Source organism: Streptomyces colwelliae, from assembly GCF_048158785.1.
GTDB lineage: Bacteria > Actinomycetota > Actinomycetes > Streptomycetales > Streptomycetaceae > Streptomyces.
In genome coordinates this window covers 1-57,671 of the sequence record NZ_JBLTJC010000002.1, presented here as the reverse complement: position 1 = coordinate 57,671, position 57,671 = coordinate 1, and the positions used below count along the sequence as shown (strand labels likewise).

Here is a 57,671-nt window from a genome sequence, read left to right as displayed (position 1 = left end):
CCTTCGGCCTCGCGATGCTGGCCCGTACGGCGGGCCGCCGCGCTGAACCGCGAGCGCCCCTTGCCCTCGTCCTCGTCCCCACCCGCGAGCTGGCCCAGCAGGTCACCGACGCGCTCACCCCGTACGCCCGGGCCGTGAGCGTCCGTATGACCACCGTCGTCGGCGGTATGTCGATCGGCCGTCAGGCCGGGGCGCTGCGCGGCGGCGCGGAGGTCGTGGTCGCGACTCCGGGACGCCTCAAGGACCTCATCGAGCGCGGCGACTGCCGCCTGGACAGCGTGACCATCACCGTCCTCGACGAGGCCGACCAGATGGCCGACATGGGCTTCATGCCCCAGGTCACCGCGCTGCTCGACCAGGTGCAGACGGGCGGCCAGCGCATGCTGTTCTCGGCCACCCTGGACCGCAACGTGGACCTCCTGGTCCGCCGCTACCTGACCGACCCCGTCGTCCACTCCGTCGACCCCTCCGCGGGCGCGGTCACGACGATGGAGCACCACGTCCTGCACGTGCACGGCACGGACAAGCAGCGCGCGACCACCGAGATCGCGGCGCGCGAGGGCCGGGTCATCATGTTCCTGGACACCAAGCACGCGGTGGACCGGCTGGTGAAGCACCTGCTGAACAACGGCGTCCGCGCGGCCGGTCTGCACGGCGGCAAGTCCCAGCCGCAGCGCACCCGCACGCTCGCCCAGTTCAAGGACGGGCATGTGACGGCGCTGGTGGCGACGAACGTCGCGGCACGCGGCATCCACGTCGACAACCTCGACCTGGTCGTCAACGTCGACCCGCCCACCGACCCCAAGGACTACCTGCACCGCGGCGGCCGTACGGCCCGTGCGGGCGAGTCCGGCAGTGTCGTCACGCTGGTCACCCCCGACCAGCGCCGTGACTTCACCCGGCTGATGACCGCGGCCGGCGTCACCCCGGAGGTCACCGCGGTGCGCTCCGGCGAGGAGGAGCTGACCCGGATCACGGGCGCCCAGGCCCCGTCCGGCGTCCCGGTCGTCATCCAGGCCCCGGTCGTGGAGCGCGAGCGCACCCGTCGTAGCCCGTCCTCCTCCTCGTCCCGGGGCCGTCGTGGCCGTCCGGCCGGGTCCGGCGAGGGCCGGTCCGCCGGTGGTGCGGCGCGTCGCGGCGGCAGCGGCGGAAGCAGCAGCCGGGGCCAGGGGCAGCGACGGTCGTCCTTCGGCCCCGCGGCCTGAGGACCAACTCGGCGCCTTCGGGCGCCCGTTCGGCCCCCGATCCTCCTTCTCTCTGTGAGGCAACATGCGCTGTGTCATCGCCCGGTATCCCTTCGACCTCACCAAGATGGGTGTCCTGGAGACGATGAAGGGCATCAAGCCCGAGCTGGTCACGGGTGAGTCCGTGACCATCGGGCGGCGCCGCTACCCCGTCAAGCAGGTGGGGCAGGTCATCACCCGGCAGGACCCGCGCGACTTCAACAGCGGCGAGGTCATCCGGGCCATGACCCGGCTCGGCTTCACCTGCCACGGACTGCCCGAGGCCGTGCCCGTGCCCGTCCTCACCCCGCTGGAGAACGCGTCGGCCCTGCTGGGCAGCAGCGCGACCCAGGACGTGTCGGAGACCGTGTAGAAGCGACACCAGCACAGCCGAGAGGGCCCTGCCGACGCGCGTCGGCAGGGCCCTCTCGGCGTTCCCCGGGCCGGGCGGCACCCCTACTGAACGGGCAGATGAACAGCGGGTTAGCATATGAGCGCCGCCTAGCTCGAAAGAGAAACCTGTGCCTGTCAACGAGGACTCGTTCACCAACTGGAAGACCCGCGAGGAGATCGCGGAGTCGATGATCCCGATGATCGGGAAGCTGCACCGCGAGCGGGACGTCACCGTCCTGCTGCACAGCCGCTCCCTGGTCAACAAGTCGGTGGTCAGCATCCTCAAGACCCACCGGTTCGCCCGCCAGATCGCGGGCGAGGAACTCTCCGTCGTCGAGACCCTCCCCTACCTGCGGACGCTCACCACGCTCGACCTGGGCCCGTCCCAGATCGACATCGGCATGCTCGCCGCGACCCACCGGAGCGACGAACGCGGCCTCTCCGTGGAGGAGTTCACCGCCGAGGCCGTCGCCGGTGCCACCGGCGCCAACAAGATCGAGTGCCGCGAGGGCCGCGACGTCGTCCTCTACGGCTTCGGCCGCATCGGCCGCCTGGTCGCCCGGCTGCTCATCGAGAAGGCCGGCTCGGGCAACGGGCTGCGGCTGCGCGCCATCGTCGTACGGCGGAGTGGGGGGCGGGCCGAAGAAGATCTCGTGAAGCGCGCCTCGCTGCTGCGCCGCGACTCGATCCACGGCCAGTTCCAGGGCACGATCACCGTGGACGAGGCGAGCAACACGATCATCGCCAACGGCAACGAGATCAAGGTGATCTACGCGGGCGACCCGTCCGAGGTCGACTACACGGCGTACGGCATCAAGGACGCCATCCTCATCGACAACACGGGCAAGTGGCGTGACCGGGAAGGACTTTCGCAGCATCTGCGGCCCGGCATCGACAAGGTCGTGCTGACCGCGCCCGGCAAGGGCGACGTCCCCAACATCGTGCACGGCGTCAACCACGACACGATCAAGCCGGAGGAGCAGGTCCTGTCCTGCGCGTCCTGCACCACCAACGCGATCGTGCCGCCGCTGAAGGCGATGGCCGACGAGTACGGTGTGCTGCGCGGCCATGTGGAGACCGTCCACTCGTTCACCAACGACCAGAACCTGCTGGACAATTACCACAAGGCCGACCGGCGCGGCCGTTCGGCGCCGCTGAACATGGTGATCACCGAGACCGGTGCCGCCTCCGCCGTAGCCAAGGCGCTGCCGGACCTCAAGGCCCCGATCACCGGCAGCTCGATCCGGGTCCCGGTGCCGGACGTCTCGATCGCGATCCTCAGCCTGCGGCTCGGCCGCGAGACCACCCGCGCCGAGGTCCTCGACTACCTCCGCGATGTCTCGCTGACGTCCCCGCTCAAACGCCAGATCGACTTCACCACCGCCCCCGACGCGGTGTCGAGCGACTTCATGGGCTCGCGCCACGCCTCGATCATCGACGCGGGCGCCACCAAGGTCGACGGCGACAACGCGATCCTCTACCTCTGGTACGACAACGAGTTCGGCTACTCCTGCCAGGTCGTCCGCGTCGTCCAGCACGTCTCCGGGGTCGAGTACCCGACGTACCCCGCACCGGCTGCCTGACCCCGGCACGCCGAACGTGTGACGGCCCGGCCACCCCCAAGTCGGGGCGGCCGGGCCGTCGTTGTCACAGACCTGCACAGACGTGCGTCGTGTCAGCGTGTACTGCGCTTGCCTCGGTACAGCACCACGAATCCGGCGACGAGCAGCAACGCGCCGGCCACGGCGGGCCACAGATTCGCGCCGGTCTCCGCCAGCCCGCCCTGCGCCTGCGGTTGGTTCGGGCCTACGGCGGCGTAGCTCTCCCCGCCCGAGGACGAGGCGGGCGGTGTCGTCACGGCGCTGCCGATCTGGCCGCCGGAGCCGTTGTCCGAACTCCCCTGCGTCTCGCTCGACTTGGACCCTTCGGTCTTCGTGTCGGCCTTGGGGACCGTGACGGCGGTCGTCAGATCACCGGGGTCGGTGGTCTGGGTGTCGGTGGGCTCGGGGGCGTTGGCCCCGGTGTCCGGAGCGCTCGTCGCGGGATCCGCGGAGGGCTCGTCACCGTTGCCGCCGTTGTCACCATTCCCGCCGTTGCCGCCATTGCCCTCGTTGCCGCCGTTCCCGGCGGGCTCGTCGGACGCGGTGACCGTGGGCGCCGCCGTGGCGGTGTCGGTGGCCGACGGGGACTCCTGCGGCTCACCGGAACCCCCACCGTTCCCGGAGCCGCCACCCGAACCGGAGCCGTCACCGGAGCCGTCGCCCGAGCCCCCGGGGTCGTTGCCCGTCCCGGCGCCGCACTTCTCGCCGTTGTTGATGCAGTTGACCATGTCCTTCATCAGGCCCTCGTCGAAGACGTTGATGAAGTCGCCGTGGTCGGTGACGGGCTTGTGCTGCTGCTCGGGGAAGGAGTCCACCGCGAACAGCGGGGTCGTCTTGCCGCCGTCCTGGAGGCTCGGCGCGTCGACGTCGTAGACGATCCGCTGTACCAGCTGCGGGATGGCCTCGAAGCCCGCCGGGCAGGAGCCGTCGGCGGCCTCGAAGGCCACGTGGGTGCGGTGGTTGGCGCTGTCGATGTTGCGGCCGTCCCAGCAGCTCTGGAACTTGAAGGTGCGCACCACGTCGCTGCCCGCCGGGCACAGCGGGTACTTGTCCTTGAGCTGCCGGTCCTCGAACCCGGTGCAGCTCCAGGAGGCGTTGGCGTTGGCCGGGCCGTTGACGAAGGCCTTGGCGTCGCCGGTGATGATGCGCAGGAGGCGCGGCATCTCGACGACCTTGCTCTTCGGGTTGCCCACGAACGTCAGCGTGGCCGCCTTCGCGGTGACGATCTCACCGGAGTTGCCCTCGGTGCCGCCGCCGGGCTTGTCGGCGTCCTGCTCCTGCTTGCCGTTCTGGAGGCGCAACACGGGCCAGTAGTAGGTGGACTTGTCGCCCGGGTTCTCGCAGCTCGTGTCGGCCTTCGCGAGATCGTCGTCGCTGGCGAAGGCGTTGTTGGACTGGTTGCCGATGTAGTCGTGGAAGTGGTGAGCGCCGTTGGTGACTCCGGGCGCGACGATCACGTTGTCGGAGTTGAACAGGCCGTTCTCGTTCACCCCGCACGCGGTGACGAACGTGCCGCGGGAGGCGTCGGCCTGGTCCTGCGGAGCGTTCACGTTGGGCTGTACGGAGGTGATGTCCGCGTAGTCCGAGGCGACGGGCCCATTGGTGGACTGCTGGCCGCCCTGCTGATCCTGGCCGTCGCCCTGCTGCTGGTCCTGGCCGCCCTGGTCGTCGCCGCTGCCGTCCTGGTCGCCGCTCTGATCGCCGTTCTGGTCGCCGTTCGTGGGAGCGATCAGGGTGCAGCCGGCGAGTGCGTCGAGGCCCTCCGGGCGGTCCCCGACCCGCGCGATGGCGTCGTCGATCCGTCCGATGGTCGCGGCGCGCTTCTCCTTCAACGGATTCATGATCGCGTTGTCGGCGAAGGAGGCGTCCTGGCGTATGGACTCCGCCGAGTCCTTCAGTTTCTGGTAGGCCTCGGTTATCTGCTGGTCCAGAAGCGCGAGTTGGGTGTCGACCTCGGTCTTCGCCTCGTCGGGGACCGTTGTCAACTGGGTGCCGATGTCCGGGCAGTCGATCGTGGCGCCGTCCGATGCCGCATCCGGAGAGCCTTGTTGGGCAGCATCACCGCCCCAACCCCCTTCGGACGCCGACGCGTAGACGTTCGCCGCCACCAGTCCTCCGCCGCCCAGCATCAGGGCGACTGCTGCCATCGTCGCGCGTCGTGCGCCTGTGGGGCGTCTGCGCGTGTTGCGTGCCAAGGAAGTTGCTCCTACACGTATCGGTCGGCCCGGATCGTCCCGGCATGGAAATCCCCCGTCCCAATACGGAGCCGGGTGCCGCTGTGTTCAACCGTCCCAAAAATTCATAGCGACCTCATATGGATCACCCGGCCCGGTGAGCCCATGAACGCTCGATGCACCCAGGTGAAGTGTCTGAGCGAGGTAAAGGTCACAAAAACGTATCGGACATATCGCGCTTCAACCTTCACACGAGGCACACACGTTGGCTAAGTTGACGCTCAGACCGTACGACCTACTCCGGCGATCAGCGCCGGGCCGCACGGTTTGCGCCGAGTCCGGTGTGTCGCTCGCGACAGCCGGAGCCGAGGACCCAACCGACTTGGGGTGAATCGGCCCAACTGCCTCTCCGGGCAAGGGTCGTAGGGCAATCCTTCCGTGATCGGCCGCCCGAACCCGACAGCTAACTCGGTAGGCGCGTTACGGAAGGAGCACGTCTGCCATGCCGGCAGAACGAAGTACGCGCACCGGAGGCAGTGGCCCCACCGTGGACGACCGACCCAGCCGTGACGAAGTCCAGCGGCGGATCAACTCCCTTTACGACAGGGCCGAGACGGCCACCGGAAACTACAACGCCACACGCAAGATGTCCGGCGCTCCACGCCAGCGTGCCGAGCCCCGTCCCAGCGCGTCGCGTCCTTCCGATCCCGCCCAGGACGCCGTCACCCGGCAGTTGTTCGACCGCGCTCGCGCCCAAGTGGGCCCGACCGTACCGGCGAAACTGCCGCCCGGCAGGACTCCCGCCCGCTCGGCGGCACCCCGGCCCGAGCGGTCCGAGCGACGGCCCGAGCCCGAGGGCGGCGCCCGAGCGCTCGATGCGCAGCCCAGCCGCGCCGTGGCCGAACTGACCGTGGGGACCACCGCACCGGAGCTCGCCGCCCCGCAACTCGCGGCGCCTGTCGCGGAGTTGACGGCCGGACCCATCGCCACGCTGCCGCCCGCCGCACCGCAGACACCCCAGTTGCCTCAGGTGCAGCAGATGCAGCAGATGCAGCAGATGGCTCAGATGCCCCAGGCCACCGTCCTCGACCTGCCGCCCGTGCCCGCGATCGAAGTGCCGCCCACGCCCGCCGTGGAACCGCAGCAGTTCGCCGTCGCGGCCGCCCCGGCGCCGGCCTTCGACCCGCTCACCGCGGACCTGGAGCTGCTCCCGTACATCGCCGCTCCGCGCACCGAACCGGCCCCGGCGATGGCTACTTGGCCGCCCTCGGAGACGAGCTTGTCCGCCCCGGAGACGACGTGGTCGACCGGGTCGATGCCCATGGTCCCCGAACAGCAGATGTGGTCGACCGGGCAGATGCCCGTCGTGGCCGAGCAACAGGCCTGGTCCACGGGGCAGATGCCCATCGTGCCCCAGCAACAGGCCTGGTCGACCGGGCAGGTTCCCATGGCGACCGAGCAGCCTACCTGGTCCACCGGGCAGTTCCCTGTGGTTGCCGAGCAACCCGCCTGGTCCACCGGGCAGATTCCGATGGTGCCCCAGCAGCCCACCGGGTACACCACGCCGGAGCCGGACTGGCGCCCGCCGCAGCAGGAGTGGCAGCCGGCCCCGCCCGCCGCCGAGGTCTCCTTCGCCGCGGCCCCGGCCGTCGCTCCCGAGTTCACCCTGCCCACGGCTCCGACGATGCCCCCGGAGATCATTCTCCCCGCGGCCCCGACCATCAGCCCGGCACCCGCCGCGGCCGTACCCGCCGCACCGCAGGACCCCAGCACGCTCAGCAAGACCAGCGCCGCGCTCGCCTTCGCCCGCGCACAGATCGGCAGGCCGTGCCTGTGGGGCGCGGCGGGACCGGACGCCTACGACTGCTCCAGCCTCACCCAGGCCGCCTGGAAGGCCGCGGGCGTCCTCCTCCCGCGCACCGCCCAGGAACAGTCGGGCGCCGGCGCCCTCGTCCCGCTCACGGACATCCGCCCCGGCGACCTGATCTTCTTCTACGACAGCATCGACCACGTCGGCCTCTACACCGGCAACGGCCTGATGATCCACGCGCCGAGCCCGGGTACGCCGATACGCGAGGAGTCGATCTTCTACGCCGGTGCCGCCGCCATCCGGGGCGCCGTACGGCCCGCCTGATCCGATCGGGGCCGGGCATTTCCCGGCCCTGACCGCACACCCCGCGACACTCCCGGCCAACCGCCTCGTTGATCCGTACGAGTGGTGCATCCTGGGGCACGGTCGTAGCGTCGACAGAGACACGACGACCGTGCCCCGGCAGGCGGGCCCACCGCCGGTGCGGGTGCGGGGCGACGAGGACGAACAGGCGGCCGGGAGCGGACATGTACAAACACACCATGGTCGGAATCGTCACGCTCTGTGCCGCAGCCCTGCTCGGGCCGACCGTCGGTACGTCGTCGGCGGCCCCGACCGCGGTGCCGGTGGCGGCCCACCGGCAGCTCCAGGATCCCGTGCTCGTCGACTGTCTGTGGCACCCCGAGGTGCGCCCCACCGACTTCATGCTCGCCTGCGGCGACGGCAACAGCCGCCTCGCGTCGCTGCGTTGGACGTCCTGGAACGCCGACTCCGCGACGGCGACGGGCGTCAACTGGGTGAACGACTGCAAGCCCTATTGCGCGGTGGGCAAGTTCCACTCGTTCCCGGTGACCGTCCGGCTCGACTCCGCGCAGACCTGGAAGCGGCATCCGCAGGTGCGGCAGTACGGCGAGATCACCCTGACGTACCCCGGCGCGAGGCCGGACAAGTTCCAGCACACCGTGACCTACCCCTTGTGGAACTGACTCAGAGCGACAGCTCCACCACCAGCGGCCGGTGATCCGAGATCGCCGTCCTCGGGACGCACACCGTCCCTACGGCGTCCTCGCCGAGCCCCGTCGTCATGATGTGGTCGAGCTGGACGAGCGGCCGGTGTGACGGAAAGGTCGCCGGCCGGGCCGAACTCCGCCAGCCACGCGGCGCGGTCGCGTTCAGGGTGAGCCGGGGAAGCGCTCCGAAGAGGTTGAAGTCGCCCATCAGCACCTGGGGTTGGGGCAGATCGGCGATCCAGCGGCGCACGGTGCGCAGTTGCCCGATGTTCCACCCCGGCACGAACGACAGATGGACGGCCACGACGGTGAACGGGCCCTGTGGTCCTTCCAGTACGGCGGCCAGGACGGCCCGGGGCTGATCCCGGGCCAGCACCGGAGCGGCCCGCCCGGCGACCCGCAACGGCATACCGAAGGGGGCCGCCGGAAGCCGTAGGGCCCGCCACTCGTGGACCGGCAGCCGGGACAGCAACGCCAGTCCGTGCGAAGGGACTTCGGGCTGCCGGCCATCGGGGCCGTAGACGCGCATCCCGGGTTCGCTAGGGTCGAGGACCCAGCCCCGGCCCGGCACGGAGCGGCAGTGCAGCGCCGTCGCGTAGCGCCAGTGCCGCGCGCCCATCGCCTCGGCCGCGACGGCTGCCTGATCGACAGCGCCCGACCGTTCCTGGAGGCAGTCGATCTCCTGGAGTGCCACCACGTCGGCGTCCAGGCCCGCGACGGCTTCGGCGAGGGGAGCCGAGGGATCGCCGGGGGCAGCGGGGTCCGGGCGGCCGTCCGGCTGGATCTGCCGACCGTGCAGCACGTTGAACGTCGCGCATCTCACCAGTAACTCACCCATGATCAGGCCGCATTGTACGGAGTCCACCTGTGGGTGTGGTCCCCCGCCGCGAAAATGTACTTGCGTAACTCAATCAATCCGCTATAGTTGAGTAAGTCAAGCAAACTTACGCGGTCGCATCCAGAGGCGCAGCGTACGGAGCGGATGGAGACCGCCATGGACGACGCGCCCCGGACCCCGGCCGCTCCCGGTCCGCTCGCCTCCTTCGCCCGGTTCGTGGCGCTGGGCGGCGGTGTCGGGCTCCTCTCCAGCGGCGCCGTGACGCTGCTTGCCGAGCAGCTGCCCTGGGCGCTGGCGAACGCGCTGATCACCGTCGTCTCCACTCTCCTGTGCACGGAACTCCACGCCCGTTTCACCTTCGGCTCGGGGCGGCACGCCGGGTGGCGCCAGCACTGGCAGTCGGCGGGCTCGGCCGCGGCGGCCTACGTGGTGACCTGCGCCGCGATGTTCGTCCTGCACCTGGTGCAGTCGACGCCCGGGGCGCTGACCGAGCAGGTCGTCTACCTCGGCGCTTCGGGGCTTGCCGGACTCGCCCGTTTCCTGCTGCTGCGCCTGTACGTCTTCGCCACCGGTCGTGGCCGGACAGCGGTACCGGAGCAGCGGACAGTGTCGCGCGGCCCGCGGAAACTGCCCAGCCTTCAGGGCGTGTTGGAGGTACCGGCCACCACACAGGCCTGGCAGCAGCGGCAGTTCGCGCTCGCCTCCCGCTGACCTTCCCCATGATCAGTTACGCTGACCGTTTCCAAATCACAGGCGGCGGGGGCATGTTCACCAAGCAATTGATAGTGGGCGGACTGACAGCACTTCTCATCGGAGCGCTCAGCGCATGCGGCGGCGGGAGCGGAAGCGGCGACAGTGCGCGGTCCGCGTCCGGCGTCGGCCAGAGCGGTTCGAGCAGCACCGCACCGACAGCCCGGCCCACCCCCGACACCGTGACCGGGCTCCGTGACTCGGTCCGTCACCTCGCCAGACAGACGACGAAGGGCACTCGGCCGCACACCGTCACCAAGTGCTCGTCCGCCACCAAAAAGATCCGGCACACGTCCAGTTCGGGATCGGGCGCCAAGAAGAAGACCCGCACCTGGACCACCACGGAGCGGTACCGGAAGTGCTCGAAGATGCGCAGCGGCACCGAGACGTACACCCGGATCGTCCGCGCGGAACGGTGGTGCGTGAGCCTCGACGACGTCGGCGGCGACACCGGCAGGGACGACGTCTGGTACCAGGTCACGCGCGCCGTCTACGACGAGGTCCGCACCGCGGACGACCACGTGCGCGTGGAATTCGCCCCGGCCGGAACGGGTTGCTGAGAGGTAGGTCCGACTGCGGGGCGCCGGAACGAATTACGAATCGGGTTCCCGGACTTCGAGTCAATTCGTGATCACAGACGTACCTGCGGTCATGGGCGCCCCGCGCCGACCCGCCACGTCACCGACCCGGAGAACAGGCACCCCATGAACGCATCCGCACCGCACACCCCCGCCGCCGACGGAACCGCCCAGATCGGCGTCACCGGCCTCGGCGTGATGGGCCGCAACCTCGCACGCAACTTCGCCCGCAACGGCTACACGGTCGCCGTCCACAACCGATCGCCGCACCGCACCCATGAGTTGATGAAGGAGTACGGCGACGAGGGCGCCTTCGTCCCGGCCGAGACGGCCCAGGAGTTCGTGTCCGCGCTCGAGAAGCCCCGCCGCCTGATGATCATGGTGCAGGCCGGTCCGGCCACCGACGCCGTGATCGACGAGTTCGCCGCGCTCATGGAGCCCGGCGACATGATCATCGACGGCGGCAACGCCCACTTCGCCGACACCCGCCGCCGCGAGGCCGCCCTGCGCGACAAGGGCCTGCACTTCGTCGGCGCCGGTGTCTCCGGCGGCGAGGAGGGCGCGCTGAACGGGCCGTCCATCATGCCCGGCGGTTCGGCGGAGTCGTACGCCGTGCTGGGGCCGATGTTCGAGTCCGTCAGCGCGAAGGTCGACGGTGAGCCCTGTTCCACGCACATCGGGACCGACGGCGCCGGGCACTTCGTCAAGATGGTGCACAACGGCATCGAGTACGCCGACATGCAGCTCATCGCCGAGGCGTACGACCTGCTGCGCCAGGTCGGCGGCTACACCCCGGCCGAGATCGCGGACGTCTTCCGCCGCTGGAACGAGGGGCGGCTCGGTTCCTACCTGATCGAGATCACCGCCGAGGTCCTCGCCCACACCGACGCGGAGACCGGCAAGGCGTTCGTCGACATCGTCACCGACGCGGCCGGGCAGAAGGGCACCGGCCGCTGGACCGTGCAGACCGCGCTGGAGCTGGGTTCGCCGGTCACCGCGATCGCGCAGGCCACCTTCGCGCGCGCCTCCTCCAGCCAGGGCGACCTGCGCGCGGCCTACCGTGGCCTGCCCGGCGGCACCACTCCCCCGCTGAGCCGCACCGAGGCCGACCGGTTCACCGCCCAGGTCGAGCAGGCGCTGTACGCCTCGAAGGTCATCGCCTACGACCAGGGCTGGAAGATGATCCAGGACGCGGCGACCGAGTTCGACTGGTCGATCGACCTCGCCGCGGTCGCCGGGATCTGGCGCGGCGGCTGCATCATCCGCGCCTCCTTCCTCGACCGCATCCGTGCCGCGTACACGGCCGATCCGGGGCTGGTCAGCCTGTTGGGCGAGGAGCGTTTCGCGCAGGAGATCGGCGACGCGCAGGTCCCCTGGCGCGAGGTGGTCGCCTCCGCGGCCCGCCGCGGCATCCCCGTCCCGGCGTTCTCCGCCGCCCTGTCGCACTACGACACGCTGCGCGCCGACCGGCTGCCGGCGGCCCTGCTCCAGGGCCAGCGCGACTTCTTCGGCGCCCACACCTACGGCCGTACGGACCGTACCGGAGCCTTCCACACGCACTGGTCCCGTCCCGGCCGCCCGGAGACGACGGCCTGAGCCGTGCGCGCATGATGTTCCGGCCCTCCTGCCCAGGCAGGGGGCCGGAGTTCTTTGCGTCCGCTACTCGTCGGCGATGGCGGGCGCTGCCGTGCTGTCACGTATGACGAGTTTCGTGGGCACCAGCGTGGTGCCGTGCTCGTCGCCGCGCTCCCGCATCCGCCGTAGGACACCTTCCACGCACAGGCGGCCGACCTCGGCGAAGTCCTGGTGGACGGTGGTGAGGGGTGGCAGGAAGGAGCCGGCCTCGGGGATGTCGTCGAAGCCGATGACGCTGACGTCCTCGGGGATGCGCCGGCCGCGCTCGTGCAGGGCCCGCAGCAGGCCCAGGGCCATCTGGTCGTTGGCCGCGAACACCGCTGTGCAGTCGGTCTGTTGGGCGAGTTCCAGTCCCACGCGGTAGCCCGACTCCGCGGACCAGTCGCCGCGTACGACGGGGGGCACGGGCCGCCCCGCGTCGGCGAGTTCGGCGCTCCAGGCGTCGGCGCGGCGCTGGGCGGCGAAGGACTCCTCGGGTCCGGCGAGGTGCCAGACCGTGCGATGCCCGAGGTCAAGGAGGTGGCGTACGGCGGCCCGCGCTCCGCCGTTCTGGTCGGTGTCGACCACGCTGTAGCGGTCGCCCGCGTCGGAGTCGGCGACGACGACCTGGACGTGGGGCGGCAGGGAGATGGTCGCCGCGTCCAGGAGGTGGACCTCCATGATGGCGATGACGGCGTCGACGGCGAGTTCGCCGAGGCGGGAGAAGGCGCCGCGCACCTCGTCCTGGGTGGGCACGGCGACCGGCAGGAGCGTGACGGCGTAGCCCTCGTGCGCCGCGGAGGTGGCGATCGCCTCCAGGGTGCGCATGTTGCCGGTGGTGGAGAGGTTGAAGGTGATCACGCCGATGGTGCGGAACTCACCGCGTTTCAGCGCGCGGGCGGCGCTGTTGGGCCGGTAGCCCAGCTCCTTCATGGCGGCGAGGACCTGTTGCCGGGTCTCCTCGTTGACGCCTGCGAAGCCGTTCGACACGCGGGAGACCGTCTGTGACGACACGCCGGCGACGCGCGCGACATCCGCCATGGACGCGCTCGGGGCGCGTCTCGACGTCCGTTTCCCGGTGCGTCTGCGTGGCTTCTCCGTACCGCCCGAGGCGTCGCTCACTGTGTCCACCTGTATCCCTCACATATCGATCCGATCGCCTCGGCCGTGTTTCCCCAAACGACCCTTGACCACCGACATTGGGGCAGTGTAGACATGCCGCCATCAGATGTTTACGTAAACATAACAGGCCGGGGCCGTTGTGGACCGGGCTGTTTACGCAACATCGCGACGGCGTGTGACGCCGGTTCCGAGATGGACGAGCGAGGAACTACATGACGACGCTTCAACCCCCTGCGGCCGCGACTCGGCCTCCTACCAGGCAGTCGGCGAAACGGGACCGACGTTCCTGGACAGGGTGGGGTTTCATCGGGCCCTTCGCGGTGGTCTTCGCCTTCGTCTTCCTGGCTCCGATCGCGTACTCGATCTATCTCAGCCTCTTCCGCGACCAGCTCATCGGCGGCAACCACTTCGTCGGCCTGGACAACTACACGCAGGCCTTCCAGGACGACGAGTTCTGGTCCTCCCTGGAGCGGGTCTCGCTGTTCCTGGTGATCCAGGTGCCGATCATGCTCGGCATCGCCCTGTTCGTGGCGCTCGCGCTGGACAGCGGCCGGCTCTTCGGCCGGGACTTCTTCCGGATCTCGATCTTCCTGCCGTACGCCGTGCCCGCCGTGGTGGCCACCCTGATGTGGGGCTTCATGTACGGCACGCAGTTCGGTCTGGTGGGTGACATCAACAGCGCGTTCGACGTGACGCTGCCCGACCCGCTCTCCGCGCACCTGGTCCTGGCGTCGATCGGCAACATCGTGACCTGGGAGTTCGTCGGCTACAACATGCTGATCTTCTACTCCGCGCTGCGGGTCATCCCGACCTCGCTGTACGAGGCGGCGGAGATCGACGGCGCCGGGCAGTTCCGGGTCATCACGGCCATCAAGCTCCCCGCGATCCGCGGCGCCCTGGTCATCGCGACGATCTTCTCGATCATCGGCAGCTTCCAGCTCTTCAACGAGCCGAGCATCCTGCGGCCGCTGGCGCGCAACGCCATCACGACGGACTACACGCCGAACTTCTACACGTACTCACTGTCCTTCAACGGACAGCAGCACAACTACTCCGCGGCGGTCGCCATCATCATGGGGCTGATCACCATGATCATCGCCTACGTCGTGCAGCTCCGCGGCATGCGCAAGGGAGCCTGAGCCATGAGCACCCCCGTCACCACCGCCTCTCCCTCCGCATCCACGCCGTCCGGCGGCGGCCACAAGGGCGCGCCCCGGCTGCGCACCCCGCGCAAGAAGCACTCCCCCGGGCGCCCCAAGCGCAGCGTGCTGCTGACCGTGCTCACCGGTCTGATCCTGGTCTACACCGTGGTGCCGCTGCTGTGGCTGGTCATCAACGCGACCAAGACGCAGCAGGGACTCTCGGACTCCAACGGCCTGTGGTTCGCCCACAACTTCGCCCTCTGGTCCAACATCCACGACACGTTCACCTACCACGACGGCATCTTCGGCCGCTGGCTGCTGAACACCCTGCTGTACGTCGTCCTCGGCGCCGGCGGTGCCACCTTCCTGTCGATCCTCGGCGGCTACGCTCTGGCGAAGTTCAACTTCCCCGGCAAGCGCGCCGTCTTCGCCGTGGTCATCGGTGCCGTGGCGGTTCCCGGTACGGCCCTCGCGGTGCCGACCTTCCTGATGTTCAGCAAGGTGGGGCTCACGGACACCCCGTGGGCGGTGATCATCCCCTCGCTGGTCTCGCCGTTCGGCCTGTACCTGATGTGGGTCTTCGCCACAGAGGCCATCCCGGTCGAACTCCTCGAAGCCGCGCGGATCGACGGAGCGGGCGAGATCCGCACCTTCTTCCAGGTCTCGCTGCCGCTGCTCGCCCCCGGTGTCGTGACGGTGCTGCTGTTCACCACGGTCGCGACGTGGAACAACTACTTCCTGCCGCTGATCATGCTCAGGGATCCGAACTGGTACCCGCTGACCCTGGGCCTGAGCGCCTGGAGTTCCCAGGCCCAGACGATCGGCGGCGACGTCATCTTCAACTTGGTGATCACGGGTTCGCTGCTCACCATCGTGCCGCTGATCGCCGCGTTCCTGCTGCTCCAGAAGTACTGGCAGTCGGGTCTCGCCGCCGGAAGCGTCAAGGAATAACCCAACCCTCAAGTAGTCCCACCCACGAAGAAGTGGAAGCACCTCCATGCGCAGAACCACCGGCCGCCTGCTGCGCGGCCTCGCCCTCCTCTCCGTCCTCTCCCTGGGCGCGACCGCGTGCGGCAGTTCGGACGACGACAGCTCCAGCACCAAGGCTGTCTCCGCCTCTGACATCCAGGCGGCCCTGAAGAAGGGCGGCACGGTCAACGTCTGGGCCTGGGAGCCCACGCTGAAGACGGTCGCCGCCGACTTCGAGAAGAAGTACCCCAAGGTCAAGATCAACCTGGTCAGCGACAAGTCCGGTGACAAGTACTACACCGCGCTGTCGAACGCGATCGCGGCCGGCAAGGGCGTCCCCGACGTCGCCCAGGTCGAGTACTTCGCGCTGAGCCAGTACTCCCTCACCAAGGGCCTGACCGACCTGACGCCCTACGGCGCCGACAAGCTGGCCTCCAAGTACACCGCGGGTCCGTGGAACGCCGTGAGCGACGGCTCCAAGGTCTACGGCCTGCCGATGGACTCGGGCCCGATGGCGATGTTCTACAACAAGAAGGTCTTCGACAAGTACAAGATCGCCGTCCCGACCACGTGGGACGAGTACGTCGTCGCGGCCCGCAAGCTGCACAAGGCCGACCCGAAGGCGTACATCGCCAACGACGCCGGTGACGCGGGCTTCACCACCAGCATGCTGTGGCAGGCCGGTTCGCGCCCCTACAAGGTCGACGGCACCAAGGTGACCGTCAACTTCGAGGACGCGGGCGCCAAGAAGTACACGGAGACCTGGCAGAAGCTGATCGACGAGAAGCTCCTCGCGCCGATCAACGGCTGGACCGACGACTGGTACAAGGGCCTCGGTGACGGCACCATCGCCACCCTGACCACCGGTGCCTGGATGCCCGCCAACTTCGTCAGCGGCGTCGCCGGTGCCTCCGGTGACTGGCGCGCGGCCCCGATGCCGCAGTGGACCGCGGGCGGCAAGGCCAGCGCGGAGAACGGCGGCAGCTCCCTCACCCTGCCCACTCTGGGCAAGAACAAGGAACTCGCCTACGCGTTCGTCCAGTACGCCAACGCCGGCGCCGGCATCCAGACCCGCGTGAACGAGGGCGCCTTCCCGGCCACCAAGGCCGAGCAGCAGTCCGCGGCGTTCCAGGACAAGACGTTCCCGTACTTCGGCGGGCAGCAGGCGAACAAGATCTTCGCCCAGTCCGCGTCCGAGGTCGCTTCCGACTGGTCGTACCTGCCCTTCCAGCAGTACGCCAACTCGATCTTCAACGACACCGTCGGCAAGGCCTACATCTCGGGCACCACGCTGGCTCAGGGTCTGAAGAGCTGGCAGGACGCCTCCGTCAAGTACGGCAACGAGCAGGGCTTCACGGTCAACAAGTAGTGACCCGCTCGAAGTAGCCGCCTCAAGAAGTAACCGGCACCTCCTCGGGAGCCGCCGCCGAGCAGCAGTTCGCTCGGCGGCGGCCGCCCGGACTCCACCCCGCATCTCGTACCGCCCGTGCAGTAACCGGAAGGACCATCATGATCTCCACCCTCCTGTCCCAGTTGCGGCACGGGCCGGACGGTGACGCCACCCCCCGTCTCGCCTACGGCGCCGACTACAACCCGGAGCAGTGGCCGCGGGAGGTGTGGGACGAGGACATCCGGCTGATGCGCGAGGCCGGCGTCAACATCGTCTCCTTGGGGATCTTCTCCTGGGCCCGCATCCAACCCGCCCGGGACGCATGGGACTTCGGCTGGCTCGACGAGATCATGGACCTGCTGCACGCGGGCGGCATCGGCGTCGACCTGGCCACCGCCACCGCGTCCCCGCCGCCGTGGCTGAGCACGGAGCACCCGGAGATCCTCCCGGTCACCGCAGCCGGCGAGACCCTGTGGCCGGGCGGCCGCCAGCACTGGCGTCCCACCTCGCCCGTCTTCCGCGAGCACGCGCTGCGCCTGGTACGGAAGTTGGCCGAGCGGTACGCGGACCACCCCGCGCTGGTCGCCTGGCACGTCTCGAACGAGCTGGGCTGCCACAACGTCTACGACTACTCCGACGATGCGGCCCGCGCCTTCCGCGACTGGCTCCGCGCCCGCTACACCACGATCGACACGCTCAACCAGGCCTGGGGCACGGCCTTCTGGTCGCAGCGGTACAGCGACTGGGAGCAGATACTGCCGCCCCGGCTGGCCGCCTCCTTCCCGAACCCCACCCAGCAGCTGGACTTCAAGCGTTTCTCCTCCGACGCGCTCAAGGACCATCTGCGCTTGGAGCGCGACCTGTTGCGCGAGATCACCCCGGACGTGCCGGTCACCACCAACTTCATGGTGATGGGCAACACCAAGGGCATGAACTACGCCGACTGGGCCGCCGAGATCGACTTCGTCTCCAACGACCACTACGTCACGCCCGGTTCGCAGGACCGCGACGAGCTGTCGTTCTCCGCGAACCTCGTCAGCGGCATCTCCGCCGGCCGCCCGTGGTTCCTCATGGAGCACTCCACCAGCGCCGTCAACTGGCAGCCCGTCAACGTGGCCAAGCGCCCCGGCGACCTGGCCCGCGACTCCCTCCTGCACGTCGCGCACGGCGCCGACGCCGTCTGCTACTTCCAGTGGCGCCAGTCGGCGGCCGGCGCCGAGAAGTACCACTCCGCGATGGTCCCGCACGCCGGTGCCGACAGCGAGGTCTTCCGCGCGGTGGCCGAACTCGGGCGCACACTGCGGACGTTGGCGCCCATCGCCGGGTCGGACCGCGAGACGGCCCGGGTCGGCATCGTCTTCGACTGGGAGTCCTGGTGGGCGAGCGAGCAGGACTCGCACCCCACCGACCGGCTCGACTACCGGCAGGAGGCCCTCGACTGGTACTCCGCCCTCCTCGACCTCGGCGTCCGCGCCGACATCGTCACGGCGCAGACCGCCCTGGACCGCTACGACGTGGTGATCACGCCGGTGCTGCACATGATCCCGGCGGCCCTGTCCAAGGAACTCACGCGCTACGTCGAGCAGGGCGGCCACCTGGTCTCCACCTACTTCTCCGGTGTCGTGGACGAGAACGACCACATCTGGCTCGGCGGCTACCCGGGCGCCCTGCGCGACCTGTTGGGCATCCGCGTCGAGGAGTTCGGCCCGCTGCTCGACGGCGACACGGTCGAGCTGGACCTCGGCGGCTCCGCCACGGGTTCCCTGTGGACCGACCGGATCACGGTGACCGATCCCGAGGTGGAGGTGTTGGCCCACTACCGCAGCGGTACGTACGCCGGCCGCCCCGCCGTCACCCGCCGTACGGTGGGCGGGGGTTCGGCCGCGTACGTCTCCACGCGGCTGGGCCGCGAGGGCCTCGCCGGGCTGCTCCCCGAGTTGCTCGCGCCCGCCGGTGTCGCCAGTGAACTCCCGGACGCCGCGAGGGGAGTTGTGGAGCTGACCGTGCGCCGGAACGCCGAGAGCCGCTATCTGTTCCTGGTCAACCGGACCGACGGGACAGTGCCGTTGACCGGTCTGTCCGGGGAACTGCTGGTCGGCAGCGCGGGCGAGGACGGCTTCCCCGTGCTCTCCCCCAGGGATGTCGCGGTAGTGCGCCGGCCCGCGATCTGACGACGGCTCATGTGAGTTCGAGCAGCCCCCGGCGGACGGCCTCCGACACGGCCGCCGCCCGGTTGTCGACCTTGAACTTGCGGTAGATCCGCACGAGATGGGTCTTGACCGTGGCCTCGCTGAGGAACAACGCCTCGGCGATGGCCCGGTTGCTGCGGCCCTCGGCCATCAGCCGGACGACCTCGATCTCGCGCTGGGTCAACTCCTGCGCGGGGCTGACCACTTGGCCGACGAGTTCGCCGACGACGTCCGAGGCCAGCCCGACCGAGCCGCCGGCGGCCGTACGGACCGCCTGGAAGAGTTCCTCCGGCGCACCCGCCTTGAGCACATAGCCGCGGGCGCCCGCCTCCAACGCCCGTACGACATCGGCCCGTCCGGCATAGCTGGTCAGCATGACGACAGCCACGCCCGGCGCCCGCACGGCGAGCCGACGCACGGCCTCGATGCCGTCGATACCGCTCCCCGCCCCGGCGAACCGCAGATCCATCAGCGCGACATCGGGCGTCAACCGGGCTGCCAGCCGCACGGCTTCCTCACCGCTGCCGGCCTCGGCGATCACGTCGAGGTCCGGTTCGCCGTCGAGCAGGGCGCGCAGTCCGGCCCGTACGACGGCGTGGTCGTCCGCGACCAGGAGGCGGAGCGGTGCGGCGGTCATGCGGTGGTCGCCGCGGTGAGAGGTGCGACCGGTTGGATCCGGGGCGCGGCGGACACCGTGGCGCGGATCCTGGTCCCCCGCCCCGGCACGCTGCTGACGTCGAGGTCTCCGCCGCATTCGCGCAACCGCGCCCTGGCCGCGGGCAGCCCGAAGCCGCGGTCCGCGCGGGCACCGGCAGCGAAGGCCGCGGCGGGGTCGAAGCCCAGCCCGTCGTCGCTCACTTCGAGTTCCACCCGGTCCCGGTGCCGCCGGTAGGTGACCAACACGCTTGTCGCGCGGGCGTGTTCGCGTACGTTCGCCATCGTGCTCTGGGCGACGCGGAAGAGGGTGGTGGCCGTGTGGTCGTCGAGGACCGGCTGCTGCGTGCCCACCGCGCGGAACTGGACCCGAGCCCCGGCGCCTTCCGTCCGCGATCGGGCGCACAGCAGCCGCAGCGCGTCCTCCAGGCCCGCTTCGGCGACGGCGGCGGGAGTGAGATCGCGGATCATCCTCCGGGTCTCCGCCAGATTCGCGCCGAGGCCGTCGGTGACGGCGCGGACCCGGGTACGCGCCACGTCCGGCCGCTCGTCCCAGTCGCGCTCGGCCACCTGGAGCAGCATCACGCTGCCGGCGAGCTCCTGGGCCAGGGTGTCGTGCAGGTCGCGGGCGATACGGGTGCGCTCCGCGAGCACGCCCGCCTGACGCTGTTGCTTCGCCAACGTGTCCCGTGTGTCGCGCAGTTCTTCGACGAGCCGCTGGCGGACGGCCGCGTCCCGCTGCTGGGTCCGGTAGAGGGCGACGGTCGCCCACACCGCCGCGACGGGGACCAGCGCGACCTCGGGGTCGAATCCTCCCGTGGACCGCACGAGCGACCCGACGAGTACGACGGTGATCACGGCCACGGTCACCACGGCAGCGCGGCGGCCCAGCACGCGCAGGGCGGCACAGGCGAGCGGAACGGCGCACCACACGTAGGCAGTTGTCAGCGGTGCCTGGGTGAGGAAGGTCAGGACGGTCCACAGCAGGATCAGTACGGGGATCCACGCGCGCCTGCCGAGCGGCCCGAGCCGGTCCCACCACGTCAGTCCGCCCGCGTACACCAGTGCCAGCGCTCCGCTGAGGCTCACGATGTACCAGCACAACGGGACGTCGATCAGGGCGAGCCGGACGAAGCCCGCCCCGACGACGAGGAACAGCGCGAGATGGGAGACGTGCTCCAGGGTGAGCCGGCTGCCGCGAGCGGTCAGCGGAACGCGAGCGGACACGGCAGATCCCCTTGGGACAAGTGATCCGGACAGGGTCCCCGAGTCTATCCGCCACCTGTATGAACAGTGTGAACAGTGGGGCCCGTCACGCCCCCGGGTGCAGCCCCAGCCAGCCCGGGGAGGGATCACCCTTGACCTCGCCGAAGTAGAGGGCGAAGGTCTGCTTCCACCGCTCGACCTCCGCGCGGTCGGCCATGAAGCGCGGGAAGCCGTCGATGTGCGCGTTCGGGTACTCCCAGAGCGGCTTCAGCCCCGCCGCGAGCGTGGTGTCGGTCCGCACCGACCAGCCGTTGAAGGACGCCCGCTGCTGGGCGTCGGACAGCTGCCAGTTGAGGTAGAGCTTGGCGGCCGTACGGTTCTTGGCCTGCTTCAGGATCGCGGCACGCTGGCCCCAGGCCATGAAGGGGTCGCTGTCGGGCACGACCCACTTCACGGGAGACGTGGAGGCAAGCGAGCCCGATGTGGCGACGCCGATCGCCTTCTGCCCGGCGCGGACGGCGTCTCCCGGGGAGTTGCTGCCCCGGGCGAACCGCACGTCCTGTCCGGCGAGCGCGGCCACCCACTCCCAGCCGTACCGCTGCGCGTACAGCGAGTAGAGGTAGAGGGACGCGTCGTCGTCGTGCGGGTAGGACGAGGCGATCTTCCCCTTCCACTTGGGGTCGATCAGATCGAGCGGAGACTTGGGAGCATCCGCCCCGACCGCGGCGACGTCGTACAGGAAGCTGAAGGCGATCGCGCCGATGGCGACCCAGGCGCCCTGCGGGTCCTTGAACCTGTCGTAGACCTTCGAGAACCCGGCAGCCTTGTAGGGCAGGAGGCGGCCCTGCTCCTTCCAGCGCGTGAAGTCCTGGAGCGTCTGGAGCTGTACGACATCGGGGACCAGGGTGTCGGTCGCGAACTGGTTGTCCACGCGCACGTCGTGGTACTTGCTGTAGTCGACGATCAGCGTCAGATCCATGTCGGGAAAACGCTTCTTGAAGGCCGCCTTGGTGGCGTCCTGCTGGGTCGGTGTGTCACCCCCGGCGTAGATCACCAGCTTGCCGCCGTCGGCCAGAGCGGCCCGGTACAGCTCGTCGAGCGTTCGGGTCTCCTCGGCTCCGGAGCCACTCCGGGAGGACCGCCCGGCCGAGGCGGCAGCGGCGGGCGTGGCCGCGGCACCGAGCACACTCATCCCGAGGGCGGCACCGGCTCCACCGGCGAGTACACGTCGTCTGCTGAGAAAACTGGACACTCTGCGGGCCTCTCTGAGGGGGGCTTGAAGCCATGGGGTGCGTGGGCGGAAGCCCGGCGCCATGGTCATTCGTGATTCTTCAGCCGCTCGGGGACCGTTCGCGTCGTCCGTACGGAGCGAGGGACGCGCGCGAGGTTGAAGCCGCGTTCAACCGATCGGTTGAACGGCCTCCCATCGTCGGTGTCACCGCAGGAGCCGTATCGGACAGGCCTTGCCGGACAGACCTTGCCGACAGGCCCTGTCGCGCGCGCTTAATACCCCCTGGGGGTATAGTCGCCCTGTCAGGCACACACCGGAGAGGGGCGGGTTCATGGGAGCGATCGGGCACGCGTTGTCCATTGCCGGTTCGATGACCTGGGAGGTCACCTGGGCGCTGATCCTCGGGTTCACGCTCTCCGCCGTCGTGCAGGCGGTGGTGCGCCGGTCGACGGTCGTACGGCTGCTCGGTGACGACCGGCCGCGCACGCTCGCCCTGTCCGCCGGGCTCGGCGCGGCCTCGTCGTCCTGCTCGTACGCGGCCGTCGCGCTCGCCCGTTCCCTGTTCCGCAAGGGCGCGAACTTCACGGCGGCCATGGCCTTCGAGATCGCCTCCACCAACCTGGTCGTCGAACTCGGCGTGATCCTGGCCCTGTTGATGGGCTGGCAGTTCACCGCCGCGGAGTTCGTCGGCGGGCCGATCATGATCGTCGTCCTCGCGGTGCTGTTCCGCCTCTTCCTGCGTCAGCGTCTGCTGGACCGGGCGCAGGAGCAGGCGGAGCGCGGGCTGGCCGGTTCCATGGAGGGGCATGCGGCGATGGACATGTCGATCGGGGGCGAGGGCAGCTTCGTCCGTCGGCTGTTCTCGCGGAACGGGTTCACGTCCGTGGCGCACATCTTCGTGATGGAGTGGGCCGCGATCCTGCGGGACCTGGTGGCCGGGCTGCTGATCGCGGGCGCGATCGCCGCCTGGGTGCCGGACAGCTTCTGGCACACGTTCTTCCTCGCGGATCATCCCCTCGCCGCGAAGCTGGTCGGACCGCTCGTCGGCCCGTTGGTGGCCATCGCGACCTTCGTCTGCTCGATCGGCAACGTGCCCCTCGCGGTGGTGCTGTGGAAGGGCGGCATCAGCTTCGGCGGAGTGATCGCCTTCATCTACGCCGACCTGCTGATCCTGCCGATCCTGAACATCTACCGGAAGTACTACGGCGCCCGGATGGCCGGCTTCCTGCTGGTCACCTTCTTCGCCGCGATGGCCGTCGCCGGGTACATCGTCGAGTTCGCGTTCGGCGGCCTCGGCCTGATCCCCGACCAGGCCGACGCCAAGATCCCCGACGACGGGATCACCTGGAACTACACGACCTGGCTCAACATCGTCTTCCTGCTGCTGGCCGCGAGCCTGGTCGTACGGTTCCTGCGCAGCGGAGGCCCGGCCATGCTGCGGATGATGGGCGGTTCACCGGAGCACGGCGAACAGGAACAGGGGCACGAGCACCACCATTAGGTTCTGGCCAGACCCTCGCCGCGCACCCGAACGACGACGACACGTACACCAGCTCACGGCACGGCGAGGCGCACCTGACGGCCCGCCCTCCTCGGCATCACCGAACGAGCCCTACGGTCCGACGACAAGACGAGACCAGACCTCGGCATGGCCCCGGATGTAGTCGATGTCCCGTACGTACAGGGCGAGATGCCCCTCCTTGATGTGCCGCCGGAAGTTCTCATCACCGGCGGCCGCCCCTTCTTGCATGAAGTCCGCGAGGGACTGCAACCGCGGTGCGGCCGTATCCATCACCGCCTGCCGTTCTTGACGCGTGCAGCCGTACGCGTCGAGGAAGTCCCGTGCGCGGCGGGCCTGTTGCTCGGTCGTGCCCCAGCCGTCGTGGTTGTCGGGGTGGGTGAGCGGGGCGTAGCGGTAGAGGGCGTAGGCGAGGTCCCAGGCCCGGGGGCCGGGGCGGGCGGCGTCGAAGTCGATGAGCCCTACGGCCCTCTCGCCGGAGAAGACGCAGTTGTACGGGGCGAAGTCGCCGTGGCAGATCACCTCGACCGGCGCGAGCGCGTCGAACTGCCAGTCACCGCCGGGGTGTTGGGCGAGGTCGGTGGTGGCGTCGTGGTAGCGGCGCAGGAGGCGCGCCGAGGTGGTGAGTGCCTGGTTGCTGCGGACCGCGTCGGGCAGGGGGTAGTTGCCGACGTCGCCCGCCAGGTAGGTCAGGATCATCCGGCCCTGTTCATCGGTGCCGTGCGCGGCGGGGGCGCTTTCGAAGCCCTGGCGTTCGAGGTGGTCCAGCAGCCGGTGCACGGCGGGGCTCCAGGGCATGACCGGCTTGCGTACGGTCTCACCGATACGGAAGACGCGGGCGGTTCCGCCACCCGTCAACTCCTGTGCCTCCGCCTCTACTTTCCCTTTTCCTTCCCCATCCCCATCGTCGGGGTACGGGCAGGGGTCGACTGACATGTCGATTCTCCTCGTGTGCCGGGATGCCGGGATGTTCTGGGCGCTGCGGTCCGGGCCCTTCGCCGACGGGAGGCTGCGAAGGTGCATGGCCGATCAAGTAGCTTACTTGGACGGCCTGTTACCGTGCCGCGGCGAAGACGGGGGGATGCGATGTCGGAGATCAGTGAAATGGAGACAGTCTGGGCGCCGTCTCCCGCCGACCTCCGGGCAGGGGGACGCCCTCTGTGGTGGACCGTCGGGCCGACAGGAGAACTCGCCGTCCTATTCGTTCACCGGAAGTACCTCCACCAAAGCCCCTACATCAAGGGCTGGGTGGGATGGGGACCGCAGCTGCCGTTCGACGGGGTGTTGGTGATCCGGCAGGCCGACGGGTCGGTTCGACGCCGGCCGATCAAGGATGTGCAGGTCTGGCCCAGTCACATCGCTCTTCTCCCGGACTCCCGACTCCTCGTTGCGGGCGGTCGCACGCGCAAGGGGGACACGGGTTCGTGGACGCCGAACGCCGCCGTGTTCTCCCTGGCGAGCGGCGAGCGGCAGGACTCCTTCTGCATCGGTGACGACATCCCCGCGCTGGTGACCGACCACAACGGATCGATCTGGACGGCCCACGGTGATGAGGGCATCTACGGAGGACATCCGGAGTCGTCAGCCGGGCTTGCCGGCTGGAGTACCGCGGGGGAAGCGATCTGGGCCCCCGCGGGTCGTCTCCCCGACAGGCCTTTGCAGGGCTGCACCGCTGCCACCGAGGGCGACCGGGTGTGGCTGATCTGGTACTCCGGGATGCGTCGCGGCGGCACGTTCCTCACGCGGATCATCCCCTCCACGGGCGAGGTGACGAGCTGGCCGAGCCCTGTGGGCAAACCGGATGGATTCGCCGTACGCGGCAATCGAGCGGTCCTCACGAGGCGCGACCACAACGAGCCGGTAACCGAAGTGGTCCGGGCCGAGCTGCTCGGCGACACCTGGAGCGTGACCGGGCGGCACAAGGTCGAAGTGCCCGGGCCGGTTGTCCTGCGCTGCGGTCAAGGGCGCGACGGAATTCTGTGGCTTCGCGCCGGCGACACCTGGCTTCGCGTCAAGGCCTGATCCTGATACACCGCGCCGAGCGTCGCCGCTGTCGAGACCTGCCCGACACGGGCGCCGGACAGTCGCTTCCGCACAGAAGCAGCCCTGCGGAAAAGGCAGTTGCCGTTCCGGTCGCGGTCATGAACGATCGCCGATCATGATGACGAGCTCCGTTCACCCCACTGCCCGTCCGCTCGCCCTGATCACCGGAGTGGGGCGGACCGTCGGCATCGGCGCGGGTATCGCGCGTCAACTCGCGGCCTCCGGTTGGGACATCGCCTTCACCTACTGGACTCCCTACGACGAACGCATGGCCTGGGGCCCCGAGGCGGGCGCGACCGACGCCATCACCGAAGACCTCGCCCAACACGGCGCCGCCATCACGGCAGTTGAGGCGGACCTCGCCGACCCGGAGACTCCGGCCCGTGTCTTCGACGCGGTCGAACGCGACCTGGGCGGTGTCACAGCCTTGGTGATGTGCCACTGCGAGTCCGTCGACTCCGGTCTGCTCGACACCACCGTCGAAAGCTTCGACCGGCACTTCGCGGTCAACACCCGCGCCACCTGGCTGCTGATCCGCGAGTACGGCCGACGGTTCGCCGCCGCACCGGGCAGCGGCCGGATCGTCGCCCTCACCAGCGACCACACCGTCGACAACCTCCCCTACGGCGCCAGCAAGGGCGCCCTGGACCGCATCACCCTGGCCGCCGCACACGAACTCGCCCGCCTCGGCATCACCGCCAACGTCGTCAACCCGGGGCCGGTGGACACCGGTTGGATGACCGACGAAGGGCGCGCGCACGTGCTCCGCCAGACGCCGCTGAACCGCCTCGGCACCCCGCAGGACACCGCCCACCTCGTCGACTTCCTCTGTTCGCCGGAAGGCCAGTGGGTCAACGGCCAACTCCTCATGAGCAACGGCGGATTCGCGTAGCACGGCCCACCGCTTCAGACAGCACGAGCGCACTCCTCGGCCAACCGCAGGCTCTGCCCGACAGCATGCGGGATGTCGTCGACCGGGAACAGCGTGTGCCGTACGGTCCGTTCGGCGTCGACGATCAGGATCAGGCGTTTGTGGCGCAGGCGGCCGGCACCCCGGAACGTCGGCAGCCGTAGGGCCGCGCCAAGTTGGTGGCGGGCGTCGGAGAGCAGCGGGTACGGGATCTCCTCGGCGCGGGCGAACTCCGCCTGTTCGTACGGGAGTTGGGTGCTCATGCCGCGTATGTCCACGCCCGCGCGGCGGAAGTCGGACCAGGCGTCCCGGAAGAGGCGGTTCTCCAGGGTGCAGCCGGGGGTTCCGGGGATCTCCTCGTCCCAGTCGACTCCTGTGCCGGGGTAGGTGAACAGCACGGTCGCGGCGGCGTCCGGTGAGACCACGGGCAGGTCGGCGCCCTGTGCGCCGGGGAGTTCGAGGTCCTCGGGCACACGAGTGGCGGGGAGTCGGAGTTCTTCCGGCACGCGGGTGCCGGCCAGGGCGTGCATGCGAGCGTGCTCGGCACTGTCGGCGTCGGCCGTGGCGGTGAGGCTTCCGTCGCCGAGCACCCATCGGTCGCCCCAGTTCTGCATGGCGACGAGGAGGGGCAGCAGCGCGAGCCCGGCATCGGTGAGCACGTACTCGTAGCGCACCGGTCGTCGTTGGTAGAGGCTGCGGCGCAGGACGCCTTGGGCGACGAGCCGGCCGAGGCGTTCGGTGAGGACGTTGCGGGACAGTCCGATCTCGGCGGCCAGCGCGTCGAAGCGGACGTGGCCGCGCGCGATCTCCCGCAGGATCAGAACGTTCCACCAGTCCCCCAGAACCACGGCGGCCCGGGCGATGCCGCAGGTCTCGTCGGCGTTGTGCATCCTCATGCGCCCATAGTAGGTTCTCTTTCAGGACTCACTTTGTTTCTCAGTGGAACTTACCGCCCGCCGATGTCCGAGACGCGGGCCCAGCATGAGGAGCTGCACCGTGACCGCCATTAGCCGGGTCGTCGCACGGGAGATCATCGACAGCCGGGGGAATCCGACCGTCGAGGTCGACGTCGAACTCAAGGACGGCTCGCTCGGCCGCGCCGGCGTACCGTCGGGCGCCTCCACCGGCGCCCGGGAAGCGGTCGAACTCCGCGACGACGACCCAACCCGGTTCCACGGCAAGGGAGTTCGCCGCGCCGTCGACGCCGTCAACGAGAGCATCGCGGACGCCGTGATCGGACTCGACGCCGAGAACCAGGCCGCCGTGGACCGGACCATGATCGAACTGGACGGTACGGACAACAAGGCGCGACTCGGCGCCAACGCCCTGCTCGGCGTCTCCCTGGCCACCGCCAAAGCGGCCGCGACCGCCCACCGACTGCCGCTGTACCGTTACATCGGCGGCGTCGACGCCCGCCTGCTGCCGGTACCGATGATGAACATCGTCAACGGCGGCGCCCACGCCGACAACCCGCTCGACTTCCAGGAGTTCATGATCGCGCCCATCGGTGCGGCCACCTTCGCCGAGGCCGTCCGGATGGGCTCCGAGGTCTTCCACACCCTGCGCCGTGACCTGATCGCCGCTGGCCACAGCGTGAACGTGGGCGACGAGGGCGGCTTCGCCCCCGACCTGCGCACCGCCGACGAGGCCCTCGACTTCGTCGTGCACGCCATCGAGAAGACCGGCTACAAGCCCGGCACCGACATCACGCTCGTCATGGACCCGGCCACGTCCGAGTTCTTCCACGACGGCGTCTACGACTACACGGGCGAGGGTGTCCGCCGCACCCCGGCCGAACACGCCGACTACCTCGCGACGTTGGTCGACCGCTACCCCGTCGCGTCGATCGAGGACCCGATGGCCGAGGACGACCACGAGGGCTGGCAGGCGCTCACCGCCCGGCTCGGCGAGCGCTGCCAGCTGACCGGCGACGACGTGTTCTGCACCAACGAGGCGCTGCTGAGCGCCGGGATCCGGGACGGGATCGCCAACTCGGTCCTGGTGAAGGTCAATCAGATCGGCACCCTCACCGAGACCTTGGCCACCGTCGCGACGGCCCACCGGGCCGGCTACACCGTCGTCATGTCCCACCGCTCCGGTGAGACCGAGGACACCACCATCGCCGACCTCGCCGTCGCGACCGGCTGCGGCCAGATCAAGACCGGTTCGCTGTCCCGGTCCGACCGCACCGCCAAGTACAACCAACTCGTCCGTATCGAGGAGGACTTGGGCTACCAGGCGCGGTACGCGGGGCGCACCGCGCTGGGGCTGCGCCGCTGACACCGGGGAGGACCGTCACGTGTGGCGCCGGGGCGTCACCACTTCGACGGCAGGCCAAGGGATCCCTGGACCGGACGGACGGGTGTCCGCTCCGGTCAGGAGACCTTGGCCCCCAGCAGGTCGACCGCGGTGATCACCGGCGGCGCGGCGAGCTTCGTCTGCGCGGCCTCCCCCAGCGCGGCGGCGATCCGGCCCACCAGGTGTGCCTGACGTCCCTCCTCGTCCTCGAAGGTGTCGAACACCCCGAAGACGGTGGCGCTCTCACGGAACGCGAACCACGTCACCGTGCCCTCTTCCCGCTCGGCCAACTCCTGGGCTCCGCGCAGCATGGCCTCCACCTCGTCGGCGTATTCCGGCTTGGCCTCGATGCGTACCAACAGACCGACCTTCACTGTGACCACTCCTCGCGTACGAACCGCCGGGCTCCCGGCGCACGACGAACCTATGGCGGCGGCCGGTGATCACATCAGCGGCAGAAACGACACCGTTGATAGTGTTTCCGCCATGCAGGTAGCGGTCGTCGTCTACGACGGTGTGTTCGACTCGGGGCTCTCGGCGGTCCTCGACGTGCTGAACAACGCCAACGCGCTGGGCGGGCAGATCCACGAGTCCTCACCCACCTGGAACGTGACACTGGTCGGCCCCGCTGCGCAGGTGCGGACGGGGGCGGGGTTCCTCGTGTCCCCCGAGCCGCTCGAGGCCGCCGAGACCGCGGACCTCCTGGTCGTACCGGCACTCGGGGAGAGCGATGCCTCGGCGCTGCTCGACCATGTCGGTGGCGAGGTGTCCCGGCCCGTCCGCGATCTGATCGCGCGAACTCGCGCCCGCGGTACGGCCGTTGCGTCGGCCTGCGCGGGTACCTTCCTGCTGGCCGAGGCGGGCGTGCTGGACGGGCTGCGCGCCACGACGACCTGGTGGCTGTCGCCGGCGTTCCGGAACCGGTATCCCAAGGTCCAGCTCGACCACAGCCAGATGGTCATCGGCTGCGAGGGCGTCATCACCGCCGGCGCGGCCTTCGGCCATGTCGATCTCGCGCTGGCGATCGTCCGGGCCGGCAGCCCCGCGCTCGCCGACCTGGTCGCCCGCTATCTCGTGGTCGACGAACGCCCGTCGCAGGCGGCGTACACGATTCCCAGTGCGCTGGCCCAGAGCGATCCCACCGTCGCGGCCTTCGAGGTCTGGACCCGTGAGCATCTGGCCGAGCCCATCAGCATCCCCGAGGCGGCGAGAGCCATCGGGATCAGCGAACGGACGCTACAGCGTGCCGTGCAGCGCACGGTCGGGACGTCTCCGATCCGGTTCGTCCAGGACCTGCGCATCGAACGCGCGTCCCATCTCCTGCGCACCACCGGCCTGTCCCTGGAGACGATCTCCCGGAGGGTCGGCTACGAGCACCCCAACACGCTGCGGGTGCTCCTCCGTGAACGCACCGGGAAGACGACATCGGCGCTGCGCGGCAGCAAGTGACGCCAGGCCGCTTCAGGGGATGAGCACGATCTTTCCGCGCGTGTGACGCTTCTCGATCTCGGCGAACGCGTCACGGACGCGGTCGAGCGGATAGGTGGCGGCGATGGGGATCTCGATACGGCCGGAGGCGACGAGGTCGGCCATCTCGGTGAGGACCTCTCGGGTGGAGGCGTCGGCGCTGCCCGCGCTCCTGGTGCCCAGTTCCTGTGCCTTCTGGAACGAGATGATCGTCTCGATCCGGTCCCTGGGAATGCCTAGTTCCACGGCGAGTTGGACGTACTCGGGGCCGAAGAGGTCGATGAAGGCGTCGATCCCGTCGGGCGCCGCCGCGGTGAGCGCGTCGGCGAGCCGGTCGCCGTACGGAACCGGGGTGGCTCCGTGGGCGGTGAGCCAGTCGGCGTTGGCGGGCGAGGCGATGCCGAGGACGTGTGCGCCCCGTACGGCGAGGAGTTGGACGACGACGGTGCCCACACCGCCGGCCGCGGCCGAGACGGCGACGGTCTCACCGGGCTTAGGGGCCACCGCTTCGACGGCGGCCCACGCGGTGCAGCCGACGACGTAGAGGGAGCCTGCCACCTCCCAACTCAGGGCGTCCGGCTTGGGGATGAGCTGCGACACCGGTACGACGACGTGGGTGGCCTGGCTGGAGCGCTGCCAGGAGAAGCCGAGAACCTCGTCGCCGAGGCTGAAGTCGGTTACGCCCTCGCCGAGTTCGGTGACGACGCCGGCGAGGTCGCTGCCCTGGCCGGACGGGAAGGTCGCGGGGAACCGCTCGTGCATCGCGCCCGAACGGATCGCCGCCTCACCGGGGTTGATGCCGGCCGCCCGGACCTCCACGAGGACTTCCCCTGCGCCAGGTCGGGGCATCGGCACCTCGGTGACGTGGAGGACGTCACGGTCGCCGTACTGGTCGAAGCGCACTGCTCGTGCTTGTGCGGGGCTCATCTGGTCTCCTTTTTCAGGGGTGTCGGCCCGGGTCCCGGGTGTGCGGGGGTGGCGGCGCGGAGCACGGCGAGCGCGCTCGCGAGGTGGCCGAGCGCCGAGTCCGGGAGAGGGCCGGCCAGTCGTGCCGCAAGTTCGCGGTCGAACACGGGACCGGCCTGCGCCACCGACTCCCGCCCCGCCGCCGTCAGTTCGACGATCGAGGAGCGGCGGTCGGCGGGGTGCGGGCGCCGGGTGCAGTGGCCGAGTTTCTCCAGCCGGTCGACGGCCTGACTCGCGCCGCCGACCGTGATCGAGAGGGCGGCGGCTATGTCGTTCACCCGGCAGGAACCCGCGCGTTCGACGACGAGCATCACGTTCAGACCGCCCAGGGTCACGTCGCACTCCTGCCGGAGCCGGGCGTCGATCCCGTTCCACAGGTCGGTCTCGAAGCGCACCAGGTCGTCGAACACTTGCCGCAGGTCCACGGGCGGGCCCTCCCCGCTAGATACATTAGCTCTAATCATATTAGAGCTAATGCACTGTGGACGCATCCCTCTCGACCGACTCGGGCTCGGGCGCGGGACCGCCCTCGCTCAGACCGAACCGCTCGTGGAACTTCCGCAGGAAGCCGGGCGCGTACCAGGCCGAGCGGCCGAGCACGCGCATCGCGGCGGGGACGAGGATGCCGCGTACGGCGACGGCGTCGATGAGAATGGCCAACCCGCTGCCCAGGCCGAAGAGTTGCATGAAGCTGAGCTTGGCCGTCCCGAAGGCGAAGAAGCTCACCGCGAGCAGACAGGCGGCCGCGGTGACGATGCGTCCCGTGTGCCCGAGGCCGTTGGTCACGGCGGACTCGTTGTCCTCGCCGAGGTCGTGGAGTTCCTTGATCCGGCTGGTGACGAAGACCTCGTAGTCCATCGACAGGCCGAAGGCGATGCAGAACATCAGCACGGTCATGGAGACGTCCATGGGCTGTGCCGTGAAGCCGAGCACGGAGGAGAGGTGGCCGTCCTGGAAGATCCAGGTCATGACGCCGAGGGTCGCGCCGAGGCTGACCATGTTGAGGAGCAGCGCGCGCAGCGGCTGTACGACGCTGCCGGTGAAGAGGAAGAGCAGGAGGAAGGTGGTGAGGGCGACCAGGGCCACGGCGAGCGGGAGCCGGTTGCCGACGGAGTGCTTGGAGTCGACCAGTACGGCGTCGACCCCTCCCACCAGCGGGTGTGTCCCGGCGGGCGGGGCGACCGCCCGCACGTCCTTGACCAGGCTCTGGGCCGCGTCGGACTTCGGTGTCAGGGTGCTCACCACGCTGATCTGCTGTGCGTCGGGGCGGCCGAGGGCGGTATTGCCGGAGCCGGTCGCCGTGGACTGTCCGTCGGCGTAGGTTCCCGTGCTGGTCTCGACGCGGACGACGCCCTTGAGGCCGGACAGTTCGGTGGCGTACGACTCCAGCGGGGCCTTGCTCAGGGGCTTGTCGATGACGATGTGGAGGGCGGAGTCGTCGTTGCCGTTGAACTTCTCGCGCAGGACCGAGGAGACCTGGCGGCTCTGGGCGTCCTCGGGCAGGACGCGTTCGTCCGGTGTGCCGAAGGTGATGCCGAGGAGCGGGCCGGCGGCGACCAGCAGGACCGCGAGGACGGGCAGCGCGGTGAGCGCGGGGCGCCGCATGACGGTGGCGGCCAGCCGTCCCCACAAGGGTGCGCGGGTGGCGGAACGCGTGCGGTTCGCCCAGGGCAGCCGGCCGCCGTTGACCCGGTGGCCCAGGACGACGAACAAGGCCGGCATGACGAACAGGGTGCTGACGGCCGCGATGACGACGACCCCGACACCGGCGTAGCCGAACGAGCGCAGGAAGTACTGCGGGAACACCAGGAGCGCCGCGAGCGCGGCCGCCACGGTCGCGGCGGAGAACGCGACCGTACGGCCCGCCGTGCTCACCGTGCGCCGGACGGCGTCGTCCACGCTCGCCCCCGTCGCGAGCTGCTCCCGGAACCGGCTGACCATCAGCAGGGCGTAGTCGATGCCCAGGCCCAGGCCCAGCGCCGTGGTCAGGTTGATCGCGAAGACGGAGACGTCGGTGACACTGCCGAGGACGTACAGCTCCGCGAACGTGCCCGCGATGGCGATGGTGCCGATGGCCAGCGGCAGCAGGGCCGCGACCATGCTGCCGAAGACGAGCAGGAGGAGCACGAGGGTGAGCGGCACGGCGATGGACTCGGCCAGGACGAGGTCCTCGCCGGACTGCGTACCCATGTCGCTGGTCACGGCGGCGCCCCCGCCCGCCCGGACCGTGAGGGTCTTCTCGTACGGCCCGGTGTAGGCGTCGATGACGCTCTTCGCGTTCTCGTCCCGCTCGGTGTCGTCGCCCTTCACATGGGCGAGCACCATGGCGTCGCGGCCGTCCGTGGAACGGAGGTCCGAACTGCCCGTGTCCCAGTACGAGATGACGTTCTCGAGGTGCTGGTCCTTCCTGAGTTCGGCCACCAGGGCCCGGCCGCTCCGCTGCGCGGTCGGAGTGTCGACGCGTCCTTCGGAAGCACCGACCAGCAGGACCAGATTCGTCTCCCCGCCGAACTTCCCGTCGATGACCTTCGCGGCCCGGGAGGACTGCGAGGCCGGGTCGTCGTAGCCGCCGCCCTGCAACTTGGCGAACGCGCCGGCGCCCAGGACGCCCATGAGTGCCACAGCCACGACGGCGACGACGAGTACCAGCCGGGAGCGGCGGATCGCCAGTTCGGCTATGCGTTCAAACACGCCTGTTCTCCTTAGATATCCATACGTTTGATGTCCATACGGTGAAAGCGGCGCGAAACAGCCGGAGTTGACCAACGGGGCACTCTTCGTCGCCGCGCACGACGTTAGTGAGGAGCAAGAAGATTTGGCAGTGTTAGATTTTCCTCACACTTCGCAACATCGGGGCGCACGAGAGGAGTTGGCGTCGTACGGTCGCCGCATGGCCGTCGACGAACGCACCACCGCCCCACCCTCGCTGCGCGAACGGCGCCGGGCCGCCGCCACCCAGGAGATCGTGGACGCGGCCGAGCGCCACCTCACCGAACACGGGCCCGCCGCCCTGTCGTTGCGAGCGGTGGCGCGCAGCCTCGGCATGACCGTGCAGGCGCTCTACCACTACTTCCCGAGCCGGGACGCCCTCGTCACCACGCTCGTCACCAAGGCGTACGACGACCTGGCCGATGCCGTGCAGGCCGCCGTCGACGCCCCCTCGGACGAGGCGGACCTGCCCCGCCTGGTGAGCGCGGCCGAGGGCTACCGCCGATGGGCCATCGCCAACCCCGAGCGCTTCCAACTCCTCTACGGCACACCGCTGCGGGACTACGCGGCGCCCGTCGACGGTCCGACCACCGACGCGACGCGCCGGATGAGCTCGATCTTCGAGCGCGAGATGTTCGCCGAGTTCACCGTGGAGCGACTCGCGGCGGCCGACATCCCCGAACTCTCGCCGTCGCTCCAGGCCTATTTGGAACAGCTGCCGCACTACGGTCAGGGCCGTCTCCCGCCCCCCGCGACGGCTCTCCTGATGAGCGCGTGGGGACATCTGCACGGCCTCGTGGTCCTGGAGGTGTTCGGGCACACCCAATTCCTGGGTGACCACCAGGCCGAGATCTTCCGCCTGTCGATGCGCAACCTGCTGGCGGACATCCACCGCAGGATCCCGTGACACGGTCCGCTCGAGCGCCGTCGCTTGCAGCCCGTGACGACGTCGCACTAGCTTGCCGAGGTGGATCTCTTCTCACGCTCCTGGACGGCGCTGCTCGCGGCGGTGGCAGACCTCGGGGACGCGGACTTCGCTCAGCCGTCGGGCTGTGCCGGGTGGCTGGTGCGGGACCTCGTCTGCCATCTCGTCATCGACGCCCAGGACGTCCTGATCACCCTCGTGACGCCCGCCGACACGGAACCGACCCGCGACGCGGTGACCTACTGGGCCGTCACCCAGACACCGCCCACCGGCGACGACCCGCTCGACGCGCTGATCGTCCGGCTGGCCGCCGCGTACGAGGAGCCCCGGCTGCTCAAGTTCCATCTGGACGACGTCGGTTCGGCCGCGGGCCGCGCCGCCCGGCTCGCCGACCCCGGCCTGCGGGTGAGCACGCAGGCCGAAGTTCTCACCGCGGGCGACTACCTCTCCGCGTACGTCCTGGAGTGGACCCTGCACCACCTCGACCTGGTCGCACACCTCCCGGACGCGGCGGGGCCGTCCGCCGAATCGCTCGCCGGGGCACGGGAGTTGCTGGAGAGGATCGCCGGGGCGGCGTTCCCGTCGTCGTTCTCCGACACGGACGCTCTGCTCGTCGGCACCGGCCGGCGTGCTCCGAGCGACGAGGAGAAGGCTCAACTGGGCTCGCTGGACACCAAGTTGCCGCTCGTCCTGGGATAGCCGCACCCCTCGGCAACTCGGGCCGGGGTGAACCGAGTTGCCGAGGGGCGGAGAACTGCCGTGGCCGGTCAGAGCGCGGCGGCCGCCGCACGTCCCGCCTGGCGGCCGGAGAACAGGCAGCCGCCGAGGAAGGTGCCCTCCATCGAGCGGTAGCCGTGGACTCCCCCGCCGCCGAAGCCGGAGACCTCACCGGCCGCGTACAGACCGGGAATCGGCGCACCGGCGGCGTCCAGGACCCGGCCCGAGAGGTCGGTCTGGAGGCCACCCAGGGTCTTGCGGGTGAGGATGTTCAGCCGGACCGCGATCAGGGGTCCCGCGCCGGCGTCGAGGATCTTGTGGATCGCGGCCGTACGGCTGAGTGAATCCCCGGTGTAGGAAAGGGCGTTGCGGATGCCCATCACCTGGGCGTCCTTCGAGTACGGGTTGTCGATCTCCCGGTCCCGGGCCTCGATCTGCCGTTGGAGATCGGCCAGTTTGATCAGGCCGTCGCCGGTGAGCTTGTTCATGCCGAGGACCAGTTCGGAGAGGGTGGTGGCGGTGACGAAGTCGACCCCGTTCTTCCTGAACTTCTCGATCGGCTCCGGCGTCTGCCAGATGCGCGAGAGAAGCATCAGGATGTCCTTGTTGGTGAGGTCCGGGTTCTGCTCGGACCCGGAGAGCGCGAACTCCTTCGCGATGATCTTGCTCGTGGTGACGAACCACGAGTAGTCGTAGCCGCTCGCGGTGATCGAGCCCAGTGTGTGGAGGGTGTCGTAGCCCGGCATGTCGGGGGCGGAGAACCGCTTGCCGGTGGCGTCGAACCACATCGACGACGGTCCCGGGAGGATGCGGATGCCGTGGTTGGGCCAGATCGGGTCGTAGTTCCTGAGGCCCTCGGTGTAGTGCCACATCCGGTCGGGATTGACGATACGGCCGCCCGCCGACGCGGTGATCCCCAGCATCCGGCCGTCCACGTACGCCGGGACACCGGTGATCATGGTCTTGGGTGCGGTGCCGAGCCGGGCCGGCCAGTTCTGCCGTACGAGATCGTGGTTGGCGCCTATGCCGCCCGAAGTCACGATCACCACGGGGGCGTTGAGTTCGAAGGCGCCCACCACGGTACGGGAGGTGGCCTTGCCGCGCTGTGCGGTGCTGGGTTCGAGGATCGCGCCGCGCACGCCGGTCACGGCACCGTTGGTGCGGACGATCTCGTCGACGCGGTGCCGGAACTTGAAGGTCACCTTGCCGCTCGCGACCCCGGCCCGCACCTGCTTCTCGAACGGCTCGACGACGGCCGGTCCTGTGCCCCAGGTGACGTGGAAGCGGGGCACCGAGTTTCCGTGTCCGTCGGCGAGGCCGCCGCCGCGTTCGGCCCAGCCCACGATCGGGAACCAGCGGATGCCGAGGCCGTAGAGCCACGACCGCTTCTCGTTGGCCGCGAAGTCCACATACGCTTCGGCCCACTTGTGGGCCCAGTAGTCCTGACCGGTCGGATCGTCGATGCCCCGGTCGAAGCCGGCCGTGCCCAGCCAGTCCTGCCACGCCAGTTCCTGGGAGTCCTTGATGCCCATGAGCCGCTGCTCGTCGGAGTCGACCAGGAACAGTCCGCCGAAGGACCAGAACGCCTGGCCGCCGAGGTTGGACTCGGGTTCCTGGTCCAGGAGGAGCACTTTCTTTCCCGCGGCGACCAGTTCGGCGGTCGCGACGAGACCGGCGAGGCCGTGGCCGACGACGATGGCATCGGCGGACGAGGTGCCGGCCGCGAACGCCGGTACCGCGTGGGCCGCGAGGGCGGCGCCGGCGGCGACACCGCCGGCCACGGTCAGGGCTCTTCGTCTGCTGATCGCTGTGGGGGCCGAGTTCTCCATGGGGTGCCTTCCGGATCAGATACGGGAGGTGCGGGAGGTGTGCCCGACACGTGGAACGTGCCGCGACACCTCTGTTGTTACCGCCGGTAGCACCTGAGGAAACCAAGCTGTGTCAGCCGTGTTGCGTGAGTGGGGTTCAGAACGGGGTGAGTGGGGTTCAGATCAGGGTGAGGGAGGTTCAGGACAGGTCGAGCGGGCCGTCGCGGTCGATGAGACGGCCCGAGCCGGCGCCGGGCTCCTCGGTCGCGAGCCGGACGATCGCGTCGGTTCCCTCGGTGACGGTCTGGGGGCCACTGTGGCCGTTGAGGTCGGTCGCCGTGTAGCCGGGATCGGCGGCGTTGACGCGAACGTCCTTGAGCGCCTTGGCGTACTGGGTGGTCAGCATGGTCAGGGCCGCCTTGGACGCGGTGTAGAGCGGCGCGACCACGGAGGACTCGATCCGCGCCGGGTCGTGGGTGATGGCGAGTGAGCCCATGCCGCTGCTGACGTTGATGATCACCGGGTCCGGTGATTGGAGCAGCAAGGGGAGGAACGCGGTGATCGTCCGGACCACGCCGAAGACGTTGACGTCGAAGACGCCGAGCGCGTCCGCGCCGGTCAGGTCGGTGGGATCGCCGTGCGGGCCGTGTACACCGGCGTTGTTGATCAGGACGTCGAGGACGCCTTCGTGTGCGGCGACGTCGGCTGCCGCGGCGGCGACGGAGGCGTCGTCGGTGACGTCGATACGGACGAACCGCGCGCCGAGTGCGGCGGCGGCCGCCGCGCCCCGTTCCTCGTCGCGGGCTCCGACGATCACGGTGTGGCCGAGGGCGAGGAGGCGGCGGGCGGTCTCGTGGCCGAGACCCTTGTTGGCTCCGGTGATGAACGTGGTGGTCATGCGTCGATCGTGCGCGCCGCGCGGGCGCACTGCCAGGGACGCTTCGACCGTAGGAACGGCATTACCAGGACCGGGAGCCGAGAGAGGAGAATGGAGGGCATGGTGACGCACGGAGGAATCGGACTGGGGACGGGACTGGGTGCGACGATCCGTGCCTGGCGGGAGCGGTTGTCCCCGTCGGCCATGGGGCTGCCGTCCGGTCGGGCCCGGCGTGCGACCGGTCTGCGCCGTGAGGAACTCGCCGAACGCGCCGGAGTGTCCGTGGACTATGTGGTGCGCCTGGAGCAGGGGCGTTCCACGGCACCCTCGGCCCAGGTCGTCGCCTCGCTCGCACGTGCCCTCCAGCTGACCGCCGTCGAGCGGGAGCACCTCTACCGCATGGCCGGGCTGGTCCCACCGAACGGCGAGCCGATCCCCGATCACCTGCCGCCGGGGGTGCACCGGGTGCTGAACCGGCTCGGGGACGTGGCCGTCGCCGTGTTCGCCGCCGACTGGCAGCTGATCTGGTGGAACCCCGCGTGGGCGGCGCTGCTCGGCGACCCGTCGACCAGGCCGCCCGAGCGGCGCAACTTCGCTCGCGAGCGGTTCCCGGTCGGTTCCGACGACGGCGTACGTGACATGCGTATCGCCTCGTGGCCGGTGCTGGTGACGGACGGCGACGCCTCGGACCTGGCGATCGTGTCCGACCTGCGCCGCGCCAGCGGTCGCTTCCCGCACGACGTCCGCCTGGCGGAGCTGATCCGTCAACTCACCGCGGGCAACGCGACGTTCGCCCGGCTGTGGGCGAGCGGCACGGTGGCCGCGCACCGCGAGGACCGCAAGACGGTCGTGCATCCCGAGGTCGGGCCCGTGGACGTGGACTGCGATGTCCTGACGGACGGCGATTCCGACCTGAAGATCGTCATCCTGACCGCGGTGCCCGGGAGTTCGGACGAGGCGAAGCTGCGGCGGACGATGGCCGGCGACGGCTCGCGCGCGCCCACCCGTTGAGGCGGGTCAGTGCTTGGCGAACTGGACCCGCGTGGGCTGCGTGACGTTCGCCCGGACCGCGAGTGCGGGGACGGTGAGTTGTTGGCCGTAGATGTCGGTGAGCCTGAGCGCGCCGCCGCAGCCGCTGCCGTCCTCGGAGAGGAAGTAGTTGTAGTCGGTGCGCTCCAGCTGACGCCAGCCGCTGCCCGCGCGAACTTCGAGGCGGGCCAGGGGATTTCGGTGGCCGATCGCCTGGATGCCGCACCAGTAGCGGGTGGAACCGGTCTTGTAGCGGATCGAGATCGTGTCGGAGGTGCTGGGGCTCGCCAGGTTCCAGGTGATCGGGATCCGGCCGGCCGACGGGGCGGCGAGTTTGGCGAAGGCCTGGGCGCTGAGGTCGATCTGGCCGGGTGCGCAGTCCCCGGGGCATTCGTTGGTGATGCGGACCGTGATGCTGGCGCCGTTGGCCGCGTGGACGAGCACGTACGCCCCGCACGCCTTGGACGCCTCGTAGTCCGTGGTGTTCATCGCGCCGGTCATGACGTCGCCGCTCGGGTCGTACAGGCAGGCGCCGCCGCCGTCCGCGTCGTAGAAGGTGGCGACTCCCCGGTAGGTGACACCGGGGCGGATGCGTCCGGCCAACGGAGCGGTGCCGGAGGCCTGTTGGCCGGTCTTCGTGGCCGGTGGCGCGGCCGGGGTGGCGGTCGTGCGGGTGGACGGCGTCGCCGACGGCTTCTTCGATGCGGCGGTCGCCCGCGCTGAGGCGGTCGAACTTCCGCTCGGGGACGGCGACTTGGCCGGACCGGAGCTGGTCGCGGAGGGCTCGGTCACGACGCTTCCCGCCTCGGACTTCACGGCCTCGTCGTCCTTGTGGCCGGGCAGGAGCACCAGGGCCAGGGAGACGACGATGAGTACCGCGGCCGCCGACAGGAACAGCCACCGCTTGGACACCGGACCTCCTAGATGGCCGCCACCCGTCGCTCGGAGTGAGGGAGGCAGCGATCGTGCCAGCCTCGGAGCGAGGACGGCAAGCCCTTTCTCTGGTGGCGTAGTTGGGGACAGGTGTGGCGTCGGCGTGCTCACGGGGTCACTGATGCGTACCGGAGTCGGCCCCTCCGGCCTGAAGACCGGTTACTCGCGTTCGAACCCGTCGGCCCGGCTCCAACGCAGCGTGGTGTCACTCCCGAAGACGACCTGCTTCCCGTCGTCGGAGACGGACGCCCGTTCCCAGCCGTCGAAGTCCTTCGTGACGTTGATGTTCCAGTCGGTCAGGCTGCTGGTGCCGACGGCCGCGATGGACTCGGTCGGCGGTTCACCGTCGTAGCAGTAGGACCCGAAGTCGGCGATCACCGCGACGGTTCCGTTCTTGGCGCTCAGTTCGATGCCCTGGCATGCGTCGGTCTTGGTCCGGTAGATGACCTTCGGTTCGGTCCAGGCCTTCGCCCGGGGGCTGTAGTGCTGCTCGACGAGCCCCTTGCCGCGCAGGTAGTGCAGGGCCACGCGGCGACCGTCGTCGAGTTTCACCACGGCGTTGTACGGGCTGGGGCTGCCGCTCCAGGGGAGGTCGCTCTTCTCCAACTCGGCGGCGTACACAGAGGAATCCGGGGAGGCGCTCGCAGAAGGGGCTGTCGTCGCCGAGTCCTGCTGACCGTCGCACGCCGCCGCCGCGATCATCACCGACACCGCCACCGTCGCCCTGGCCAGCACCTGAATGCCGGGCTTGTGCATGCACGCCTCCCGTTGTCCTACCGCAGCGCAGCTTAAGCGCGATCTAGCTGTTCACGGTGGGCGGTCGGTGGCCCAGCAGGTCCCTCGCGGCCTGGAGTGCGTCCAGCCGGAGAGCCTCGAAGAGCACGGTCCGGTTGTCGTCCTGGCCGGCGAGCGAGATCGCGCAGCGGACGATCGGCTGGAGTGCGTCCGGATAGTCGAGTGCCTCGGCTGCCTCCGTCCAGATCAAATCGGCGCCGGTGACCGGATCGAGGCTGCCGTCGGTGATCTCCTCGGCCAGCCAAAAGGCATGGGCCCATTTCGCGGCCGTAGGGTCTGCCGGTGGTTCGAAGGACAGCCCCAGTTCGTCGAGGACTTGGTCGAAGAGCTCGGGTGCCTCGGGCTCCTCTCTCCGTGCGAGGCCTGCCAGGAGGGGGAGGGACGGGCTGTCGACATCCGCGAGGAGTGCGTCCAGACCCGCCTGAATGAGCCGGTCGGACCCCACGTGGCAACCGAAGGCGCGAGCCCTGGCGAGTCGCCCGAGCTGCGCCTTGGTCTCTTCCTCGGTCATGTCGTCGGCCTCCGTTCACCTGGCAGGAGGCCGATCGTGTCACGGCTGGGAGGCTGTTGCGCCACCGAGTTTTCAGGGTGCCGCCCCCGGCGTCCCGCTGGTCAGGTCGACAGAAGGACATGCCGCCACAGGGCGTCCAGTCGATTCATGGCGTGGTCCAGATACGGCGTTCGGCGCTCAGTGGGTCGTCGAGGGTCTCCGGGACCGCGTCCCAAGTCATCGTCGTACGACGCTTGTTGGTATAGCGGGGCCAGTTCGGGCCCGGGTCCAGGTCGCGGACGAAGGCGACCCACGCGCTGTGGATCGCGTCCGCCAGGGACTGAGGCGGATGCGGGCCCGTCGCGGCCGTGACGCGTTCGGCGTCCAGGAGGTCGAAGGCGAAGGGGATCTCGATGCAGTGGGCGGCGCTGCCCCAGGTGAAGTGGTAGAGCCAGGTGGGGAGTTCGTGGTGGGCGCGGGACTCGGCGAGGGCGAGGGAGGGTCCGCGGAAGATGGCGTCGGTGAGCGCCTGCCCCATGCGTTGCTCAGGGTCCACCCGGTCACTGAGGGCTGCGTACACGGTCACGGCGTCGGGTCCGAGTCCGTGACCGGTCAGCATGGCGCCAACGTCCGCCACCGGTACGGGTGTCGGCGTGGCCCCGGGCGGTGGGTGGAACTCGCGCTGGGTGAAGCCGAGCAGGAGTGGTACGGGGGCGGCGCTGCCGTCGGCGAAGGCGTCGGAGACGGAGAACGGGATCAACTCCCCGTCTGCGAAAGGCGCCAGCGTCAGCCCTGCCTCGGGCGTGGCCAAGGCGTCCTGGAGGGCGAGCAGTTCGTCGCCGGTGAGGTCGCGGAGGGCGGACGCGAGGGCGGGGACGCCGGTGCGTTCGGTCAGGCGGGCCGAGTCGGCGAGGGCGTCGCGGCGGTGCTGGGGTGACTTGACGGCGCCGGACTGGGAGATCACGGCGCGGAAGAGCCCGTGCGCGGAGGGGGTCGCCATCAGGGTCTGTGCGGCGCCGCCGCCCGCCGACTGGCCGGCGATGGTGACCTTTCCGGGGTCTCCGCCGAACGCGTCGATGTTGTCGCGTACCCAGGTCAGCGCGGCGATCCAGTCAAGCACGGCGCGGTTGTCGGGGGCGTCGTCGAGGTGGAGGAAGCCCTCGATGCCGAGCCGGTAGCCGATGGACACGAGGACGATGCCGTCACGGGCGAAGGCGGAACCGTCGTACCAGGGGCTGGCGGCGGATCCGGCGACGTAGCCGCCGCCGTGGATCCAGACGAGGACCGGGAGGTCGGCACCGGGGCTCGGGTCGGGGGTGAAGACGTTGAGGTTGAGTACCCCGTCGCCCGGTATCGACGGCTCGGGGATGGTGGTGGGGCCGTCGAGGACGAAGGGGCGGCGTTGCGCGGTGGGCCCGTACCGGGTGGCGTCGAGGGGTTCGGTCCACGGCTTGGTCGGGACCGGGGCGGCGAAGCGCAGGTCGCCGATGGGGGCCTCGGCATAGGGGATGCCGAGGAAGCGGGCGGTGGTGTGCTGCCACGTCCCGAGGACGGGGCCCAGGGACGTGGCAGCGAGTACGGACTGGGGCACGGAGCAACTTCCTTGTGGAGGTGGGGGGCGGCTCGGAGTAGGGGGGTCGGAGTAAGAGGGTCGATACTCAGTCAGCTATTTGACGCCCTTGATCGGCCGGATGGCCAGTGCGCTGATCAGTACGACGGCCATGGCGAAGGCGAACAGGACGCGGTAGCCCGGGAGTTTGTCGGAACCCGCGGCGAACGAGGTGATGAGCACGGAGGCGATGATCGGTCCCAGCGCCTGCGGGATGTTGGTGGCGATGTTGAGGATGCCCAGGTCCTTGCCGGCCGCCGCGCCCTTGGGTAGGACCTCGGTCATCAGGGCCATGTCCAGCGACATGTACGTACCGAATCCCATGCCGCTGACCAGCGCGTAGGCGTACATCGCGGGCAGGGTGGGGCTGACCAGCGGGATGGCCATGGACAGGGCCAGCAGGACGGACGCGCCGATCACGAAGATCTTGCGGCGGCCGGTGCGGTCGGAGATCTTCGCCGCCGGGATCGCACCGGCGAGGGTGCCGACGAGGGCGAGCACGGACATCAGCTGTTGGGCGCTGTCCACGGCGTCGGCGTCGAGGCCGACGTAGTCCTGGAGGGCGTAGCGCTGATAGGTGGCGACTCCCCAGTAGCCGAGGATGAACGTCATACGGGCCACGAACGCCCAGGCGAAGTCCGGGTGTTGGCGCGGTGAGACCCAGAAGCCGGTGAGGAACTCCCGCCAGGAGAAGGGTTCCGGCGGCTCGGGGCGGGTCCGGTCCCGGTTGAGCAGGACGAACGCGAGCACGACCACCAGGACGATCGCGGCGATCACGCCGTAGCCCAGGCCGAGTTGACCGGCGTAGCGGGCCGCGAGGATCACGCCGAGTGTGGCGCCGAGGTTGGAGCCGAGGCCGACGAAGGCGGAGACGATGCCGAACCGGCGCGGGGCGACGCGGTCGGCCATCACGGCGGTGAGCGGGGCCTGGACGACGTTCAGCAGCACCTGGACGGTGACCCACATCAGCGTGAGCCAGAGCAGGGTGGTGGCGTGCGAGATGGCGAGCAGGGAGAGGGTCGAGCCGACGGCGCCGAACAGCATCCAGGGGGTGCGGCGGCCCAGGCGGCCGCGGGTGCGGTCGGAGATGGCGCCGATGATCGGCTGGGCGAAGAGCGTGACGATCGACGAGGTCATCGTCACCAGCGCGAGGTTCGACTCCTTCGCGGCGGCGTCGAGGTTCTGGATCTGAGCGGGGAGCAGAACCACGACGAGGCCGGCGTAAGCGGTGTAGAGAGCGGCGAATCCCGCGCCCATCGACCACATCAGGACGTTCACCTGGGAGCTGCCCAGGGTGTCGTCCGTTCGGGAGGTGACGGGGGCGGAAGAGGTCGAAGCGGACAAGGACGCCTCCACGGGGACGGACCGGCACCGTTGCCGGTGCCGGGAGTATGGCCACGCCCATTTATTTATTTCAAGAGTCGAAAAAAAATATCTTCGCCACCATGTCCGGATCCCGCCGGGCGGGGGCACAATCGTCGGCATGAACGCCCCCGCCGACTCCGCCGACGTACGACGCCGCAATCTGGCCCTCGTGCTGCGGTACCTCGACGCCCACGGTCCGTGTGCCCGTACCGAGGTCGCGGTCGGCACCGGACTGGTGCACGCCACGGTGACCGCGCTGATGGCGGAGCTCATCGACCGCGGCCTGGTCGCCGAGGCGGGTTCCGTGCCGTCCGCCGGGCGGGGCCGCCCCCGGCGTCTGCTGCGGCTGGTCCCCGAGCGCGTGGTCGTGCTCGCCGCGCAGGTGAGTCTTGAGTCCGTGCACGTCATGGCGGCGGACTTCCAGGGTCACGTCCTGCACCGCGAGTCGGCACCTCACCACGCGCCGTACGGCGATCCGCGCGCGCTGGCCGCGGTCATCGGCTGCGTGGTGCGGTCGGCCGCGACGGCGGTACGGGACGCGACACCGCACGCGCATCTCACCCAACTCGCCGTCGCCATGGCCGGACCGGTCGTCGGGCCCTCCCATCTGGTGGCCGCCGCCATCGACTTCGGCTGGCACAACACCGACCTGCGCGCCCTGGTGGTCGACGAACTACCCGGGCTCGACTGCCCTGTTGACGTGGTGAACGACGCGAACATGGCGGCGCTGGCCGAGTACCACGCCCTCGCGGCCGACGGGGTGGATCATCCCGACACGGTCGCCTATATCAAGGCCGACACCGGCGTGGGCGGCGGGCTGCTCGTCAACGGCCGTGTGCACAGCGGGAGTCACGGCATGGCGGGTGAGATCGGGCATCTGCCGATCGCCCTCGACGGCCCCGACTGCCGTTGTGGGACCCGGGGTTGCCTGGCGACGTACATCGGACCCGAACCCCTCATCCACGCGGCCGGGCTGGACCGCGTCGCCGCGGCGGAGGGGGGCGAAGCGGCGCTGGCCGAGCTGGACCGGCGACTGCGCGCGGGCGACCCGGACGCGGTCGCCGCGCTCGACGCGGCCGGGCACGCGCTGGGCGCCGCCGTCCTCGGCGTGTCCGGTGTCACCGACGCGGGCGAGATCATCCTCGGCGGATACCTCTCCACCTGGGCCTCCTGGATCCTGCCCGGCCTGGACGAACGCCTCGCCCGGCGCCGCGCCCTGGCACCCGACATGCAGCCGTCCATCACCTTCGGCGTCCTCGGTGGCGAGGCGACACTGCGCGGCGCGTTCCAGACCTGTCGCGACGCCCTGCTCGACGATCCCACCAGTGTTCCGGCGACACCCCGGGCTCCGATCGGCGTGCCGTCCGAGTAGCCCGACACCCTCGCCGTCACCCTCGCTGCTTCCGGTCGTGGCTTCGTACGGCCGCCCTCGTACATGCATACTCGGGCTCTGCGCGCGCACCTGCGTTCGCGAGAAGCGGGAGGTGGGCGATGGTGGTGCCGTCGGCAACGGGGACGGAACCCCGGAAAATCACGATCAATGACGTCGCCAAGTCCGCCGGGGTGTCCCGGCAGACGGTGTCACGGGCGCTCAACGACAAGGACGAGATCGACAGCGTCACCAAACAGCGGGTGCTCGACGCCGCTCGCGCGCTCGGCTACCGCCCGAGCCGGTTCGCCCGGGGTCTGGTCCGCCAGGACACGATGACCATCGGGCTGGTGATCCCCGATCTGCTCAACCCGTTCTTCACCGAGGTCGCCGCCGCCGCGCTGGAGGCGGCCAGGACCCGTGGCTGGCAGGTCGTCGTCTACGACACCGGGGACCGCGCGGAGGAGGAACGCGGCACGCTCCAGGTGATCAGTTCACAAGTGGACGCCGTCATCGGCTACTTCAGCTGCCCCGAGAGCGAACTGGAGAAGTCCACGCGCGGCATGCCGGTGGTGCTCATCGGCCGGGAGCAGCGCACGCGGTTCAGCGCGATCCAGATCGACGGCGCGGCCGGGGTCCATGCCGCGGTCGCCCACCTGGTCGCCCGGGGGCACACCCGGATCGGCATGCTGGACCACCACACCCGGGCCGAACCGAGCATCCGGCACGAGTGGTTCACGACGGCCGCGGCGGCCCACGGGATCGACGCCGGCCTGATGGTCCCCGCGGACCAGACGGCCGACGGCGGCGGAGCGGCGCTCAGGGCCCTGCTCGACGACCATCCCGATATCACCGCCGTCTTCACGTTCAACGACATCATCGCGATCGGCGCCCTGCGCGAGGCCCGCCGACTCGGCAGAAGCATCCCGCGGGAGCTGGCGGTGATCGGCTTCGACGGTCTGCAACTCGGGGCACTCGTCGAGCCCCCGCTCACCAGCGTCGCCCTCGACACCCGCCGGCTCGGCGCACTCGCCATCGAGCAGGTCGCGCGACTGCTCTCGGGAGGGGAGGCGCTTGCCGCCGACGACCTGGTCGTACGGGGCGAACTGCGGCTGAGCGGCTCCGCCTGACCCCCACCCGGGCGCATCCGGTCCGAATGTCTTGACACTCCCCCGCGCCGAAGCGCAGACTTCCGAACATTCCAAAACGCATGTCGAGGTCCATCTGCAAGCAGTCCCGTGAGCGCTCACGGGAGCGCTCACGGGACGCTCTTGGACCTCGGGGAAATGGTGTGCCCACGTCCCTTCCACCCAGAAGGCATCCCGCCCTCGGGATCAGCATCGAGCCGCCTAGCACCGCCGCTAGTCGTTGTCTGGAACGGAAACCATGAGCAGCACAAGAACGCGCATCCGCCTCGGCGCCGTCGCCGTGGCCGCCAGTGTCGCCGTACTCGCCGGATGCTCGTCATCCTCGCCGTCGACGAAGACATCCGCAGCCTCCTGCGCACCGGCGAAGGGCAAGGTCACCCTCCAGTACTGGAACACCGTTCCGGGCATGGACAAGGTCGTCGCCCTGTGGAACAAGAAAAACCCGGACATCCAGGTCGAGACGAAGAACATCTCCAACGACCAGTACGGCACTCTCAGCAACGCCCTCAAGGCCGGGAAGGCGCCCGACCTCTCCCAGGTCGGCTACGACGAGTTGCCCAACCTGCGCACCCAGAGCGCGTTCGTGGACGCGTCGGCCTGTTCGGCGGCCACCGCGGCCAAGTCGAAGTTCGTGCCGTGGACCTGGTCGCAGACCAGCTTCGGCGGCACCGGCGTGTTCGCCCTGCCGCAGGACACCGGCCCGATGGCCCTCTACGTACGCAGCGACATCTTCAAGAAGTACGACATCGCGATCCCGAAGACGTGGGACGAGTACGCGGCCGCCGCGGCGAAGCTGCACAAGGCGGACTCCAAGCTCGACATCACGTTCTTCGACCCGAACAACGCCGAGTGGTTCAACGGTCTCCTCTGGCAGAACGACTCGCAGATGTACAGCTACTCCGGCGACAAGTGGCAGGTCACCGTCGCCTCGGACCAGAGCAAGCAGGTCGCCGACTACTGGCAGAAGCTGATCGCCGGCAAGCTCGTGCGCACCGACCTCGCCAACGGTTCGACGCAGATGTACGCCGCGTACCAGAAGGACCAGATCGCCAGTTACGTCGGCGCGGCCTGGGGCTACAGCATGTTCCGCGACAACCTGCCCAAGCAGGCCGGGAAGTGGACGATCGTCCCGATGCCGACGTGGGGCTCGAACGGCGCGTCCGGTGACTGGGGCGGCTCGACCGTCGCGTTCATGAAGGGCAGCAAGCACCTCTACGAGTCGGTCGAGTTCAACACCTGGCTCAACACCGACCCGGAGGCCCTCGCGCTGGAGAACCAGCTGGGCGGCCTCTACCCGGCGGCCAACGCCGGACTCCAACTCCCCGCCCTCTCCAAGGGAGTTCCGTACTACAACAACGAGAAGATCTTCGACGTCTTCGCCGACTCGTCCAAGAAGATCAACACCAGCTTCGCGTGGGGACCCACCCAGAAGACGGTGAACCTCTCGCTCCAGGACGCGATGGCCAAGGCGGCGGCCGGGAACGGCACGCTCTACGACGCGCTGACGACGGCGCAGGCAGCCGCGCTGAAGTCCATGAAGGACCAGGCGATCCCGGCCGCGGCGGGCAAGTGACCGCGCAATGACCGACATCGCAACCCGCGCGACTCGCGTGGTGCAGTCACCCGGGGGCCGTCGCCGTCTCAACGGCGGCGGCCCCCGGGCGGGCACCATCTTCGCGTTCGTGATCCCGTTCTTCCTCCCGTTCGTGCTGTTCTACCTGGTGCCGGTCGGCTACGCGCTGTGGCAGAGCGTCCGCGTCGTCCGCCGCACCGGCGGGCAGTACGGCACCTCGTACACGACCTTCGGCGGCTTCGACCAGTACGAGAAGGTCTTCCAGAACTCCGAGTTCTGGTCCAGCGTCGGGCGCATCGGCCTGTTCGGCATCGTGCAGGTGCCGGTGATGCTGTTCGTCGCCCTGGTCATCGCGCTGCTCCTCGACACTCCCCTGCTGCGGCTCAAGTCGGTCTTCCGCATCACCGCGTTCATGCCGTACGCCGTGCCCGGCGTGATCGCCGCGATCATGTGGTCGTACCTGTACTCGCCCCAACTCAGCCCCGTCGTGGACCTGTTGAACGGCATCGGCCTCCACCCCGACTTCCTCGGCCCGGGTGCCGTGCTGTGGTCGGCGGCGAACATCTCCACGTGGCTGTGGACCGGCTACAACATGCTGATCATGTTCTCGGCGCTCCAGTCGATCCCGCAGGAGCTGTACGAGGCCGCCAAGCTCGACGGCGCCAGCAACTGGGCCATCGCGTGGCAGATCAAGGTCCCGATCATCGCGCCGTCGATCGTCCTCACCACGGTGTTCTCGATCATCGGCACGCTCCAGCTCTACGCCGAGCCGGCCGTGCTGCGGCAGATCTCCTCGAACATCTCCAGCACGTTCACGCCGAACATGCTCGCGTACGCGGTGGCCTCCGGGAACAACTACCAGCAGGCCGCGGCGATCTCCGTGGTCATCGCCGTCATCACCTTCGTCCTGAGCTTCGGGTTCATGCGACTGACGTCGAAGAGGGCCGGCCTGTGAACAACCGATCCACCAGCACCCCTTCAGCGGGCAACCGTTCCGTGAACCGCGAGAGCCAGGTCAGCCGTACGGCCGCGATGGCCCTGATGCTTCTCCTGGCGGTCTACTTCCTGCTGCCGATCTACTTCCTGATCGTCGCCGCCACCAAGCCGCAGGGGGACCTCGCCGCCACCAACGGTCTGACGTTCTCGCACTTCAACCTGTTCGAGAACCTGCGTGTCCTGTTCACCCGCAGCGACGGCATCTTCGGCCGCTGGGCCCTCAACACCGTGATCTACGCGGTGCTGGGCGCGGCCGTGGGAACGCTGATCTCCGCGCTGTGCGGCTACGCGCTCGCCAAGTTCCGCTTCCGGGGCCGGGAGTTCCTGTTCTCGGTCATCCTCGGCGGTGTCCTCGTCCCGACCACCGCGCTGGCGCTCCCGCTGTTCCTGCTGTTCTCGGCGACGGGCATCGTCAACACGTACTTCGCGGTGTTCCTGCCGAGCATCGTCAGCCCGTTCGGCGTCTATCTCGCACGGATCTTCGCCAACGCGGCCGTTCCGCAAGAGCTGTTGGAGTCGGCGCGGCTGGACGGCGCCGGCGAGTTCCGCACGTTCTTCTCGGTGGCGTTCAAGCTGATGACACCGTCGCTGGTGACGATCTTCCTGTTCCAGTTCGTCGCGATCTGGAACAACTTCTTCCTGCCGATGGTGATGCTGCAGAAGGAGTCCCTCTTCCCGATCACGCTCGGCCTGTACGAGTGGAACGGCCAGACCGCCCGCGCCCCGCTCCTCCAGGAGTCGGTGATCACCGGCTCGCTGGTGTCGATCGTGCCCGTGATCATCCTGTTCGTCCTGCTCCAGCGGTTCTGGCGCACCGGACTCGCCGCCGGTTCCCTCAAGTGACCGTCCCCGCACAGAAGGTGTCTTCCGCCATGACCGACTCCGCTGTCTTCGTGCCCCATTTCCACTGGGACCGGGAGTGGTACGAGCCCTTCCAGGTGTTCCGGCACCGGCTCGTCGCCGCCCTCGACACCGTGCTGGAGACGGCGGAGACGGACCCGGACTTCCGGTTCACCGTCGACGGTCAAATGGCCGCGATCGAGGACTACTTGGAGATGCGGCCGGAGAACCGCGAGCGTGTCGCGGCCCTGGTCGGCGAGGGCCGGCTCGCGGTGGGGCCGTGGCTGATCCTGCTCGACGAGTTCCTCTGCTCCGGCGAGACCATCGTCCGTAATCTGCGGATGGGCTGGGCCGCCGCGGCCGAGCTGGGCGGCGCGATGCCGATCGGCTATCTGCCGGACATGTTCGGGCACGTCGCACAGATGCCGCAGATCCTGGCGCGCGCCGGCATCGAGCACGCGGCGCTGTGGCGCGGAGTGCCCGGCTCGGTCGACGGCCACGCCTTCAACTGGCGGGCGCCGGACGGCTCGCAGGTCCGCACCGAGTTCCTCTTCGACGGCTACGACAACGGCCTCGACGTCCTGCTGGTACCCGACCGGATCGGCCGCGCGCTCGGCGACTACGCCGAGATGACGGCCGAACGCTGGGGCGGCGACCCGGTGTTGGCGATGGCCGGCACCGACCACAACGCACCCGACCCCCAACTCGCCTCCTGGCTGAGGCAAGCCGCCGAGGAGGGCCGCGCCATCACCGTCGCCACCCTCGACGAGTACCTCCGCAAGCACATCCGTGACGAGGTGTCCACCGTCGTCACCGGCGAGCTGCGCAGCCATGTCCGCGGCAACATCCTCCCGGGCGTGCTCTCGGTGCGGCTCGGCCTCAAGCAGCGGATGGCCGTCGCGGAGCGGACGATCGACCACGCCGAGCGCATGAACGCCCTGTGGTCGCGGCGCGACGACTCACCGTTCCTCGACCTCGCCTGGCACAAGATCATCGAGTCGACCGCGCACGACTCGGTCGTCGGTTCCGGCACCGACGAGACCTGCGACCAGGTCGCCGCCCGCCTCGCCGAAGCCGCACAGACAGCCCGTGCCGTACGGGACGCGGCGCTCACCGAGCCCGCCGAACTGGTCCCGAGCGACGGTTACTTGGTCGCCAACCCACTGACGTCCGACCGCTCTGCGCTGGTCGAGGTGGACGTCGTGGCTCCACCCGAGGGGACCGCACTGATCGCGACCACGGCCGACGGCTCGACAGCCCCCGTACAACTGATCTCCGAGGCCCCGACCGTCCTCAGCGACGAGCGCATGGACGCCTCGCAGCTCGAACGCGTGCTGCGCCGCATCCACCGCCGCGAGCTCTTCGGCCGCCAGATCGACCACTACGAACTCACCCCCGGCGCCCTCGTGTTCCACCTCGCCGAGGTGCCGACCGCAGGCCCCTTCGACCTGCTGATGCTGCGCCGCGAGGTCGCCGCGGCGGCGGCCGAACACCCGGGTGAGTGGCGGGTGTTGACGCTGGAGGAGGCCCGGGCGACCGCGCTCGTACCCGTCGACGTTCCGGCCTCCGGGCTGGCGTCCTTCCGGGTCGAGCCGAGCGACCGCGCCTCGGTCGCCGTAGCGTCGCACGCGCCTGCCACGGCGACGGACCGTACTCTCTCCAACGGCCTGGTCGAGGTCACGGTCGCCGCCGACGGCACCCTGGATCTGACCGGGCCGGACGGCACCGTGCTGTACGGGGTCGGCCGCCTCGTCGACGGCGGTGACCGGGGTGACAGCTACAACTACGCTCCCCCGGCGCACGACGTCCTGGTGTCGGAGCCGACGGAGATCGCCGTCGAGCCGGTCGAGAACGGCCCGTTGCGCGCACGGCTGAGGGTCACCCGCGTCTACGCGTGGCCGGCAGCACTCTCCGGCGACCGCGATGTGCGCCGTGAACAGACCGTGCCGACGCCGGTGGAGACGCTCGTGGAGGTGCGCGCGGGCGAGCCCTTCGTGCGGGTCTCCACGTCCTTCCTCAACCAGTCCGCCGACCACCGGCTGCGCTTCCACGTGCCGCTGCCCGAACCGGTGACGGCGTCCGCGTCCGCCGGTCAATTCGCCGTCACCGAGCGGGGGTTGACCGCCGAGGGCGGCTGGGGCGAGTTTCCGCTCCCGACCTTCCCGGCCGGTTCGTTCGTGTCGGCCGGTGCCGCCACCGTCCTGCTCGACCACTCCAGCGAGTACGAACTCGTCGGCGACGGCTCCGAACTCGCGATCACGCTGCTGCGCGCGATCGGCTCCATCAGCGTCAACATCCACCCCCTGCGCGACGAACCGGCGGCGAGCGAGATCCCCGTACCGGGTGCGCAGGACCTCGGGATGCGGATCGAGAACCGGTTCGCCGTCATCCCCTCGGCGACCGGCTGGCGCGGCGCCAACGCGGTCGCTCTCGCCGAGGAGTTCCGCAACGACGTACTGGTCACTCGCGGGACTGCGCCCTCGGGGCATCAACTGCCGCCCGCTACAGCCGGGTTGCGGGTCGACGGCGAAGACGTCCTTGTCTCGGCCGTCCGCCGTGTCACCGACACCGAGCACGGCTCCGGCACCGAGGTGCGGCTGACCGCGATGAGCGACAGAGCGGCGACGACGGTCCGTGTGACGGGATCGTTCGGCGAGGCCGCCACGGTCGATCTGCTGGGCCGGACGATCTCCCGCACCCAGGTCCAGGACGCCCTCGAACTCGTCCTCGGCCCGTGGGAGATCCACACCGTCGTGCTCCGATAGGCCGCCATGATCGAATGCAATGACCCTGTTCTGCTCTCACGAAAGAGTTGTGACCTCGTGCTCCCCGAGTTCTCCCCGCATGTTTCCGACCTCGCACCCGGGCGTGGCGCCCTGCGCCCGGCGCGCTCGTGGCTGCACTCCGACGCGAAGTCCCTCTCCCTGAACGGGTCCTGGCGTTTCCGTCTGTCCCCCACGGCGTCGGCGGCGGAGGACTTCGCGGCCGACGGCTTCGACGACCACTCCTGGGACAGCATCCCCGTGCCCGCCCACTGGGTACTGGAAGGCGACGGCGCCTACGGCCGACCGATCTACACGAACATCCAGTTCCCGTTCCCGATCGACCCGCCGTACGTCCCGGACGAGAACCCCACCGGTGACTACCGCCGCACCTTCGACGTCCCCGCAGACTGGTCGGACGCCGAGCGGGTCGTCCTGCGCTTCGACGGCGTCGAGTCGCTGTTCCGCGTGTGGGTCAACGGCGTCGGGATCGGCGGCGCGAGCGGCAGCCGGCTCGCCCACGAATTCGATGTGACGTCCGCCGTACGCCCTGGTGAGAACGTCGTCGCCGTGCGGGTGCACCAGTGGTCGGCGGCCAGTTACGTCGAGGACCAGGACCAGTGGTGGCTGCCGGGCATCTTCCGCGACGTGACCCTGACCGCCCGTCCGGCCGGGGGCGTCGAGGACGTCTGGCTGCGGACCGGCTTCGACGGCGGGCGCGGGCGGGTCGAGGCCGAGGTCGTCGCCGACGCCGCGGCGTTCCCGGTCACCCTGCGCATTCCCGAACTCGGTGTCGAGCAGGTCTGGGCGACGCCGGACGACGTGGCGCCCGTAGACATCGCCGAAGTGGAGCCGTGGTCGGCCGAGTTGCCCCGCCTGTACGACGCCACGGTGTCGACGGCCGCGGAGACCGTCTCCCTGCGGGTGGGTTTCCGTACGGTCGAGATCCGCGGGGACCAGTTCCTGGTGAACGGGCGCCGCGTCGTGTTCCACGGGGTGAACCGGCACGAGACCCACCCCGAGCGCGGCCGGGTCTTCAATGAGGAGCACGCGCGCGAGGACCTGGCGCTGATGAAGCGGTTCAACGTGAACGCGATCCGCACCAGCCATTACCCGCCGCACCCCCGGCTGCTCGACCTCGCCGACGAACTCGGGTTCTGGGTGATCCTGGAATGCGATCTGGAGACGCACGGCTTCGACAAGGTCGGCTGGGTCGGCAACCCCAGTGACGACCCGGCCTGGCGCGAGGCCTACCTGGACCGGATCGAGCGCACGGTCGAGCGGGACAAGAACCACCCCAGCATCGTGATCTGGTCGCTCGGCAACGAGGCGGGCACCGGCAGCAACCTCGCCGCCATGTCGGCGTGGGTCCATGCCCGCGACGCCGAGCGCCCCGTCCACTACGAGGGCGACCACACCGGCGAGTACACCGACGTCTACTCGCGCATGTACGCGTCCGTGCTGGAGACCGAGCAGATCGGCACCGACGACTCACGCGCCCCGCTGCTCAACTGCACGCCCTCGCAGGGCGCCCGGCAGCGCACCCGGCCGTTCCTGCTGTGCGAGTACGCGCACGCGATGGGCAACGGGCCGGGCGCGTTCGACCAGTACGAGGCGCTGGTGCACCAACATCCGCGCCTGCACGGCGGGTTCGTCTGGGAGTGGCGCGACCACGGCATCCTGTCGAGGACCCCGGACGGGACGCCGTACTACGCGTACGGCGGCGACTTCGGAGAGGTTATCCATGACGGCAACTTCGTGATGGACGGCATGGTGTTGAGCGACGACGTGCCGACTCCGAGCCTCCACGAGTTCAAGGCCGTCGTGGCGCCGGTGCGGTTCGCCTTCGACGGCGACAAGGTCGCGATCACCAATCTCCGGCATACGACCGACACGTCCGATCTGCGCTTCCGCTGGCGGGTCGAGCACGACGGACTGCCCGTGGAATCAGGCGAGTTGGAGGTCCCGTCCGTCGCGGCGGGCGACTCGGGCCGGGTGTCGCTGCCGGCGATCCCGGTGTCACCGGACGCCGAGACCTGGCTGACGGTCGACGCGGTGTTGGCGGCCGGAACCCCTTGGGCGCCCGAGGGTCATGTCGTCGCGACCGCCCAGCTGGACCGATCGGTTCGCCGTCCCGTTCCCGCCGGCCGTGGCCGCTTCGACTGGCAGTCCAGCGACGGGACACTCACGCTCGGCGTCGCCGAGTTCGTCGGCGGATCTCTCGTCAGGCTGGGCGAACGCGCCGTGGCGGGGCCGCGGTTGGAGCTGTTCCGCGCGCCGACCGACAACGACAAGGGCGCGTGGGGCGAGGTCGACGAGAGTGACGCGAGCGTCTCCGGGGTGTCCAACGCCGAGCTGTGGCTCCGTGACGGCCTCGACCGGCTGACCTCGCGCCGGGTCTCCGTGGAGCAGACCGCGGACGCGCTGCGGACGGTCGACAAGGTGGCGGCCGCCGACTCCGGTCTGTCGGTGCTGGTGGAGTCCGTCTGGTCACGGGAGGGCGACGGCGAGGTGGAGCTGCGGGTGGAGATCCTGCCCTCGCGCGGCTGGCGGACGGTGTGGCCGCGGATCGGGGTGCGTTTCGACCTGCCCGACGGCACGACTCCCGTCGACGGCGCGGAGTGGTTCGGCCTCGGCCCGCTGGAGTCCTACCCCGACAGCCTGCGCGCCGCCCGCACCGGCCGTTTCTCCGCCACTGTCCGTGACCTCTCCGTCGACTACGCGCGACCTCAGGAGACCGGACACCGCTCCGAACTCCGCCGGCTGGCCCTGACCAGCGGCGACACCGAAGTGCTGCGCGTCGAGGCGCTCCCGGACACGCACGGTCGCCGCCCCGGTTTCACACTCAGCCGTCACACCCCGCAGGAGATCGCCAAGGCCGGACACCCCTTCGAGCTGCCGGAATCGACGACGAGCCGTCTGTTCGTCGACGCCGCCCAGCACGGGCTCGGCTCCCGGGCCTGCGGTCCGGACGTGTGGCCCGAGTTCGCGCTGCGCCCCGAGGCCCGCACGATCAGGCTCCGGATCACGGCACCGAACTAGCCGGTACATCCAGTTCGGCACATACAGGGTGCGGTCTCGCACGGCGGAGGCCGCACCCTCAGTATGGGAGGAGACGACTGCCGTCTCGGGGCCCCGGCCGGCGCGATCGAACCCGGTCGTCCCCGTGGGAAGGAGCGCTCCGATGCCCACCCTCCTGTCGGTGAATGTCGGTATGCCGAAGGACGTTCCCTGGCAGGGCAAGAACGTCTACACGGGTGTGTGGAAGTACCCGGTGGTCGGTCCGGCGATGGTCCGCCGGCTCAACATCGACGGCGACGGCCAGGGCGACACCGCGGGTCACGGCGGTGAGCAGCGGGCCGTGCTCGTCTACCAGATCCAGTCGTACCGGCACTGGCAGCGGCACTTCGGCCGCGACGACCTCGGCTACGGCCAGTTCGGCGAGAACCTCACCGTGGACGGTCTACTCGACGACGAGGTGTGCATCGGCGACCGGTACCGCATCGGCGAGGCCGAGTTCGAGGTCACCCAGCCGCGTGTCACCTGCTACCGCGTCGGTATGCGCTTCGGCGAACCCGAGCTGGCCGCGCTGCTGGTGAGCCATCACCGGCCCGGGTTCTACATGCGGGTCGTGCGGGAGGGGCGGGTGCAGGCCGGCGACCGGATCGTACGGACCAGGACCGGTCCGGGCGCGCTGAGCGTCGCCGACACCGACGCGCTGCTCTACCTCCCCGGACGCGACCCGGCCAAACTGCGGCTCGCCCTGGACGTGCCCGCGCTGAGCCCCGGCTGGCAGGGGTCGTTCCGTGAGCTGCTCGCCGCGGCCGACGGTTCGGCGACCGCCGCCGCCCGCCCGGCCTGGGACGGTTTCCGCGCGCTGCGGGTGACGGACGTGGTCCCCGAGAGCACGACGGTCACCTCGATCCGGCTCACCGCCCCGGACGACGCCCCGCTCCCGGCCGCCCGCGCGGGCCAGTACCTGACCCTGCGCATCCCCGCCACGACCGGTCCCGCCCCGGTGCGCAGCTACTCGCTGTCCGCGGCACCCGACGCCGGCAGCTACCGGATCAGCGTCAAACACGAGCCCCACGGCACCGCGAGCGGCTACCTGACCACGCGGCTACGACCGGGCACCGTCCTCGAAGTCGCCGCGCCCCGTGGGGAGTTCGTGTACGACGAGGGCAGCGGACCGGTGCTCCTCGTCTCCGCCGGCATCGGTCTCACGCCGGTGCTGTCCATGCTGCACGAGCTCGCCGAGCAGGGCAGCAAGCGTGAGGTGTGGTGGATCCACGGTGCCCGCGGTCCCCGGGAACACCCCCTCGCGGCCGAGGCACACGACCTGCTCACCTCGCTGCCGTACGCGCACGAGCACGTGTTCTACAGCGCGGCCACACCCGAGGAACGGCAGCGCGCCCACGCCTCCCCGGGACGCCTCACGAAGGACGGGCTGCTCGCGCTGTCGGTCCCGGCCGACGCGACCGCCTACATCTGCGGTCCCGCGCCCTTCATGACCGACATGCGGCAGGCCCTCACCGAGGCGGGCATCGACCCCGCGCACATCCGCACCGATGCCGACTTCCAGGCGAACGGCATCCTCGCCCTCGCCAAGAAGGCCAAGGCACCCGGTCT

The 57,671-nt window shown here is 69.7% G+C and carries 47 protein-coding genes and 1 riboswitch (1 of these 48 running past the window's edge); of the genes, 28 read left to right on the top strand and 19 right to left on the bottom strand.

The window, feature by feature from the left end:
• The 3 genes from ACNFOC_RS00810 to ACNFOC_RS00800 all read left to right on the top strand — a co-directional run.
• A protein-coding gene (locus ACNFOC_RS00810) for a DEAD/DEAH box helicase (protein ID WP_416955507.1) crosses the window boundary here: on the top strand, positions 1–1,205 show its 3' portion. The gene continues 373 nt to the left of window position 1, outside the view; the window shows 1,205 of its 1,578 coding nt (coding positions 374–1,578); its start codon lies off the left edge, out of view; it ends in the stop codon at positions 1,203–1,205.
• A 64-nt stretch (positions 1,206–1,269) separates the two neighbouring features.
• Positions 1,270–1,596 (top strand): SCO5918 family protein, encoded by a 327-nt coding sequence (locus ACNFOC_RS00805; RefSeq protein WP_416955505.1) that lies wholly within the window; start codon positions 1,270–1,272, stop codon positions 1,594–1,596.
• Between the two features lie 148 nt (positions 1,597–1,744).
• Positions 1,745–3,199, top strand: coding sequence for a glyceraldehyde-3-phosphate dehydrogenase (locus ACNFOC_RS00800; protein ID WP_416955503.1), 1,455 nt, complete (start codon positions 1,745–1,747; stop codon positions 3,197–3,199).
• 92 nt (positions 3,200–3,291) lie between these two features.
• On the opposite strand, the gene ACNFOC_RS00795 is transcribed toward ACNFOC_RS00800, so the two are convergent.
• Entirely contained in the window at positions 3,292–5,364 is a 2,073-nt protein-coding gene (locus ACNFOC_RS00795) for a DUF1996 domain-containing protein (protein ID WP_416955502.1), read from the bottom strand.
• A gap of 347 nt (positions 5,365–5,711) precedes the next feature.
• Positions 5,712–5,885: riboswitch (cyclic di-AMP (ydaO/yuaA leader) on the top strand.
• A gap of 8 nt (positions 5,886–5,893) precedes the next feature.
• Here ACNFOC_RS00795 and ACNFOC_RS00790 point away from each other — a divergent pair.
• Positions 5,894–7,525: a C40 family peptidase gene (locus tag ACNFOC_RS00790; RefSeq protein WP_416955500.1), complete on the top strand. Its 1,632-nt coding sequence runs from the start codon at positions 5,894–5,896 to the stop codon at positions 7,523–7,525.
• A gap of 203 nt (positions 7,526–7,728) precedes the next feature.
• A complete protein-coding gene (locus tag ACNFOC_RS00785) occupies positions 7,729–8,187 on the top strand; it encodes a hypothetical protein (protein ID WP_416955498.1) in 459 nt (152 codons plus the stop codon).
• Between the two features lies 1 nt (position 8,188).
• Here ACNFOC_RS00785 and ACNFOC_RS00780 read toward each other — a convergent pair whose 3' ends face one another.
• Positions 8,189–9,049, bottom strand: coding sequence for an endonuclease/exonuclease/phosphatase family protein (locus ACNFOC_RS00780; protein ID WP_416955496.1), 861 nt, complete (start codon positions 9,047–9,049; stop codon positions 8,189–8,191).
• 144 nt (positions 9,050–9,193) lie between these two features.
• On the opposite strand from ACNFOC_RS00780, the gene ACNFOC_RS00775 reads away from it, so the two are divergent.
• The 3 genes from ACNFOC_RS00775 (at position 9,194) to gnd (ending at position 11,973) form a co-directional block, all read left to right on the top strand.
• Complete coding sequence (locus ACNFOC_RS00775) at positions 9,194–9,760, top strand: GtrA family protein (protein WP_416955494.1); 567 nt, start codon at positions 9,194–9,196, stop codon at positions 9,758–9,760.
• Between the two features lie 53 nt (positions 9,761–9,813).
• A complete protein-coding gene (locus tag ACNFOC_RS00770) occupies positions 9,814–10,359 on the top strand; it encodes a hypothetical protein (protein ID WP_416955492.1) in 546 nt (181 codons plus the stop codon).
• A gap of 144 nt (positions 10,360–10,503) precedes the next feature.
• A complete protein-coding gene (gene gnd / locus ACNFOC_RS00765; protein WP_416955490.1) occupies positions 10,504–11,973 on the top strand; it encodes an NADP-dependent phosphogluconate dehydrogenase in 1,470 nt (489 codons plus the stop codon).
• A 63-nt stretch (positions 11,974–12,036) separates the two neighbouring features.
• Here the strand turns inward: gnd and ACNFOC_RS00760 are convergent, their stop codons facing one another.
• Positions 12,037–13,032, bottom strand: a complete 996-nt coding sequence (locus ACNFOC_RS00760; RefSeq protein WP_416955570.1) for a LacI family DNA-binding transcriptional regulator — start codon at positions 13,030–13,032, stop codon at positions 12,037–12,039.
• 293 nt (positions 13,033–13,325) lie between these two features.
• On the opposite strand from ACNFOC_RS00760, the gene ACNFOC_RS00755 reads away from it, so the two are divergent.
• The 4 genes from ACNFOC_RS00755 (at position 13,326) to ACNFOC_RS00740 (ending at position 18,785) form a co-directional block, all read left to right on the top strand.
• Positions 13,326–14,252, top strand: coding sequence for a carbohydrate ABC transporter permease (locus ACNFOC_RS00755; RefSeq protein ID WP_416955488.1), 927 nt, complete (start codon positions 13,326–13,328; stop codon positions 14,250–14,252).
• A gap of 3 nt (positions 14,253–14,255) precedes the next feature.
• Entirely contained in the window at positions 14,256–15,206 is a 951-nt protein-coding gene (locus ACNFOC_RS00750) for a carbohydrate ABC transporter permease (RefSeq protein ID WP_416955486.1), read from the top strand.
• 46 nt (positions 15,207–15,252) lie between these two features.
• Positions 15,253–16,593 (top strand): ABC transporter substrate-binding protein, encoded by a 1,341-nt coding sequence (locus ACNFOC_RS00745; RefSeq protein ID WP_416955484.1) that lies wholly within the window; start codon positions 15,253–15,255, stop codon positions 16,591–16,593.
• A 140-nt stretch (positions 16,594–16,733) separates the two neighbouring features.
• Positions 16,734–18,785 (top strand): beta-galactosidase, encoded by a 2,052-nt coding sequence (locus ACNFOC_RS00740; protein WP_416955482.1) that lies wholly within the window; start codon positions 16,734–16,736, stop codon positions 18,783–18,785.
• A 7-nt stretch (positions 18,786–18,792) separates the two neighbouring features.
• Here the strand turns inward: ACNFOC_RS00740 and ACNFOC_RS00735 are convergent, their stop codons facing one another.
• The 3 genes from ACNFOC_RS00735 to ACNFOC_RS00725 form a co-directional block, all read right to left on the bottom strand.
• Complete coding sequence (locus tag ACNFOC_RS00735) at positions 18,793–19,440, bottom strand: response regulator (protein ID WP_416955481.1); 648 nt, start codon at positions 19,438–19,440, stop codon at positions 18,793–18,795.
• Positions 19,437–20,684 carry a sensor histidine kinase gene (locus tag ACNFOC_RS00730; RefSeq protein ID WP_416955479.1) on the bottom strand — a complete coding sequence of 416 codons (1,248 nt, stop codon included), beginning with the start codon at positions 20,682–20,684 and terminating at the stop codon, positions 19,437–19,439. Before ACNFOC_RS00730 ends, ACNFOC_RS00735 begins: the two co-directional genes overlap by 4 nt.
• A gap of 85 nt (positions 20,685–20,769) precedes the next feature.
• Positions 20,770–21,915, bottom strand: coding sequence for an ABC transporter substrate-binding protein (locus ACNFOC_RS00725; protein WP_416955477.1), 1,146 nt, complete (start codon positions 21,913–21,915; stop codon positions 20,770–20,772).
• A 310-nt stretch (positions 21,916–22,225) separates the two neighbouring features.
• Here ACNFOC_RS00725 and ACNFOC_RS00720 point away from each other — a divergent pair, with 310 nt between their 5' ends.
• Positions 22,226–23,395: a permease gene (locus ACNFOC_RS00720; protein WP_416955475.1), complete on the top strand. Its 1,170-nt coding sequence runs from the start codon at positions 22,226–22,228 to the stop codon at positions 23,393–23,395.
• A 111-nt stretch (positions 23,396–23,506) separates the two neighbouring features.
• On the opposite strand, the gene ACNFOC_RS00715 is transcribed toward ACNFOC_RS00720, so the two are convergent.
• Positions 23,507–24,349: a phosphotransferase enzyme family protein gene (locus ACNFOC_RS00715; protein ID WP_416955473.1), complete on the bottom strand. Its 843-nt coding sequence runs from the start codon at positions 24,347–24,349 to the stop codon at positions 23,507–23,509.
• Positions 24,350–24,661: 312 nt separating this feature from the next.
• On the opposite strand from ACNFOC_RS00715, the gene ACNFOC_RS00710 reads away from it, so the two are divergent.
• Together ACNFOC_RS00710 and ACNFOC_RS00705 are read left to right on the top strand one after the other, a co-directional pair.
• Positions 24,662–25,435, top strand: coding sequence for a hypothetical protein (locus tag ACNFOC_RS00710; RefSeq protein WP_416955471.1), 774 nt, complete (start codon positions 24,662–24,664; stop codon positions 25,433–25,435).
• Positions 25,436–25,571: 136 nt separating this feature from the next.
• Entirely contained in the window at positions 25,572–26,348 is a 777-nt protein-coding gene (locus ACNFOC_RS00705) for an SDR family oxidoreductase (protein WP_416955469.1), read from the top strand.
• Positions 26,349–26,362: 14 nt separating this feature from the next.
• Here ACNFOC_RS00705 and ACNFOC_RS00700 read toward each other — a convergent pair whose 3' ends face one another.
• On the bottom strand, positions 26,363–27,262 hold the full coding sequence (locus ACNFOC_RS00700) for an HxlR-like winged helix-turn-helix transcriptional regulator (protein ID WP_416955467.1): 900 nt from the start codon (positions 27,260–27,262) through the stop codon (positions 26,363–26,365).
• Positions 27,263–27,362: 100 nt separating this feature from the next.
• Between ACNFOC_RS00700 and eno the strand changes: the two genes are divergently transcribed.
• On the top strand, positions 27,363–28,646 hold the full coding sequence (gene eno, locus ACNFOC_RS00695) for a phosphopyruvate hydratase (protein ID WP_416955465.1): 1,284 nt from the start codon (positions 27,363–27,365) through the stop codon (positions 28,644–28,646).
• A gap of 95 nt (positions 28,647–28,741) precedes the next feature.
• Here the strand turns inward: eno and ACNFOC_RS00690 are convergent, their stop codons facing one another.
• A complete protein-coding gene (locus ACNFOC_RS00690; RefSeq protein WP_416955463.1) occupies positions 28,742–29,038 on the bottom strand; it encodes a putative quinol monooxygenase in 297 nt (98 codons plus the stop codon).
• 112 nt (positions 29,039–29,150) lie between these two features.
• On the opposite strand from ACNFOC_RS00690, the gene ACNFOC_RS00685 reads away from it, so the two are divergent.
• The gene (locus tag ACNFOC_RS00685; RefSeq protein WP_416955461.1) at positions 29,151–30,113 is read left to right on the top strand and encodes a GlxA family transcriptional regulator; all 963 of its coding nucleotides are present in this window, start codon (positions 29,151–29,153) and stop codon (positions 30,111–30,113) included.
• Positions 30,114–30,125: 12 nt separating this feature from the next.
• Here the strand turns inward: ACNFOC_RS00685 and ACNFOC_RS00680 are convergent, their stop codons facing one another.
• From ACNFOC_RS00680 to ACNFOC_RS00670, 3 genes are read right to left on the bottom strand one after another with little or no spacing between them, the layout of a single operon-like run.
• Positions 30,126–31,058: an NADP-dependent oxidoreductase gene (locus ACNFOC_RS00680; protein ID WP_416955460.1), complete on the bottom strand. Its 933-nt coding sequence runs from the start codon at positions 31,056–31,058 to the stop codon at positions 30,126–30,128.
• Positions 31,055–31,522, bottom strand: coding sequence for a MarR family winged helix-turn-helix transcriptional regulator (locus tag ACNFOC_RS00675; protein WP_416955458.1), 468 nt, complete (start codon positions 31,520–31,522; stop codon positions 31,055–31,057). The genes ACNFOC_RS00680 and ACNFOC_RS00675 overlap by 4 nt, the downstream gene beginning before the upstream one ends.
• Before the next feature lie 46 nt (positions 31,523–31,568).
• Complete coding sequence (locus tag ACNFOC_RS00670) at positions 31,569–33,788, bottom strand: MMPL family transporter (RefSeq protein WP_416955456.1); 2,220 nt, start codon at positions 33,786–33,788, stop codon at positions 31,569–31,571.
• A gap of 199 nt (positions 33,789–33,987) precedes the next feature.
• Here ACNFOC_RS00670 and ACNFOC_RS00665 point away from each other — a divergent pair, with 199 nt between their 5' ends.
• Together ACNFOC_RS00665 and ACNFOC_RS00660 are read left to right on the top strand one after the other, a co-directional pair.
• Positions 33,988–34,713 (top strand): TetR/AcrR family transcriptional regulator, encoded by a 726-nt coding sequence (locus ACNFOC_RS00665; protein WP_416955454.1) that lies wholly within the window; start codon positions 33,988–33,990, stop codon positions 34,711–34,713.
• 60 nt (positions 34,714–34,773) lie between these two features.
• Complete coding sequence (locus ACNFOC_RS00660) at positions 34,774–35,430, top strand: maleylpyruvate isomerase N-terminal domain-containing protein (RefSeq protein ID WP_416955452.1); 657 nt, start codon at positions 34,774–34,776, stop codon at positions 35,428–35,430.
• Between the two features lie 68 nt (positions 35,431–35,498).
• Here the strand turns inward: ACNFOC_RS00660 and ACNFOC_RS00655 are convergent, their stop codons facing one another.
• Together ACNFOC_RS00655 and ACNFOC_RS00650 are read right to left on the bottom strand one after the other, a co-directional pair.
• On the bottom strand, positions 35,499–37,277 hold the full coding sequence (locus ACNFOC_RS00655; protein ID WP_416955450.1) for an FAD-binding dehydrogenase: 1,779 nt from the start codon (positions 37,275–37,277) through the stop codon (positions 35,499–35,501).
• Between the two features lie 178 nt (positions 37,278–37,455).
• Complete coding sequence (locus ACNFOC_RS00650) at positions 37,456–38,154, bottom strand: SDR family NAD(P)-dependent oxidoreductase (RefSeq protein WP_416955448.1); 699 nt, start codon at positions 38,152–38,154, stop codon at positions 37,456–37,458.
• Positions 38,155–38,244: 90 nt separating this feature from the next.
• Here ACNFOC_RS00650 and ACNFOC_RS00645 point away from each other — a divergent pair, with 90 nt between their 5' ends.
• A complete protein-coding gene (locus ACNFOC_RS00645; protein WP_416955447.1) occupies positions 38,245–39,144 on the top strand; it encodes a helix-turn-helix transcriptional regulator in 900 nt (299 codons plus the stop codon).
• 6 nt (positions 39,145–39,150) lie between these two features.
• On the opposite strand, the gene ACNFOC_RS00640 is transcribed toward ACNFOC_RS00645, so the two are convergent.
• The 5 genes from ACNFOC_RS00640 to ACNFOC_RS00620 form a co-directional block, all read right to left on the bottom strand.
• Entirely contained in the window at positions 39,151–40,074 is a 924-nt protein-coding gene (locus tag ACNFOC_RS00640) for an expansin EXLX1 family cellulose-binding protein (RefSeq protein ID WP_416955445.1), read from the bottom strand.
• A 180-nt stretch (positions 40,075–40,254) separates the two neighbouring features.
• Positions 40,255–40,851, bottom strand: a complete 597-nt coding sequence (locus ACNFOC_RS00635; protein WP_416955443.1) for a hypothetical protein — start codon at positions 40,849–40,851, stop codon at positions 40,255–40,257.
• A gap of 43 nt (positions 40,852–40,894) precedes the next feature.
• Positions 40,895–41,401: a hypothetical protein gene (locus tag ACNFOC_RS00630; RefSeq protein ID WP_416955441.1), complete on the bottom strand. Its 507-nt coding sequence runs from the start codon at positions 41,399–41,401 to the stop codon at positions 40,895–40,897.
• A 145-nt stretch (positions 41,402–41,546) separates the two neighbouring features.
• Complete coding sequence (locus tag ACNFOC_RS00625) at positions 41,547–42,971, bottom strand: carboxylesterase/lipase family protein (RefSeq protein ID WP_416955439.1); 1,425 nt, start codon at positions 42,969–42,971, stop codon at positions 41,547–41,549.
• Between the two features lie 75 nt (positions 42,972–43,046).
• Entirely contained in the window at positions 43,047–44,333 is a 1,287-nt protein-coding gene (locus tag ACNFOC_RS00620) for an MFS transporter (protein ID WP_416955437.1), read from the bottom strand.
• Positions 44,334–44,472: 139 nt separating this feature from the next.
• On the opposite strand from ACNFOC_RS00620, the gene ACNFOC_RS00615 reads away from it, so the two are divergent.
• The 8 genes from ACNFOC_RS00615 to ACNFOC_RS00580 all read left to right on the top strand — a co-directional run.
• Positions 44,473–45,726 (top strand): ROK family transcriptional regulator, encoded by a 1,254-nt coding sequence (locus ACNFOC_RS00615; protein WP_416955435.1) that lies wholly within the window; start codon positions 44,473–44,475, stop codon positions 45,724–45,726.
• 119 nt (positions 45,727–45,845) lie between these two features.
• Positions 45,846–46,853 (top strand): LacI family DNA-binding transcriptional regulator, encoded by a 1,008-nt coding sequence (locus ACNFOC_RS00610; RefSeq protein ID WP_416955433.1) that lies wholly within the window; start codon positions 45,846–45,848, stop codon positions 46,851–46,853.
• 256 nt (positions 46,854–47,109) lie between these two features.
• Entirely contained in the window at positions 47,110–48,444 is a 1,335-nt protein-coding gene (locus ACNFOC_RS00605; protein WP_416955431.1) for an ABC transporter substrate-binding protein, read from the top strand.
• Between the two features lie 7 nt (positions 48,445–48,451).
• Positions 48,452–49,399, top strand: a complete 948-nt coding sequence (locus ACNFOC_RS00600; RefSeq protein ID WP_416955429.1) for a carbohydrate ABC transporter permease — start codon at positions 48,452–48,454, stop codon at positions 49,397–49,399.
• A 77-nt stretch (positions 49,400–49,476) separates the two neighbouring features.
• Positions 49,477–50,283, top strand: a complete 807-nt coding sequence (locus ACNFOC_RS00595) for a carbohydrate ABC transporter permease (protein ID WP_416955568.1) — start codon at positions 49,477–49,479, stop codon at positions 50,281–50,283.
• Between the two features lie 29 nt (positions 50,284–50,312).
• On the top strand, positions 50,313–53,045 hold the full coding sequence (locus ACNFOC_RS00590) for a glycoside hydrolase family 38 N-terminal domain-containing protein (protein WP_416955427.1): 2,733 nt from the start codon (positions 50,313–50,315) through the stop codon (positions 53,043–53,045).
• Positions 53,046–53,102: 57 nt separating this feature from the next.
• Complete coding sequence (locus tag ACNFOC_RS00585; RefSeq protein ID WP_416955425.1) at positions 53,103–56,084, top strand: glycoside hydrolase family 2 TIM barrel-domain containing protein; 2,982 nt, start codon at positions 53,103–53,105, stop codon at positions 56,082–56,084.
• Positions 56,085–56,226: 142 nt separating this feature from the next.
• Positions 56,227–57,671, top strand: a 1,445-nt coding sequence (locus ACNFOC_RS00580; RefSeq protein WP_416955423.1) for an MOSC domain-containing protein, incomplete at its 3' end; no start/stop codon positions are given.

Bases quoted from the DNA above. Each gene is read 5' to 3' on its own strand.
- ACNFOC_RS00805 (WP_416955505.1), top strand. From the start codon at position 1,270: ATGCGCTGTGTCATCGCCCGGTATCCCTTCGACCTCACCAAGATGGGT.
- ACNFOC_RS00795 (WP_416955502.1), bottom strand. From the start codon at position 5,364: ATGGCAGCAGTCGCCCTGATGCTGGGCGGCGGAGGACTGGTGGCGGCG.
- ACNFOC_RS00790 (WP_416955500.1), top strand. From the start codon at position 5,894: ATGCCGGCAGAACGAAGTACGCGCACCGGAGGCAGTGGCCCCACCGTG.
- ACNFOC_RS00785 (WP_416955498.1), top strand. From the start codon at position 7,729: ATGTACAAACACACCATGGTCGGAATCGTCACGCTCTGTGCCGCAGCC.
- ACNFOC_RS00780 (WP_416955496.1), bottom strand. From the start codon at position 9,049: ATGGGTGAGTTACTGGTGAGATGCGCGACGTTCAACGTGCTGCACGGT.
- ACNFOC_RS00775 (WP_416955494.1), top strand. From the start codon at position 9,194: ATGGAGACCGCCATGGACGACGCGCCCCGGACCCCGGCCGCTCCCGGT.
- ACNFOC_RS00770 (WP_416955492.1), top strand. From the start codon at position 9,814: ATGTTCACCAAGCAATTGATAGTGGGCGGACTGACAGCACTTCTCATC.
- gnd (WP_416955490.1), top strand. From the start codon at position 10,504: ATGAACGCATCCGCACCGCACACCCCCGCCGCCGACGGAACCGCCCAG.
- ACNFOC_RS00760 (WP_416955570.1), bottom strand. From the start codon at position 13,032: ATGGCGGATGTCGCGCGCGTCGCCGGCGTGTCGTCACAGACGGTCTCC.
- ACNFOC_RS00755 (WP_416955488.1), top strand. From the start codon at position 13,326: ATGACGACGCTTCAACCCCCTGCGGCCGCGACTCGGCCTCCTACCAGG.
- ACNFOC_RS00750 (WP_416955486.1), top strand. From the start codon at position 14,256: ATGAGCACCCCCGTCACCACCGCCTCTCCCTCCGCATCCACGCCGTCC.
- ACNFOC_RS00745 (WP_416955484.1), top strand. From the start codon at position 15,253: ATGCGCAGAACCACCGGCCGCCTGCTGCGCGGCCTCGCCCTCCTCTCC.
- ACNFOC_RS00740 (WP_416955482.1), top strand. From the start codon at position 16,734: ATGATCTCCACCCTCCTGTCCCAGTTGCGGCACGGGCCGGACGGTGAC.
- ACNFOC_RS00735 (WP_416955481.1), bottom strand. From the start codon at position 19,440: ATGACCGCCGCACCGCTCCGCCTCCTGGTCGCGGACGACCACGCCGTC.
- ACNFOC_RS00720 (WP_416955475.1), top strand. From the start codon at position 22,226: ATGGGAGCGATCGGGCACGCGTTGTCCATTGCCGGTTCGATGACCTGG.
- ACNFOC_RS00715 (WP_416955473.1), bottom strand. From the start codon at position 24,349: ATGTCAGTCGACCCCTGCCCGTACCCCGACGATGGGGATGGGGAAGGA.
- ACNFOC_RS00705 (WP_416955469.1), top strand. From the start codon at position 25,572: ATGATGACGAGCTCCGTTCACCCCACTGCCCGTCCGCTCGCCCTGATC.
- ACNFOC_RS00700 (WP_416955467.1), bottom strand. From the start codon at position 27,262: ATGAGGATGCACAACGCCGACGAGACCTGCGGCATCGCCCGGGCCGCC.
- ACNFOC_RS00685 (WP_416955461.1), top strand. From the start codon at position 29,151: ATGCAGGTAGCGGTCGTCGTCTACGACGGTGTGTTCGACTCGGGGCTC.
- ACNFOC_RS00680 (WP_416955460.1), bottom strand. From the start codon at position 31,058: ATGAGCCCCGCACAAGCACGAGCAGTGCGCTTCGACCAGTACGGCGAC.
- ACNFOC_RS00665 (WP_416955454.1), top strand. From the start codon at position 33,988: ATGGCCGTCGACGAACGCACCACCGCCCCACCCTCGCTGCGCGAACGG.
- ACNFOC_RS00655 (WP_416955450.1), bottom strand. From the start codon at position 37,277: ATGGAGAACTCGGCCCCCACAGCGATCAGCAGACGAAGAGCCCTGACC.
- ACNFOC_RS00650 (WP_416955448.1), bottom strand. From the start codon at position 38,154: ATGACCACCACGTTCATCACCGGAGCCAACAAGGGTCTCGGCCACGAG.
- ACNFOC_RS00645 (WP_416955447.1), top strand. From the start codon at position 38,245: ATGGAGGGCATGGTGACGCACGGAGGAATCGGACTGGGGACGGGACTG.
- ACNFOC_RS00635 (WP_416955443.1), bottom strand. From the start codon at position 40,851: ATGCACAAGCCCGGCATTCAGGTGCTGGCCAGGGCGACGGTGGCGGTG.
- ACNFOC_RS00630 (WP_416955441.1), bottom strand. From the start codon at position 41,401: ATGACCGAGGAAGAGACCAAGGCGCAGCTCGGGCGACTCGCCAGGGCT.
- ACNFOC_RS00615 (WP_416955435.1), top strand. From the start codon at position 44,473: ATGAACGCCCCCGCCGACTCCGCCGACGTACGACGCCGCAATCTGGCC.
- ACNFOC_RS00610 (WP_416955433.1), top strand. From the start codon at position 45,846: ATGGTGGTGCCGTCGGCAACGGGGACGGAACCCCGGAAAATCACGATC.
- ACNFOC_RS00605 (WP_416955431.1), top strand. From the start codon at position 47,110: ATGAGCAGCACAAGAACGCGCATCCGCCTCGGCGCCGTCGCCGTGGCC.
- ACNFOC_RS00600 (WP_416955429.1), top strand. From the start codon at position 48,452: ATGACCGACATCGCAACCCGCGCGACTCGCGTGGTGCAGTCACCCGGG.
- ACNFOC_RS00595 (WP_416955568.1), top strand. From the start codon at position 49,477: ATGGCCCTGATGCTTCTCCTGGCGGTCTACTTCCTGCTGCCGATCTAC.
- ACNFOC_RS00590 (WP_416955427.1), top strand. From the start codon at position 50,313: ATGACCGACTCCGCTGTCTTCGTGCCCCATTTCCACTGGGACCGGGAG.